The organism is Rothia nasimurium, assembly GCF_928381415.1.
GTDB lineage: Bacteria > Actinomycetota > Actinomycetes > Actinomycetales > Micrococcaceae > Rothia > Rothia nasimurium_H.
The window spans coordinates 1-55,864 of the sequence record NZ_CAKMSF010000003.1 but is presented as its reverse complement, the minus strand read 5'-3'; the positions used below and the strand labels follow the sequence as shown (position 1 = coordinate 55,864).

The window sequence follows — 55,864 nt, the reverse complement described above, 5'->3', positions numbered from 1 at the left end:
ATCGCTCTAGCTGCAGGAGCCCAGGTTGACCCCACCGGTGCCATTGAGCTGGGCTACTCCCCGGTGGAACTTACCGAAGCCGGGAAAGAATCTGTTCTCGCGCCACTGGGCAACACCCCCGTCCTCCACTGGCACGGCGATGCCTTTACCCTGCCCGAAGATTCCCTTAGCCTAGCCCGCACCCAGATGTGCGAGAACCAGGCCTTTACCCTAGAGGACGCCGCGGGGCGCCCCTACGCGCTGGCTCTCCAGTTCCATCTTGAGGTCAACCCCCGCCACATCGAGCAGTGGCTCATCGCCTACGCCGACTACATCAGGGCCTCAGAGCAGGATGTGGCGGTCATTCGCCGCGAAGCCTCCCTTTACGCCGAAAAACTCACTGCGGCCGCCACCGAGGTACTCACCGGCTGGCTGAAGAAGCTAGGGTTCTAAGGGTCTGTGGTGCTTTTCTAGTCGAGAAAGTCGTACATGGACTCTTCTCGTTCGAGGCGTTCGCGGGTTGCTTCGTCCAGCCCACGCGTGAGAGCCCGCGCTTTTCGGTAGTCACTCATGGCCAGAAGTAGGGTGGCAATGGCGAATGAGAAGGTCAGGATTCCACTGGTGTTCCCGAAGGCCGCAGAGAGGCCAATGACGTCGGGGCCCAGTAGGGCTGCCGCCGCCGAGATATTCTGCCCCTCTAGCCGGTCGGGAGCAACCATGCCAAAGAAACCGGCTAACACCCATGTAGACGCCGCCACAAGGGCGGTGACAGGTGGCAACCCCGCCCGCTTTCCGGCGCCCTGCAGCCCCATCTCTTTATAAGAAAACAGTGCAGCCACCAGCAGAATGATGAGTAAGGCGGGGCCGAACGATATCGCGTAGATAGGCACAAGCTCTCCCCCGGCGCCAAAGAGGGCGCGCCCGGCGGTAATCCAGGTAGCCGAGATAAAAGCCATAGGTACCAGCAAGTAGGCTAGGGCCTGACGCACAAGGCCCGGCTGCCGCTGTAGACGCGGGTGGGCAGAAGCAGAGTCAGGGCTAGATGTAGAGTGCTCTTGGTTCACCCCACCTATCCTAACCGGGCAGAGCTCTGCGGACGGGTAGGGTGGTATATATGAGCAGACTTGAAGCTATTTTCTTTGACCACGACGGAACCCTTGTAGACACCGAGCCCCTCTGGGCAGAGGCCAAAACCGCACTGACTGCCGAGTTTGGAGCTACCTGGACCGAACAGGATACGCTCATGGCTCTGGGCAAGCCTGCCGCAGTCACCTTTGCCCGCATGCAGGAGCTGGGTGCAGATGTTTCTGCTGACGAACTCTACGACCGCCTTAAGGCTAAAATGTCGGTTCTCTTGAAGGACGCCCGTGTGGAGCTCTTGCCCGGCATTGAGGCGCTCTTGGCACAGGTGGCTGAGGCGGGCGTCCCCGCAGGAATTGTCACCAACGCAACCACCGAGGTTGCTGCCAACACCGCCAAGCTGGCACCGGAGGGACTTTTCAAAACCCTGGTCACCGACGAGCAGGTCACCCACGCTAAGCCCGATCCTGAGCCCTACCTGCTTGCAGCCCGCAATTTAGGGGTAGACCCCGCTAACTGTGTTGCTGTAGAGGACTCTGCTTCTGGCGCTCAGAGTGCTATGGCCGCAGGCATGAAAGTGGTCGTCGTACCCGGCATGACCGAGGTGCCCGAACACCTGGGCCACGCCCGCTACGCCCACACAGAGCTCACCCTTGATAAGATTCGGGCATTGATCGAAGGCTAAGAGCTACATTGCCACGCACTAAAGGCGGGTCTATCGCGCGACAGACCCGCCTTTAGTGCGTGGTTCGAGTTTTAAGCTCTGCGGCTTACTTGAGGTTACCCTGACCGTCTTCGAGGTGGCCGCGCAGGAACCACTGGAAGAGCTCCAGTTCAGCGGTCTGGCCAATCAGCAGATCCTCGGTGATGGGGTCGATGTCGCCCACCTTTGCAATAGCTGCACGGTGGTCTTCAACTACAACGTTGTAGACCTCGTTCAGGGCACGGATGTGAGTCAGTGCGTCTGCACGGTCAACATCGTATTCAGCCCAGGTGCGCTTTTCGACCAGGTCGCCGGAGAGGCCATTGGGAGCTACACCCATGGTAGCCATGCGCTCTGCAATGGCATCGACGAAGCCGCGTACCAGGTCGACCTGGGGGTCGAGCATTTCGTGAACAGCGATGAAGTTGGGGCCAACGACGTTCCAGTGGGCGTGCTTAAGCACCAGGTGCAGGTCGTTCAGGGCGTGCAGGCGAAGCTGCAGAACGTCGGCTACGTGGTGGCCTGATTCTTCGGTGAGACCGGGGACGGTGAATGATGCGTACTTGCTCATGGCAGGCTTTCCTTTCGTGAGTGTACCGGGCTGTGCGGGAGAGCCCGGTGACTTGTCTACATCTAACCTTACGCATCTCGTTGCAGCTTTTCAAGGCTTATTGTGAATAAATCATAATAAGTAAAACCTGGCATGACTAGGAAATATACCTACATTTCAGCTTATGCAAGCCTAACCTCAGCGGTGGTGACCAGTACAAACACCGCCACAAACACTACATATCTGAATTAGCGCAAAAGAACCAGCGCTAATTAAAACCGTCAAAAAAAAATTTTCTGCCTTCAGCTCGCTCCCCACCCACAGGCGTCCGCGCAGAGCTACATATCACTTTGCACAGAAAGTACCTGAATAGATAGAGTAGTAGGCGACGAAGGGGAGTAGTTCCCACAGGCGCCCAGCGCCAAAGCGGTTTATCGACATACTGGCTCGCCCACCCCCTAGGTGCGGCACCCGGTAAACCACCGCTTCTCACAAGCGGCGAGCGAGACCTTCGGCTAAGAAAACTACAGTTTCTTTAGCCGAAGTGTATGCAGTTTAGCCCCGCTTCGGCTCCTGACCAAAGGTAAACACCATGCCAGCAGCCGCCCCGCACGCCCCCTCCACCCAGCCAAGCCGCGCCCAGATTCGCCGCTGGCGCCGCTATCTCGCCGAAGAAATCTCAGAAGCCCGCATCTATGCCGCCCTGGCCGACCGGGCCGAGGGAAAAGAAGCAGAAATCCTCAGAGAAGTCGCCCAGGCAGAACTCCGACACCAGGACCACTGGCGCACCCTACTGGGCGAACACGCCACGCCTGAGCCGCGCCCGTCCGTATCTGCCCGCTTTCTAGAGCTTCTTGCCAAGAACTTCGGCTCAGTCTTCGTACTCGCCCTAGCCCAGCGCGCCGAGGGCCGCTCCCCCTACGCGGAAGACCCCGACGCCACCGAAGCCATGGCCGCCGACGAGGCAATCCATGAAGAAATCATTCGAGCGCTCTCCACCTCTGGCCGCGAAAAGCTCTCGGGCAACTTCCGCGCCGCCGTCTTTGGCGCTAACGACGGCCTGGTCTCAAACGCTGCCCTCATCATGGGTGTGGGCGCGACCGGCGTCAGCAGCTCCATGGTGCTTCTCTCCGGCGTTGCCGGCCTACTTGCAGGCGCTCTCTCCATGGCCGCCGGCGAGTTCGTTTCGGTGCGCTCCCAGCGCGAACTTTTGGACGCTTCCCGCCCCACCCAGGTCACCCTCGATGTGGCCCATCAGCTCGATATTAACCAGAATGAGCTAGAACTGATTTACAAGGCTCGCGGCATGAGCGAGGAGGCCGCCCGCCACCGCGCCATGGAACGCTTCGGCTACTTCACCTGCGACTGCGACCCCTCGCTCTCCTTCCGCGACGATATTGAAGGGGCGGACGCCGAGGACGCCCACGGTGCGCTCGGCAGCGATGTGGGGGCTGCCGCCTCAAGCTTCTGTTTCTTTGCATCCGGAGCCCTCATCCCGATCCTGCCCTACATTTTCGGCATGTCGGGCGGGGCAGCCATGCTGATTTCCATGCTGCTGGTGGGCTTTGCCCTGATGGGCACCGGCGGCGTAGTGGGCCTACTCTCAGGTGCCTCACCTCTCAAGCGCGGCCTGCGCCAGCTAGCGATCGGCTACGGCGCAGCTCTGGCCACCTACCTACTGGGCCTGCTGTTCAATACGGCGGTGCTGTAAATAGCCCGTCCCGAAAAAGTTAGGGGTGGGCGTTTCAAGGGCCCACCCCAACAGCGTCTTACCTAGCCCCACCGAAGAACAGTCGTTGTATGCAGCTCATTTGAGAACACTCGACTGCCGGTGACCCCGTTAGAAGAGTAGGTAATCGTACCTGACTGAATATACGAGGTAAATTGCAGGCGACTCTGAGCGGTGTAGTAGGCGCTTTGAATCGTTACCGGGCTTGGCATAATAACGACCTGAGCATATAGGCGCCCCTTAGAGTCGTAAGTAACGGTGAGAGGCTTAGCTGTGGTGACGGTAATTCGGCCGCGGAAGGTGCCAGACCCGTCAGGATTGAGGGTGACAGTTGGGGCATCAGCAACCCAGTTGGACTGCACACCGGCCTGAGCCAGGTAGGTCGCACCGGTATTGAGCACGTCTGAGAGCGTGCCCGTGCGCCGCTGGTTCCATTTGGTGCGGCTACCAATCTGCATACCCGTATTCAGCTGAGGGTTCCCATTAAAAAGAAAGTTAGCCTGCTGGGGAACGTAAAACTCAACGTCCGTTACGAAGACAGCACCCGCCGCCAAGGTAGCACTACCCCCTGCGACATAGTCGGTTCCGGTTCCGACATTGGTCGTGGGGACGGAAAACCAGAAGCCACTAGAGTTTGCATAGGCACCGGGCTTTCCAGACCCGCTGTTGGTAACCGGGGTGAACGAACCTTCCCCGTTCGCGATCCAGCTGCTCGACAGGTCTTGGGCGCGTTCACGCGAATCGTCCCAGTTGAAGTCAGATTCGGGGTTGGTACCAGCAGCTTTTGCTTCAAAGTAGCTCTGAGGGGTTGTCGGCCAGCCGGTTGACTCCTGGCTTTGCACATATCCCACGTTGCCCCCGTTCAGGGCCGCCGAGACAAATAAGCCAGCCTGAATACCGCTTTGGCGCGACATAGACGCCGCATAGGCTGGCACCGCTGTACCAGCAAGAACTATAGGGGTTGACCAGGCGCCAGCTTGAACGAGTGAACGACGTGACAGCTCTAAGCCCATCACTTATCTCCCTAAAATTTATTCATATAAAAAACAAGTCCATAGTTAATGTACAAGAAAAGCCAGGCTTTCCAGGTGAAGCGCAAGATTCACGGAACCCTGCAGAGACACCGCTACAACAAAAATCAAGTATGGAAAAAGTCAATTTACCTGGGCAAACAATTTAGATATGAAACAGATTCTGGGTAAAGTATTCCAAATTTGTCCCCACAAGAGTGGTCAATTAGATACAAGCGTGTCGAAACAAGACTTCATACAGCCACCCTGGGGCACACCGAAAATCATCTAGTAAAAAAAATTTGTCCCTAATCAAACTAAAGGGTATAAATACACAAAAAACCTGACTATTTATCTACAACAAATCAAAAACAGGTTTCGATATATCTAGAAATATATATGTTTTTTACAGACATAAAATCTTAAAAGCCCACACCTGTCCACATAAGAGCACCTATCCAGTACAAAAGTATCAGATAAATCCCAGACTTTTTAAGCTAAACTCTATATTTATGGGGGACAAACCACGACTTGGTGCCCAAATCACACTATTTTCAAGGCTTCCGCCACCTTCTAAACAGCACACCCCTGCTACTATGTTTTAAAACCTAAATTTTCCAGATACTTTTTGATAGCAGTGTGAAATTTTTGGCTTTCTCGCGCATTATTAGAGGTCGCCTAAAACTCTTTCAAGCCGTATCACCACTGGAATCACTCGCAATTACTGGGGCCTTCATTCACTCGCTTGGCCCCGCTTTAGAAGGAAAACAATGAACAACGTTTCACGCCGCACCCTGGCAAAGGGCGCCGCTTGGGCAGCTCCCGTCGTTATCTCCACCGCTGCTATTCCTGCCTATGCAGCAAGCTCATCAGTTTGCTCAAGCACCTCACCTGCTACCAGCATCACCTGGGCAGACTTTGTACGCGATACCGCTGTCTCTGCACAGGGCAGCACCAGCCACTCAGGCTCCGTTACCACCAACGATGGTAAAGCAGTTCTTACCATCACTCACGTCTCTTCAACCGGTCCTTCCCTCTCAAACTCTCAGGACCTCATCACCAACAAAAACTCATCCGGTTCAGTCGCTTTTGCCTCCTACTCAGGTCTGTCTGACTACCTCTTCTTCCAGACCCTGCAGAGCGGCACCAACGGCTACACCGGTGGTACCCAGCAGTCAACCGTTACCATGAGCTTCTCAACCCCTGTTACCGGTTTCTCCTTCATCATCGGTGACGTTGACCAGGGCTCCAACTGGCAGGATGTTTTCACCGTTAGCTCTTCCCTGCAGGGTGTAGCCACTTCTGCCCCCGGTGTCACCGGTGGAGCCACCATCTCCACCAGCGGCAACACCACCACCTTCACTGCAACTAAGGCCAACACCAACCTGAGCTACACCTCTTCAGCAGGTAATGTTACCCTGACCTTCCCCGAGCCTATCGATACCATCACCCTTACCTGGGCCAACGGCAGTAACCGTACTGGTTCCCAGAACTTCGTTATCGGTGGCAACACCACTCTGAACGTCTGCTCAACCGGCACCTCATCTAACTAATCTGCCCGGCAGGACAGGGGCCCTGAACCAGCTTGCTGGTCAGGGCCCCTTCCTATGCCTGCTCCCCTACCCCAGGAATACGGGGCAGGGCGGTTCCCTTCCCCCATATAAACAAGGACGCCGGTGGTCACGCACCTGCGTAACCACCGGCGTCCTACCTGCTAGGGGACACTAGCTTACTTGTTAGCAAAAATTTCGCGCATGAGCTGGGCAGCCTCTGAGGGGGTCTTACCCACCTTCACACCAGCGGCTTCCAGGGCCTCCTTCTTCGCCTGGGCGGTGCCAGATGAACCGGAGACAATCGCACCCGCGTGGCCCATGGTCTTACCCTCGGGAGCGGTAAAGCCGGCAACGTAGCCGACAACGGGCTTGGTGACGTTAGCCTTGATGAACTCAGCAGCGCGCTCTTCAGCGTCGCCGCCGATTTCACCGATCATGACGATAGCCTCGGTCTCGGGATCAGCCTCGAAAGCTTCGAGAGCATCGATGTGAGTGGTGCCGATGATGGGGTCACCGCCGATACCGATAGCGGTGGTGAAGCCGATGTCGCGCAGCTCGAACATCATCTGGTAAGTCAGGGTACCTGACTTGGAGACCAGACCGATCTTGCCCTTACCGGTGATGTTGGCGGGGGTAATACCGACCAGGGACTCACCGGGGGTGATGATGCCGGGGCAGTTGGGGCCGATGATGCGGGTAATCTGCTTGCCATCAGCGCCAACCTTGCTCTTGGCGTAGGCCCAGAACTCAGCGGTATCGCCCACGGGCACACCCTCAGTAATAACGACGACCAGGGGAACCTCAGCGTCGATCGCTTCGATCACGGCGTCCTTGGTGAAGGCCGGAGGAACGAAGACGATGGAGACGTCAGCGCCGGTTTCCTTGACGGCTTCAGCGACGGAGCCGTAGACGTTCAGCTCAACATCGTTACCGGAGGCGTCCTTGTGGGAGACGGTAGTGCCGGCCTTGCGGGCGTTGACGCCACCGACGACCTGGGTGCCGGCTGCGAGCATACGGGCGGTGTGCTTGGTGCCTTCACCGCCGGTGATGCCCTGAACGATGACCTTGGAGTCCTTGTTCAAAAAGATAGACATTGTAAAAACCTTCTAGTAATAATCAGCGGTGATTTAGGCGGTGTGGGCCAGCTCGGCAGCCTTGTCGGCACCGGAGTCCATGGTCTCTGCCTGGTGGACCAGGGGGTGGTTGGCTTCGGTGAGAATGCGGCGGCCCTCTTCGACGTTGTTGCCGTCCAGGCGGACGACCAGGGGCTTAGTTGCCTTATCACCGAGGATTTCCAGGGCCTTGACGATACCGTTAGCAACGGCGTCGCAGGAGGTGATACCACCGAAAACGTTAACGAAAACAGACTTGACCTGCTCGTCGTTGAGGATGATATCCAGGCCAGCTGCCATGACCTCAGCAGAAGCACCGCCACCGATGTCGAGGAAGTTAGCGGGCTTGACATTGCCGTGGTTTTCACCGGCGTAGGCAACGACGTCCAGGGTAGACATGACCAGACCCGCGCCGTTACCGATGATGCCAACCTCGCCGTCCAGCTTGACGTAGTTGAGGTCGTTTTCCTTGGCCTTAGCTTCCAGGGGGTTCTCGGCTGACTTATCGACCAGGGCCTCGTGCTCGGGCTGACGGAACTCGGCGTTATCGTCCAGGGAGACCTTGCCGTCCAGGGCCAGGATCTTACCGTCGCCGGTCTTGACCAGCGGGTTGACCTCAACCAGGGTGGCGTCTTCCTTCTTGTAGACCTCGCCCAGCTTGACCAGCACAGCGGCGACGTCCTCGCGCACGTCCTCAGCGAAGCCAGCAGCCTCAACAATTTCGGCGGCCTTCTCGGCGGTGATACCATCCATGGGGTTGACCTCAACCTTGGCCAGGGCCTCGGGGCGCTCAGCAGCCAGGGTCTCGATGTCCATGCCACCTTCAACGGAGCACATGGCCAGGTAGGAGCGGTTAGCGCGGTCAAGCAGCATGGAGAAGTAGTATTCTTCAGCGATGTCTGCGCCCTGGGCAATCATCACACGGTGAACTGTATGGCCCTTGATGTCCATACCCAGAATCTGCTGGGCGTACTCGTAAGCCTCATCAGCGGTCTTAGCGACCTTCACGCCGCCAGCCTTACCGCGTCCGCCCACCTTAACCTGGGCCTTAACAACGGTGACGCCACCGATTTTCTCAGCTGCTGCCTTTGCTTCTTCAGGGGTGGTAGCTACGATGCCCTGAAGCACGGGAACGCCGTGCTTCTCAAAGAGATCGCGTGCCTGGTATTCAAACAGGTCCACAGGTGTGTCCTTCTTCGTCGAAGTCATGCCAGAAAGCGGTGCTCCCGGCGTTTACATGTACGAAGTTCGGTGCCCGCCCCATTGCGAGAGCTGGAGCACACAAAGCTTCTCCACAAAGAAACTTTAGCGCACTTGCCTACAGGGGTGCGAACTTATTTCCCTCTGAATGAAACAAACCTGTCAGTTACCGCCGACGCTCCCCTACCGGGACTATTTAACCTTCTCGCAGGCGTCCAAAATATTGACCAGGAAGGGGGCTGTATCGGAGGCGCGAGGCACCATCAGGTACTCCAGCTCGTCAATGCGCCAGAGCATAATGCGGGCCTCAGCTACGGTACAGGACAGGGCCTTGCCCGGGTCGAAGAAGTCCGGCGGGAAGTCAAAGTGGACGACCTCATCGATGACGTCCGCCGCCGCTACTCCGCTCAGATTCAGCACGGTTCGGTTGACCGACACATCAAGTACCAGCCCCTCGTCGCGCCCCAGGGCGGCAGCAAGGGCCCGGCCCAGCTTGACCGCGTCCACCCTGGTCACTACCAGGTAGACGCCCTCCTCAACGTAGAGGCAGGCAACCACCTGGCGGGTGCCATACAGCAGATGCAGGGCGGTCGCATCGCCAGTTACCTGACCGCGAGTAGTCGGTAGGGCAGCGCCCAGCACCTTCTCAATGCGGCGGGCGGCATCGGTCGAGGGATCAATTTCAATACGAAAAAGGAAGAGATCAGAAATCTCTTGAAGCTGCACGCGGGTATCGGTCACCTCATCCATTGCCTCCACAAATTCTTCGGCGATAGAGGGAAGGTTAGAGTCGTGATGATCCATGGTCGTCCTTGAGTGAATCGGGCAGAAAAGAGCCCGGCACCACGGGCGGTACCGGGCTTCTTATATCTTAGTCGGTCTTCTTTGTCAGCGGCGCGTAGCGCAGCAGGAGTCGTTTCTCTTCTTTGGCAAAGCGCACCTTGGCGACGGTTTTATCGCCGGCCCCTTCAACCGCGGTCACGCGGCCCTCACCAAAGCTGGTGTGCTCAACACGGTCGCCGACCGCGAGCGCCGGAATTTCCTTGTTCTGCTGCACGCGGGAGACCTGCCGGGCTGCTGCCTTGAGTCCGTAGGTAGAAGACCCGTTGACTTCGCTAGTGGAAGGTTCGGCAGGACGCCGCCGCTCGGCCGGTTCGTCAAAGCGGCTGGAGTAGGTGGAGGACCCGTACGAAGAACCGTACCCGCTCACAGAGCTGCCACCGCGGTTGCCTGCCCAGCCGCCGCGTCCGCCCGCGTAAGCGCCCCCGTAGCCGCTACCGGAGTAGCCGCCAAAGGATGAACCGGTGCGCTTCCAGTCAATGAGCTCTTCGGGGATCTCTTCAAGGAAGGGCGACGGCGGGTTGAACTGGCTCTGGCCCCACATAGAGCGGTTCTCAGCGCGGGTGAGGTAGAGGCGTTCCATGGCGCGGGTCAGGCCCACGTAGGCCAGGCGGCGCTCTTCGCTCATCTCAGAGTCGTCGGTGAGGGCCCGCTGGTGGGGGAAGAGACCGTGCTCCATACCGGTCAAGAAGACCACGGGGAATTCTAGGCCCTTAGCGGTATGCAGGGTCATGAGGGTAATGACGCCCTGGGAGCGGGCTTCTGCCACCTCAGCGGCAATCTGGGCAGCGGACGGACCGCCCTCCTGCTCGGCCTTGGGCTTATTGGGGATCTGGTCGGCGTCAGCGACCAGGGCGACGTGTTCGAGGAAGTCTTCCAGGGTGGCACCTGCGTTGTCGATTTCGAACTCGCGCACGGCGTCCACCAGCTCGGAGAGGTTCTCGACGCGGGATTCGTCCTGAATATCCTTGGATTCGCGCAGGGCCGCCAGGTAGCCGGTCTGCTCCAGCACGGCTTCGAGGCAGGTGGCTGCCGACTCGGTGGCAGCGAGTTGGGCCAGGTCGTCAATCATCTGGGCAAAGGCAGCCATTTTCTTCACGGCGGCTGCGCCCAGACCGGGCACCTCGCTGCCCTGGCGCAGGGCAGCCATGAAGGAGATACCGGTAGCGCGGGCGTGGTCGGCGACCACACTTTCAGACTTAGCCCCGATTCCGCGTTTGGGTTCGTTGAGCACGCGGCGCACGTTGATGTCGTCATCGGGGTTAACCAGCACGCGCAGGTAGGCCAGGGCGTCCTTGATTTCCTTGCGCTCGTAGAAGCGGGTACCACCGACCACGCGGTAGGGCAGACCCACACGCATGAGCATTTCTTCAAGGGTGCGGGACTGGGCATTGGTGCGGTAGAAGATAGCCACATCGCCGGGGGCGGTGCCGTGCTCATCGCGCAGGCGGTCAATTTCCTGGGCAATGTAGCGGGCCTCAGCGTGCTCGGATTCTGCCACGTAGCCGGTGATTTTCGCGCCGTCGCCGCTGGCCGTCCAGAGCTTCTTGGGCCTGCGGCCCTTGTTGCGCTCAATCACGGCGTTCGCCGCCGAGAGGATGTTCTGGGTGGAACGGTAGTTCTGCTCCAGCAAGATGGTGCGGGCCGCCGGGTAGTCCTGCTCAAAGTCGGTGATATTGCGAATATCAGCCCCGCGGAAGGCATAGATGGACTGGTCAGAGTCACCCACCACCGTCAGCTCAGCGGGCGGGTAGGCATCGGGGTAGGGGCCGTTATCGGCAGACCCGGTCTCAGGGCGCAAGGACGCCGCACCCCCCACCAGCTGCCGCACCAGCTGGTACTGGGCGTGGTTGGTGTCCTGATATTCGTCAACCAGGATATGGCGGAAGCGGCGGCGGTAGTACTCGGCTACCTGGGGGTGGTTCTTCAGAAGGTTGACGGTCTCGAAGATGAGGTCATCGAAGTCGAGGGAGTTCGCTGCCCGCAGGCGCTCGGTGTAGGCCGTGTAGACCTTTGAAATCACGCCTTCCCAGGGGTCGGTGGGGCTGGTTTCGGCTGCGAACTGTTGGGCGCTGACCAGCTCATTCTTGAGGTTAGAGATACGGTTGCCCACCACCTTGGCGGTGAACTTCTTGGTATCAAGGTTCATCTGCTTGATGATGAGCGTCAGCAGGCGCTGGGAATCAGCCGAGTCGTAGATGGAGAAGGTCGATTTGAGCCCCAGGGCTTTAGCCTCGCGCCGTAGCACCCGTACGCAGAAAGAGTGGAAGGTCGAAATCCACATGCTCTGAGCCCGCGGCCCCACCAGGGCTGTAATGCGCTCCCGCATCTCAGCTGCGGCTTTATTGGTGAAGGTAATCGCCAGAATCTGACCCTGGTGGGCACGGCCCGTCGCTAGCAGGTAGGCGATACGGTGGGTCAGAACGCGGGTCTTGCCCGACCCGGCACCCGCCACAATCAGCAGCGGGCTGCCCGCGTGCTTGACCGCTTCAGCCTGGTGCTCATTCAGCCCTGCCACCAGTGTCTCGGGGTTGACGCTGGGAGCGGGGCGGGCGTCCTCAACATCAGGCATAAACCCGCCCACCTGATAGGCAGGCGGCACAAAATCGTCAGCGGGAGGAGCCGCATCGTAGAAAGGATCAAAGGGAGGTTCGTCAAAGAAGGGATCGCCCTCAGGTTCTGCTGACCGTTTAGGGGCAGGGGCGGGCATAAAATCGTCGTCATCAAACATAGAAGAACCCTCCAAAAATCAACCGTCAACTCCCCATTTTAGGCGAGAGGGCCACAGCCCACACCCGATTGAGCTGACAGATAAGATAGACAGCATGGGTCTTTCAAAAGGTCAGAAGAAACGCCTCTACGGCGAGAACACGCAAGCGCACTCCCCCGCGCCCTCAGCAGCCAAAGCGAGGCGGACGTCCGCGCCCCCTCGCGGGCAGGGGGCAGGGCCGCGCGTCGTCACCGACTACAGCCGGGCAGAGCTTGCCGCCGAGCCGGAAAAGGGCGGGGGTTCCTATATTTTCTTAGGCGTTGCCTTTGTCGTGACGGTGCTATTTTTGCTCTACTACTACCTCATGCTGCTACCGGGGGTGTCGGCGGCTGCCGGTGCTACCGCCCCGGAACTCATGCTGCGTTTTGACGCCCAACACCTACAGACTGTAGCGGCGGGCCTGGGTGTAGAGGGCTTGCAGGCCTATCAGGTGCTCCACCGTTCTACGGGGCTCATTCTGCCCCTGATTTTTGCTTTCACCTGGTGGAATATGGTGCGAGCCTCCAAGTTTGAGCTACTGGTGGGCCGGCTGATGCTGACCCTGCCGGTGGCCTACGCCCTGGTCTTTATCGCCGGTGGTTTTGCCGTTGACTCGGCCCTCGCTGACCCGCTGGGCGGCACTACGGCTCTTGCCTCCCTTCTGATGACCGCTCGCTGGGCCCTATTCGTGCTCTGCCTGGTGCAGCTGGGCTACCTGGCGCTGCGCCTGGTCAGAAGCAAGATGGACGCCTTCGCCCGCGGCGAGCTGCCCGGGCAGTGATGTTAGGCTAGCGTCCCGCCCGCCCGCGTCCGCCCCCCCTAAAAGTGCAAGTGCCTGTGCAAAAGTGACAGGCACTTGCACTTTTTAAGCGGCAGCTAGTCGCCGCACCCCATGCCGTAGCAACAGACTCACCACGTGCTGCGGGCGGTGGGTGAGGTCTTCATAGGTGATTCGCAAGACCTTCCAGCCCTCGTTCTCTAACTCGCGCTGTCGGAAGAGATCTTGCTGTCGCTGTTCGTCAAAAGACCGATAAGCCCCGGTGTACTTGATACGGCCGTCTACCTCGAGAATAAGCCTGAGGTGCCGCCACATAAAATCAGGACGATAGCGGCGGCCGCTACTCGTAACCACCCACCGCTGCAAGGCGGGCAGCTCAAGATTTTCAAGCACCATCAGAAAATACGCCTGAGATTCTAGCGGTGATTCGAGCTCGGTCGTCAGGCTCCGCGCCAGAGTACGAGCTTGCTTCGCACCACGGTCGGAGACGGCTAGTAGTGCATCGTACAGCAGGTACTGGTTGCACAAGTTCTGGTGGAGAAAATAGTGTGCAACCGTCACCGTGGTGAGCGCCCGCTGGTGACCGATACAGCTCAGGACGGTGTCTATAGGTGAGAGAACCGTAAGGCCCTGGTACTCCTGTGCCCTATTTATTGCTTCAGCAGGAGTGACGCAGCGGCGAATGCCCTGCTGTTTGCCGCGATCGCGCCAGGAACTCGCGAGGTAGATATGAGAGGGGAGTTCAAGGAGGGGCGCTCCCCAGGCAAGAGCAGCGGACGTGCGTGTAAGGACGGCGTGTGAGCGGGTTTTGCTCACCGCTATGTGGTGTATCAGGGCACGCTCGGTAGGGGTTGCCTGGGCGAGAGTCTGGGTTTTGATATAGGCACCCTGTCTGAGACGGACAAGCTCTTTGGACCGCACTGCGTCACTAATTTTGCGACTGGTCAGTCCCTGTAGTCGTAGGTCACCGGTAAGAAGTACTGAGTTATATAGGTGCTGGCTCATGGTGTACAGGGTGACTGAATCAGGGGCGTTGACGCTAGCCCTGTGGACGCAGGGGCCGGTTAGCGCGTCTTAACGCCGCAGGAAAAGTGCATATGCCGTCGACTTATCCACAGGCGTTTGCATTTTTCGGGTGGCGTACAGGTTTTCGTGTAAACTGGTGGGGTTGCGCCCTCGTAGCTCAGGGGATAGAGCACCGCTCTCCTAAAGCGGGTGTCGGACGTTCGAATCGTCTCGGGGGCACAAAAAGAGAGGGTATGCCATACTGCGCGGAGCGCTGGCATACCCTCTCTTTTTGTGCCCGGCGTTAAAAATAAGGCCCCCAGGCCGGATTTAGCCGGTTTTAGAGCTAGCTTTGCTGATGCCATACTGCGCGGAGCGCTGGCATACCCTCTCTTTTTGTGCCCGCCTGGGGGCGTTAGTTGCGGGTTTTCTTTTTTCGGTAGGCTAGCCGAGAGATGACAAGCCCGAGGACGATGCCGATGCCGCCGGTGATGGAGACCCACATGGCTGCGTGCCCGACGAAGATGGCGATGATGAGGCCGAGGACGATGCCGGGTATGGCGCCGGCTACCATTCCGATGGCCATGTAGGTGAATTCTTGGTCGGATGAGCCGGCTGGGCTTTCGAATTGGGGGCTGTTTAACTTCTGCGACATAGTTCCAATCCTAGCTGTGCCTTCTACCGGAGTCGAAAAGTGGGTATAAAAAATGCGCCCCAGCTGGTCGTCTGGTGCGCATATGCAAACCTGTGTTTGCGGGGGATCCTTACCGTGTGATGTGTGGTAGGAATTCTTGTGTTCGTTTTCAGTAGGAAAGTGACCAGCTACTGAATGAACGTCACCGACTGGGGCAGTTTTGGCTGCCCCGTACCGTGTGAGAAGTCTTAGATGCCAGCGGTGTAGTAACCGTCAACGGGCATGAAGCCGCCGCCGTCAACTGCGGTCAGCTGGGTGCCCTGTGAGGGGTTGAGAGCTGAGATCATCTGGCCGTTACCAACGTAGATGCCTACGTGTGCGTAACCGTTGGTGAAGACGATGTCACCGGGCTGGGGGTTTGAGGTGGGGGTCAGCTCGGTTGCCATGGTGTAGGTGTAGGCGGTCAGGTTGATGCCTGCCTGTGCGTAGACGTAGGAGACGAAGCCTGAGCAGTCCCAAGCCTTGTAAGTCTTGCCGCCCCAAACGTAGGAGCCGCCGATGCCGTCGTAGGCAGCTGCCAGGACGGTTTCGCGAGCGGTTGACAGGTCAACGTTGCTGGAAACCTCAGCGGTGGCGTTTGCCTGGGGGGCGACGGTTGAGGTGGTCTCAACTGCGGTGTTTTCAACAGTGGTAGCTTCGTAGCCCCAGGTGTTGTAGTTGTAAGAGTGTGAAGCCAGTGCAGGTGCTGAGTGAGCGGGTGCTGAAACTTCAGCTACTGCGAAAGCGTTTGCGGGTGCAACGGTTGCGGCGAGCATAGCGCCTGATGCTGCAACGATACCTGCGGTACGTACGATGGTTGACTTAGCCATTTTGTTTTCCTCCATTGCCGAACGAGGTGAGCTGTCGGGTTCGAGCATGAAGTTCGCTCGGCCGCAGAGTGTGCGACTTAACCCCTAGGGTTCTCGGTGGAGAGCCCGAAAGGTGGGTCCCCCGCTTCTGCCGTGATGTATTTTGTTTTGTTGTCCTGTGAACAGTGGCAGAACTAGGCGGTGCTGTTCGTAGGGTGCTAATCCGACCAGTGATGAGCACGAAATAGAACATTACACAGCCTCAACCGATTTGTCACGCTTTGGTTACAATTTCGAAGAAGCACCCCCGAGGTACAAAGTAGGGTGATTGATTTTTTAGCATTCAGGACGCGTCCAGCTGGGGCTTATGAGGCACATATAGTTCGCTTTGACAAGGTGAAACAAAAAGAGATTCCAACACTTTATCGGCACCTTCACCTGCCTCTTCTATCAGGTTTTTAACAGCTTTAATTTAACTGAGAAGCCGACCACTTAAGGTTTTCAGGGGTGCCAACACTGCAATTTCAGGCCCCGCTAAGCACCTGCCAGTCCCGCTTCAGCAAGACCAACAGCCCGCAGACACCCCCAAAACATAACGATTTGATAACAAAAAAGGGAGCCTGCCACCAGCAAGCCCCCCTTTTTTGTTACCCAATTGTTATCTTTTGACGATAATTGCTTCCGCAACTTCAGCACTGAGCGTCAGCGATTCTTCCTCACCGTCAGCATGAACCAGAACCGAGCCGTCCTTATTACCCAGAATTGAGACGGTGGCCCCGTAGACAATTCCGGCATCACCCAGACGCTTCAGCAGCTGCACGTCGGTCTGAATGAACTCGGGCAGGCGAGAAACAGTAAAGCGGTCGTCCTCAGAAGAGTCACGGCCAGCAATCGACATGGTGACGGTGCGCCCGTCATTCTCTTCGCTCTCAGCACCCAGCTCTTCCAGGCCAGGAATCGCATTGCCGTAGGGCGAGAACTTAGGTTCGTTGAGCAACTCCAGTAGGCGGCGCTCGACGCGCTCACTCATCACGTGCTCCCAGCGACAGGCTTCCTCATGAATGTATTCCAGGTCAAGACCAATAACGTCTGCCAGCAGGCGCTCAGCCAGGCGATGCTTGCGCATCACCTCCACTGCCTTCTGGCGCCCCTCTTCGGTGAGCTGGAGGGAACGGTCGCTGGCAACGGTGAGCAGACCGTGGCGCTCCATGCGGGCGACGGTCTGAGAAACGGTGGGGCCGGAGTGCTCAAGGCGCTCTGCAATACGGGCGCGCATGGGAGTGATGCCCTCTTCCTCAAGCTCCAGCACGGTGCGCAGATACATTTCGGTGGTATCAATGAGGTCAGTCATGCCTTCTCGGATCTCCTTGGGCCAGCCCGCACGGTGCGCGGGTTGTTAGGTGCAGTGGTTTTGCCCTTAATTGTATGCGCTACCAGCTTGAGTAGGCGTTTACTCTCTTCAAGAGCTGAAATTGTTGCGCCCGCACCGCGCCCCTTCGGTTTGCGGCGCAGTCCGCCCCAGCCCTACACCGAGGCCATCTCACTATATAAATTTATTCCCCACATTTTGGGCCGGTACGGGGTGCTTGAGGGCTGTGGGGCCCGCGCAGGTTGCACAATAGAAACAGCAGGACGCCGGCGGCACCCCCTCCCTCACATCAACGCATAGCCGCCCCGGCACATGTGCTGCTCATGTCTAGGAGATATTCAGTGACCACTTTTCCCGTGATTCCCACCGAGATGCTACCTGCCGACGGCCGTTTCGGTGCTGGCCCCTCTAAGGTACGCCCCGAGCAGGTTGCCGCCGTATCAGCTGCCGCCACCACCCTGCTAGGTACCTCCCACCGCCAGGCTCCAGTCAAGAACCTGGTCGGTGAGATTCGCGAGGGCCTGCGCGCTTTCTACTCTGCCCCCGATGGCTACGAGGTGATTCTGGGCAACGGTGGCGCCACCGCGTTCTGGGATGCCGCAACCTTCGGCCTGGTTGAGAACAAGGCTCAGCACCTGACCTTCGGTGAGTTTGGCTCTAAGTTTGCTTCAGCCACCAAGGCGGCCCCTTTCCTGGCTGATTCCACCGTTATTTCTTCTGAAGCCGGTACCCGCCCCGAGGCCCGTGCTGAAGAGGGCGTAGACGTTTATGCTTGGCCCCACAACGAAACCTCAACCGGTGTTTTTGCCCCGGTAGCCCGCCCTGCCGGTATCGCCGATGATGCCCTGGTGCTGATTGACGCTACCAGTGCCGCTGGCGGCCTGGATGTTAACGTGGCCGAGTCCGACGTCTACTACTTCTCACCCCAGAAGAACTTTGCCTCTGACGGCGGCCTGTGGCTGGGCCTTTGGTCACCGGCAGCGGTTGAGCGCGCTGAGCGTATCGCCGCTTCTGACCGTTGGATTCCCGATTCCCTGAACCTGGTTACTGCTATTAGCAACTCCCGTCTCAACCAGACCTACAACACCCCGGCTCTGGCCACCATGATTATGCTCAATGAGCAGATTAAGTGGATGAACGAGCAGGGCGGCCTGGCTTTTGCAGCAGCCCGTACCGCTGATTCTGCAGGCCGTGTCTATGCCTGGGCCGAGGCTAGCGAGTACGCCACCCCCTTTGTGGCTAACCCGGCTGAGCGCTCCAACGTCATCGCTACCGTTGATTTCGATGAGAGCATCGATGCCGCTGCTATTGCTAAGGCTCTGCGCGCTAACGGTATCGTCGATACCGAGCCTTACCGCAAGCTGGGCCGCAACCAGCTGCGTATTGCCACTTTCACCGCTATTGACCCCGAGGACGTCTCGGCCCTGCTTGACTGCATCGACTACGTGGTCGAAAAGCTCAAGTAGTTGTAGCTACGCAAAGATAAGGACGCCGCTCCCCCGCCAACCTGCCACCGGGCAGGAAGGCGGGGAGCGGCGTCCTTCTTTTCTTAATCTTTAGCGGGGTTCTTGCAGGTCGATTGCTGCTGTGACCGGGGGCGGCTCCCGGTCAGGGCTCTCAGCGGTTTCAGGGCGCGGACGCAGCACCAGGCGGGTGCGGGCCTGCCTGTCGTAGTGCAGGTGCAGGTGCTTATATTTCATGATCCAGATCAGCCCGATCAAGGCCGCCAGGAAGCCGGAGGCAGAGGCAACGCCCAGGCCCCAGCGAGCGCCGAAGACGTCGTTGACCAGCCCGACCAGGGGTGAGCCGATAGGGGTTCCGCCGATGAATACAGCCATGTACACGCTCATAACCCGCCCCCGCATAGCAGGCTCGGTTGTTACCTGCACGTAGGCGTTTGCTGAGGTGATGATGGTCAGTGCCATGAGCCCGAGCGGAATCAGGGCCAGGGCAAACAGCCAGAGGGTGGGGGCGAGTGCCGCCAGTAGGGTTGCCATGCCGAACCCTAGGCAGGAGGCAAACATGAACCGCATGCGTGGGGTATCTCTTCGGGCTGCCAGCAGGGTGCCTGTCACCGAGCCGATGGCAACAACGGAGTTCAGCAGCCCGAATTCACCCGCGCCCTGACCGAATTCGGTGGTCGCCATAGCCGCAATATTGAGGGCTGTATTCAGGCCGAAAGTACCAATCAGGAAGGCTGCCACCATCACCACGATGATGTCGGGGCGATGTTTAAGGTAGATAAGACCATCGCGCACCCGGTTTTGAGCGGCGGACGACCGTGGCAACTGCCGTAATTCATTCTCACGGATAGCGACGATTGCCAGGATCATGGCGATGAAGGTCAGGGTGTTCAGTAGGAAGACCGGCCCGGTGCCCACCGCAACAACCAGCAGGCCGGCAACCGCCGGCCCGATCATGCGGGCGACGTTGAAGGACATGGAGTTGAGCGCTACGGCATTAGGCAGGTCTGCGTCTGAGACAAGTTCTGAGACGAAGGTAGAGCGCACCGGGGAGTCCAGGGCTGAGACGATGCCCAGGGCTAGCGCGAAGAGGTAGACGTGCCAGATAGCAACATGGCCCGATAGCACCAGGAGCCCCAGCCCGAGGGCCAGCAGGCCCATGGTGCTCTGGGTCCATAGGAGAATTTTTCGCCGATCGCCCCTATCGGCAAGCGCCCCGGCATAGGGGGCTAGGAAGAGGGGCGGGGCGAACTGCAGAGCGATGACGATACCCATCTGGGTAGAGTCGTGGCTTGAGAGGTCGTTGAAGACCAGCCAGTCCTGGGCGGTGCGCTGCATCCAGGTGCCAATGTTAGAGACAAGGGCACCGATAAACCAGAGACGGTAGTTAAAAATCCATAGGGAGCGGAAGGTTTTATTCCGCTTAGTTACTGGTTGGGGTTCTGGTCTCTGGGCAGCTGTCATTCAGCGCTGGCACCTACCTGAGCTTCTTCGGTGAAGTCGGTATCGTCCTCGCTCTCTGAGGCGCCGTCACCGTAGTCCGCATCGTCATGGTCGTACTCTTCTTCCTCCCGGTCTTCGGGTAGGAGACGGTCAGCCCAGGGCACCCAGGCCGGGGCCAGTAGGGCGTCATCGCCGGGGAGCAGGCCAACCTCACAGACGGTTGCTACCTTCGAGCGGGGGGCACGCGAGAGGGTGGCGAACCAGAACCAGCCGCGATAGCCCGGTAGGGTGCACTCAAAGAGGTGGGTGGTCAGGCGCTCTTCTTCACCGCGCAGGTGGTGGACGGGGCCGATAGCGTTTTCCGGGGCAATGTCAGCTAGGCCTGCGAGGGCTACGTCTTTAGCCGCGGCAAGGACGGCGTCGACCTTGCTGGTACGGCGACGGCGGGTGGGTTCACCCAGGGTTGGTTCAGGGGCGGACGCCGGTGCCTGCTCAGCGGCTTCGGGGCCGGGCTGCTCATAGCTTTCTGCGCTCGAAGCGCCGGGGGCTGTTAGCTCGTCTTTTACCTCTTCAGTCATACTCCTATTAAAGCAGGCCGGTAGAGGCTGTGGCCGCTCCTCTTCCTCGCGGCGTAATACCCGTGCTTCTTTAGGCAGCTATAGCGGGCCTTGATAGCTTAGAGATATGTCTTCTGAACACACTGAAATTCCTGAGTTACCCTACGGCGGTGCTATCCGGGCTCTGGGTCTTGTAGCCGGCGTCCTGATGCTGGTGGGCACCCTCTCCGGTGTCACTATGCTGTTGCTGAAGTGGGCTACCGGAGCTGCTCCCGAGATCTTGAGCATTACACCGCTGCTGACTCTACCGCTAGCTTTTTTGGCCTTGTTAGGAGCCCTGTTTCTCACTCTGCTTCGCCGCCGAGCTAGCTAGAGACTGGGCTCTGCCCTTTTGCTCACGGCGTACTTACCGCATTTTCCCAGCAGGGCTAAGGCAAACTCAGCAGAACATACAGCTGCACACAGCTAGTGCACAGGTAGTAAGCGCACAATTAAAAGCGTGAATACCAAAGAACCTGAAGCAAAACTGCTGGTCGTCGACGACGAACCCAACATTCTAGAGCTCCTCGCAACCTCCCTGCGTTTTGCGGGCTTTGAGGTTGTCACCGCAGCCAACGGCCGTGAGGCTCTTGAGAAGGCTGAGACCGAGTCACCCGACCTGGCTGTACTCGATGTCATGCTGCCCGATATGGACGGCTTCACCGTCACCCGTAAACTGCGTAGCTCCGGCCGCCTCTTCCCCGTCCTCTTCCTGACCGCTAAGGACGACACCGAAGACAAGGTCACCGGCCTCACCGTAGGCGGCGACGACTACGTCACCAAGCCCTTCAGCCTGGACGAGGTTGTTGCCCGCATCCGCGCCGTCCTGCGCCGCACCCAGCCCCACATCGAAGAAGATTCCCGCCTGCGCGTGGATGATCTGGTGCTAGACGACGATGCCCACGAGGTCTTCCGCGGCGACCGCGAAATCGACCTTTCTCCCACCGAGTTCAAGCTGCTGCGCTACCTGATGCTCAACCCCAACCGTGTGCTCTCCAAGGCCCAGATTCTGGATCACGTATGGGAATACGACTTCAACGGTGATGCCTCCATCGTGGAGTCCTACATCTCCTACCTGCGCCGCAAGATTGATAACGACCAGAACCTACCCCCGCTGATTCATACCAAGCGCGGCGTCGGCTACCTGCTTCGTACCGCTAACAAAAACTAAGGGGTTACGAGTTTGCGCTCTCGTCTCTCTGTGCACCGGCTGGGTTCGCTCTCCTTGCGAACCCAGCTCGTGCTTTTAACATCTATGCTGCTGGCCCTGGCTATCTCTGTGATGTCTCTGGTCGCGATTTCAGCGATTCGAGCCAAGATGATGGACCAACTCGATGACGAGATTACCGCCAGCTACAGCTACCTGGTCACTGCGGTCTATGCTGACCAGCAACTGTCACAGACCCAAGGGACTTTCATTCCCTATGAAGCATATTTACTAGATAGCGACGGAAATATCGTGAGGCCGGTGGCAACACTGGCCGATGAGTCATCCTCCCCTGTCATCTCTGGCCTAACCGCTGATAACGTCAAGCGCTACAACAAGGCAGCGCTGACGGTACGGTCAGCCAGCGGTCACACCGAATGGCGACTGATTGCCTTCCCGGTTGAAGACACCAACCAGACCCTGGTCATCGCAGCCCCCCTGACCCAGATCAACCAGACAGTAGCTATCGTGGGCGGCCTCACCATGCTCTTTGGTGTAGCTACCCTTCTTGCCTCCATCGCGCTGACCTGGGTAATTGTCACCAGGGCCTTTGAGCCTCTCGCCCGCGTGGAGCAGACCGCAGCCCAGATTGCCGCGGGTGACCTCTCCCAGCGTATTGAGAACTACAGCCCCTACAACGAGATTGGTCATCTGACCACTTCTTTGAACACCATGCTCTCGCACATTGAAGAGGCCTTTGACGCCCAAAAGAGGTCAGAGGTGAAGATGAGGCGTTTCGTGGGCGACGCTTCGCACGAACTTCGTACCCCGCTGGTGTCGATTCGGGGTTATTCTGAGCTCTACCGTATGGGCGGCCTGCCCAACGATGAGGCCGTGGCAATGGCTATGGACCGCATCGAGTCAGAGTCGAAGCGCATGGGCCAGCTGGTAGAAGACCTCTTGACCCTGGCTCGTCTCGACGAGCGTCGGGTTGCCGAGAACGCCCCGGTAGACCTGCTGAAGCTAGCTACGGACGCCGCTAATGACGCCTTCGCCTCGGCCCCCGACCGCACCATCGAGGTAGTGGGGCTAGAGGGCGCAGAAGCTCTTACTTCCCTGGTCTGGGGCGATGAGCAAAGACTGCGCCAGGTCATTGCCAACCTGATGACCAACGCGCTGCGCTACACCCCGGCGGGCTCCCCGATTGAAATTGCGGTCGGGTCGGTGCCGGGCGTTGATGGCACGTGGACGTCCGTGCTCCAGGTTCGTGACCACGGCCCGGGTATTCACGGTGAGGACGCAGAGCGCGTCTTTGAACGTTTCTACCGGGCTGATACCTCACGCACCCGTGAAACGGGTGGAACCGGTCTGGGGCTAGCAATCGTCGCTGCGATTGTAGGCCAGCATGACGGTACGGTACGGGTTGAAGAGACAGAAGGCGGCGGAGCTACCTTCACTATTCGCATTCCCCAGTACAGTGACCACACCGGCCCTATTCCGCTTGCAGCAGGTGAGCAGGTCTAGACCAGGCCTTATTCTGACGCTCTAGAAGTTTGGTCGGGGCTTTCTTGCCCTCGGCAGCTTGCTGCGCCTCTGGTGCAGAGCCGCTGGTGCAGAGCCCCTGTGGATAGCCGCTAGAAGCCGTCATAGAGACGTCATCACTGCACCATATTTTCTTCTAGAGGTGTGCAAAACCCCGCCCTGGCAGCTCAACTGCCGGGGCGGGGTTTTCCACAGGTACTCTTTTTCTTCCCGCCAGAGCTAGCTCCCCCGTAGGCTCAAAGGCATCAGGCAGCCCACCCTATCGGCACCTGGTACCCCTCATACCCCCTATTCAAAGGAGAGCCCCATGGCCCAGTTCAATGTCGATGCAGACCTCATTGCCAGCAAATCAGCCCAGGCCCGCGCCCAGGTAGAGACCATCGTTTCAGAGGTCAATGCCCTCACCGCCTCGCTCCAGGACCTTCAGGGGTCGTGGACGGGCTCGGCGTCCGCTAATTTCCAGGGCGTGCTCGCCCACTGGCGGGCTACCCAGCACCAGGTGGAAGAGTCGATTGCGCAGATTAACGAAGCGCTCTCACGAGCAGGCGTGAACTATTCAGAAACCGAAATGGCGAACGCTGCCATGTTTGTGGGTTAGTCTCTCGTCGCGGTGTCCTGGCGGTAGCGGAGCTTCCAGCTGCCGCCGGTGAGCACCCAGGTGCTTGAACGTAGCAGGGTTCCTCGTGCCGTAGGTACCTTCGATACCAGTAGGGCAGCATTCTGCCCCAGGGCAACCGAGGAAAGAATCTCAGGTGTTCCTGTTGCCGCGCAGGCCCGCTCCCGGTAGGCCAGGACGGTTGCCCGATCTGTTACCTGGCCGGTCGGGACGACCCAGGTAAGCTCAGGGTGCATCAGAGCCCCCACAAGCTTTTCTGACCCGTAGATAGAGGGCTTGAGCATCTGCTCTTCGTGAGCCAGGGCCTCGGCTACGGGGTCTAAATCGCTCTCGGAAGCCTGTGGCGCCAGACTTTGTTCTACACTCGCACCGTTCTGCTCAAGGCTTGCACTGTTCGCAGAGCTAAGACCACGCTTAGATCCCAAGCCTGGCCCGGTCTCTACCGGAGTGCCGTCGCGGTAGGCTTGGGCTGCCCGGTTAGCCCGTTCATCAGCGGCCTCGTTCAGAGGGTGGCCGGTATGCCCTTTCACCCACTCAAAGGAATAGCTCCGCCCCTGAATAGCCCGGTCGAGGGCCTGCATCAAATCGACGTTGAGCACAGGCTTACCGTCGCTTTTCTTCCAGCCCTTTTTCTTCCACCCGGGCATCCATTTAGTGATGGAGTTGATGGTGTACTGGCTATCGCAGATAACGTGCAGGTGCTCATCTGCCCGGTCTGCGGTTGATTCAAAGAGGTCAAGCACCGCTTTGAGCTCACCCATATTATTGGTACCGTGCTCCCAGCCACCGGCAGCCCAGTTGTCCCTATCGATATACCAGGCCCAGCCAGCGGGCCCGGGGTTACCCAGGGCAGAGCCATCGGCGGCAGCGATGATTTTTTCGGTCATAGTCCTCGAACTTTCAGGTTGCAGGCGCCTTTTATTCTACGCTCCGCCTCACCTGGGGCGTCACCGCTAGAATGGTCATCATGGTTCACCCTTCAGCTTCCGCCGGGTCAGCGAGCGCCCAGCTCACCCTTTTTAGCATGCCCGCAGAGACCCTCCGCACGGGTCACGGGGTGAGTTGGCTGGCTTATGTCGGTATTGAGGAGCAGGTGAAGGCCGCTGAATTCAAGAACCCGGACGAAGCGCTTGCCTTTGCTGCCCAGCACACCCTCATGCGGTGTATGGCGGCGACTCTGCTCGGGGTTAAGGCGACGGCGGCCGCAGATATAGCGGTAGACCGCACCTGCCTTTTATGTGGAAGCGGGCAACCCCACGGCAAGCCACGTATTGAGGGGGTCAACCTCAGCATGGCAAGGGCCCTAGGGCTGGCGGCCGGGGTAACCGGACCGACCGGGCTCAGTATAGGGCTCGATCTCATTACTGTGCGCGGTAGCTATTACGATAGCTTCGACCGCATCGCCCTCGCCGACTACGAAAAGCGGGTGGTGGCGTCCTTACCTGCCGCGGAAGCAGCCCTAGCCAGGCACCTGCTCTGGAGCGCTAAAGAAGCGGTACTCAAGGCTACCGGCTACGGCCTGGCATTAGCGCCCAGCACCGTTATGCTGGCGTTGCCGCCCCTACCCGCCACGCTGGAAGAAGCCCACGGGCTTACGGCTAGAGCTTCAGTACAGCTACCCGGTGAGGCCGAGTCTCGCACCTACTGGGTGACCTGGCAGGTTCACGAAGGCACCTACCTACTAGCTATTGCCAGCGACCAGCCCCATACCCTCACCAGCCACAGGGTTACAGCGCCGCTCATGGTGCGCCGGGCTCTAGAGCAAGAAATGCGCTAGAGCTCTAGGGAGCCCAGATTAAGCCCCAGGGCCCGGGCGAAGGTCCCCAGCTTGGTTGCGGTCTCAGCGTGCTCGTTAGCCGGGGTGGAATCTTTCACAATTCCGGCGCCCGCGAAAAGAGTAGCCTGTAGTGGAGCAACCTCAGCACAGCGCAAAACCAGGTACCAGCTCCCCTGCCCGTGGGCGTCCATGTACCCCACCAGACCGCCGAAGAAGCCCCGGTCGAAAGGCTCTAGCTCTTCAATCAGCCCCCGAGCCACCTCTGTAGGTGTGCCGCAAATAGCCGGGGTAGGGTGGATGGCTCGGGCTGCCTGCAGCGACGAGACACCGGGCAGCAATTGGCCGGTGACCGGCGTACTGAGGTGCCAGAGCTGGGGTGTAGAAATAAGTGAAGGTACGGCGGGCACATCCATCTGCACGGTAAGGGCCTCTAGCCGCTGGCTGATGTCATTGACCACCGTTGCGTGTTCGGCTCTGTCCTTAGCGGACCGCATGAGAGCCTCACCGATTTGGGCATCGTCGGTGCTCCCCGGGGCAGCAGTTCGGGCAGCGGAGCCAGCCAGGGGGACAGTTCGAAACGAGCTTCCCTCAGTCTGAAACACAAGCTCGGGCGAGGCGCCCATAAGGTAGTTTCCGTTGGGGAGCTGGGCACTAAAAACGGTAGCCCGCTGCTGCTGGGCACGCAGGGTGTCAAAGAGACGGGGCAGGTTCAGTTCTTGCTCGTACCGCACCCGTAGCAGGCGGGCCAAGACGACCTTATCGAGCTTCCCCCGGTTCATGAGTTCAACAGCTCGAGCCACAGAGGACCGGTAGCCCTCGTTATCTTCCCCATCTACTCGGCTTGGAGCAGGCTGTTCCATTGTGCCATCAGCGGGCAAGGGAATGTCTTCTCGCACCCAGCGGTCAGGGACGGCAAGCTGGGCCGGAGCGTCCGGGTCAAAAGGTATCAGTCCCACTACCGCTGAGCCCCGGCGCTGGGCCAGGATCAGGGCGTCTGCCTCGTCCACCGGAGTCAGGGCACCTTCGGCCCGTACTACGGTAGTGCCTTCAGCCAGCATAAAAGGCGAAGGCAGGGCAGAGAGCTGAGGCATTTTACTTTCTTTCACACTTATTCGGGGAGCGGAGTTGGGCTTCTTTCACCCTAGTACACAGGCCTGACGAGAGCCTAAAAATGGTGGCGCACTAGCGACTGCGATTAAGCAGCATAATCGTCTCGTAGTGGCTACTGTGCGGGAACATGTCCATTACTTGCCCCTGCACGGGCTCCATCGACGGCATGCTTTTGAGGTCTTTAACGAGAGAGCGCAGGTTGCAACTCGAGTAGATGACCTGGTCAATGCCGCTACTCTCAATCCAGTGAGAAAGCTGCGCCCCCAGCCCTCGGCGGGGCGGGTTCACAATCAGCATCTCGGGCACCTGGCCGCTACTGGTGGCGTAATCGGGGGCATCCTGGGCAATGAAGTGTAGACCCGCAAGTCCCCGTTCAGTGACGGTGCGCTGGGCAGAGGCAATAGCTTCGCTACTAATTTCAATACCGGTCACGGTAGCCCCCGTCGGCATGACCGCTGCAGCGTGCAGGGCGAAGCCTCCTACCCCACAGTAGAGGTCCCAGAGGCTGGCCGGTGCTGCTTCGCTAACCCAGGCCTGGGCCTGACGGTATAGGGCAGCTGCGATGGGGGTGTTGGTCTGGAAGAAGCTCTGGGGGCGCAGGTGCAGGGTCATATCGTTGACCTGCATGGGCAGGGTAGTGCGCTCGGTCAGAATAATTTCTTCGCTCCCCTCAACCAGGGCAACGTGTTCGCGCAGCAGGTTGACGCTCACTACCGCAAGCTGGGGTAGCTGTTCGTGAAGCCGGGGCAGTTCTCGTTTGAGCGCTACGATGAGTTTTTTGGAACGCAGAACGAAGCGGACCATCAGTTCGCCGCTATCGGAAGCGGTCACCAGAATGTTTTTCAGTTCCCCTTTGCGTTTCTGAACGTTGTAGGGGGTAAGGTCAGCCCGCTGGATTAGGTCAGCAAGGACGGGTATGGCTCGGCTAATTGCGGGCAGGTAAAGCTGGCAGTCGGTGAGGTCAATGCCTTGCCCCTGCCTGTCGAGAATACCGAGGGTGGGCTGCTGGGAGGTTCCACCTACGACCAGCTTGGCCTTGTTGCGGAAGGCTTGGTCTGCACTTGCTACGGGTGGGAGCCAGTTGAGGTTACCCCAGGGTTCGAGCAGGGTCTGGGCGTCATGCTGCTTACCCGCTAGCTGGTCGGCGTAGGGGGTTTCAAGTAGGGAGCATGAGCGGCAGAGGCAGGCATCGAAGTAGTGGCAACGCATAGCTTCACTATTTTACAGCCCTTGCCACCTGGCGTATAGGCGGGGCTTCGGGCAAAGAGAAACCGGCGCCTCGTTGCCGAGACGCCGGTTCCAGGAAAACACAATCACTATTAACTCTTAGCCACCTGCACCAAATGCAAGATCGCGATGGAGAGCCTCAGCGCTCTTCTTCTCGAGCTTGGTCCAACCGTCGGATGCGTAGGCAACAAGCAACATTGCCAGGAGCCCCACGATGATTGCGTAGAGAACAAGATCGACAATGGTAACCATATGCCTCACACCTTTCAGTTTCGCCTTTGATACTGATGAGTAAAAGTAAGAGAAGACCTCTTTAGTGATTTAAAGCATACCCATAGATAGATGTGAAGTGCAATACTATTATCTAAAATTTTTAGTCATATTTTCAGAGGGGTATAAAAAAGCTCCGCCGCTCCTTGCCAGGGGCAAGAAACGGCGGAGCTTACAGCACATGAGAAACCGGACGTGAACCGGTGCTCTCAGGCGGGCGTGATTACATCATGCCGCCCATGCCACCCATGTCGGGGGCAGCAGCTGCTGCTGCGGGTTCGGGCTTGTCGGCAACGACGGCCTCGGTGGTCAGGAAGAGACCGGCGATGGAGGCAGCGTTCTGCAGGGCAGAGCGGGTTACCTTCACGGGGTCGTTGATGCCTGCTGCCATGAGGTCTTCGTACTCACCGGTTGCAGCGTTCAGGCCGGTACCTGCGGGCAGGTTACGGACCTTGTCGACAACGACGCCGGGCTCCAGGCCTGCGTTGAAGGCGATCTGCTTGAGGGGAGCATCGATAGCGACGCGGACGATGTTGGCGCCGGTTGCTTCGTCGCCGGAAAGTTCCAGCTTCTCGAAGGCCTTAACGCCGGCCTGAATCAGGGCTACGCCGCCGCCGGGGACGATGCCCTCTTCAACGGCTGCCTTAGCGTTGCGGACGGCGTCCTCGATGCGGTGCTTGCGTTCCTTGAGTTCGACCTCGGTGGCGGCACCGGCCTTGAGAACTGCAACGCCGCCAGCCAGCTTGGCCAGGCGCTCCTGCAGCTTCTCGCGGTCGTAGTCGGAGTCGGAGTTAGCGATTTCGCCACGGATCTGGGCTACGCGACCCTCGATAGCGTCGGCATCGCCGGCGCCCTCAATGATGGTGGTCTCGTCCTTGGTAACAACAACCTTGCGGGCCTGGCCCAGCAGGTCGATGGTTGCGGTGTCGAGGGAGAGGCCGACCTCTTCGGTGATGACCTGGCCGCCGGTGAGAATAGCGATGTCAGCCAGCTGGGCCTTTCGGCGGTCGCCGAAGCCGGGAGCCTTAACAGCTACAGACTTGATGGAACCACGCATCTTGTTGAGTACCAGCAGGGCCAGGGCTTCACCCTCGACGTCCTCAGCGACGATCAGCAGGGGCTTGCCGGACTGCATGACCTTTTCGAGAACGGGGACGAGGTCCTTAACGTTAGAAATCTTGGAGCTAACGATCAGGATGTAGGGGTCTTCAAGAACAGCTTCCTGGCGGTCTGCGTCGGTGACGAAGTAGCCGGAGAGGAAGCCCTTGTCGAAGCGCATACCCTCGGTCAGTTCCAGGGTCAGGCCGAAGGTGTTGGACTCTTCGACGGTGATGACGCCTTCCTTGCCGACCTTTTCCATGGCCTGGGCAATCAGCTTACCGATTTCGGGGTCACCCGCTGAGATAGATGCGGTTGCGGCGATCTCTTCTTCGGTTTCAACTTCCTTGGCTGACTCCAGCAGCTCGGCGGTGACGGCTTCTACAGCCTTTTCGATGCCGCGCTTGAGGGAGAGGGGGTCGGCGCCAGCGGCGACGTTGCGCAGGCCTTCACGGACGAGGGCCTGGGCCAGAACGGTTGCGGTGGTGGTACCGTCGCCGGCGATGTCGTCGGTCTTCTTGGCGACTTCCTTGACCAGCTCTGCGCCGATCTTTTCGTAGGGGTCTTCGAGTTCGATTTCCTTGGCGATGGAAACACCGTCGTTGGTGATGGTGGGTGCGCCCCAGGCCTTCTCCAGTACAACGTTGCGACCGCGGGGGCCGAGGGTTACCTTCACTGCGTCTGCCAGGGTGTTTAGACCCTTTTCAAGACCGCGGCGTGCCTCTTCATCAAAAGCAATCAGCTTTGCCATATGGCTTTCGCTCCTTCTGGAACATTCGGGGTGAGCGCGATTCTTCGGTGCCCGCGACGGACGGCGCAGCCCGGCTTGTACTGCCATGGGGCAGGTGGGTGCGCCTCACCAGAGCATCGCTTCAGGTGTCTTACTCAAGAGCGGTTCGGCGGCTAAACCTAGCACATGATTTAGCAGTCGAAGCCTCTGAGTGCTAATACCAATCTTGGCACTTGAGCCCTAGGGGCGCAAACCTATTGCTCCCACAGCCGACCCTTAATCGCCCACAGCGCACAAGAGGTGCCGGGCAGGTCAGCGGTGGGCGGACGTCCGCTGAGCGTGAGCTAGCGGCCCTAGCCTAGCTGGTAGGTGCCGGTTGCCGAGTCGTAGATGTAGTTACCGGTGGGGTCCAGGTAGAAGGTAGCGGTGGCCGGGTCATAGCTATAGCGCTCTACCGAGGTAGGTGTGGATGAGGTAGAGGGAGAATCGGCTGCCCCGGTACCGCTGGTAGCAGAGTCCGTAGCTGATGAGGACGCCCCGGCTAGGCTGGTGGGGTCGAAGTCAGCTCCCAGAACCACGTAGACAAGGCCGGTCTCAGCCTGGTAGTCCTGGGCGATGGTGGGCAGGCCCAGGGTGTCAGCTATTTCGTTAGCTTCTGAGGAGGCCCCGGTGGCGAAGTAGACCAAAGACTCCGCTGTGTAGGCTCCTGCCCAGTTAGCGGTAGAGGTAACGGTGTAGCCGGCCTCTTCGAGGGCTGCGGTAGCCTGGGCAGCAGCGCCAGCAGGTGCACTGGAGTTATACACCTCAACGGTCACGCTAGAAGGGTTAGTGGTGGGAGTGGCTTCAGCGCTCGGGCTTACCGATGCGGTAGCGGTGGCACTGGTTGAGCCGGACGCCTCGGGGGCAGCGGTACGCGGAGAGACCACGTACATGGTGCCACCCACGATGAGGGCCAGCACGCCGCTGATAATAATTGCCAGTAGACCTGCGCGGGAGGTGGCGTTATCAACAGGGGCACCGCGATAGGCGCCTCGGCGGGAGGTGTTTTCGTCGATATCGTCGAACTCATCGCGGGGGTAGCTGTTCACAGACGTCCTCATTATCGTGCGCGGGGCGGGCTTTTAGTTACTAGGGTACACGCTAGGTGCCGGCGAAGCGGGCTCACGCTCACGCTCCCTACCGGCTAAGAGGCTTAGGTTAGGGCATCGCGCTTGAGGCGTAGGCGGCGGGTGAGAGCAGGTTCGGCGGCAATTGCTCTGGGATTATCGATGAGGGCGTTGAGCTGCTGGTAGTAGGCCACCGGGGTAAGCCCCAGGGTACGGGTAATAGCCTGTTCTTTGCTGCCCTGGTATTTGAAACGTTTTTTCTCAAGATTGAGAATTGCCGCTTCGTTCTCGGTGAGGCCCTCTTCGGGTTCGGTGGTCTCGCTACTCATCTCTTCACTTTCGGTGGTCTAGTCTTAGTAGGGAGAATACCGCACCGACGCCCAAGGAGTACCGTGCCTGCCCGCCCCCTGCATGAGATTATGTCCCCTGACTGGGCTCAAGCCCTCGCCCCGGTGGAACCCCAGATTCGAGCTATGGGTAACTTTCTGCGGGCAGAGCACGAGGCTGGGCGGGCAACCCTACCCCCGGGGGCCGATATTTTCCGCGCTTTCACCTACCCCATGAGCGAGGTGAAGGTGCTGGTGATTGGGCAGGACCCCTACCCCACTCCCGGCCACGCGATGGGTCTGAGTTTTTCGGTACGCCCCGAGGTGCGACCGATTCCTCGGTCGCTACAGAACATTTATAAGGAGCTCCAGGCCGACACCGGGCTGGTACCTCCGACTCACGGGGATCTTACGGCGTGGAGCGCCCAGGGGGTTATGCTCATGAACCGGGTGCTTTCGGTAGGGGCAGGTCAGGCGGGGTCGCACCGCAATCTGGGCTGGGAGCAGGTCACGACCGCCGCCATCGAGGCTCTGGCGCAGCGGGGCACGCCCCTGGTGGGGCTGCTCTGGGGTGCGGACGCCCGCAAATGCAGGCCCCTGCTCGGCGGCTACCCCTGTGTTGAGTCACCCCATCCGTCACCGCTGTCGGCCTCGCGGGGCTTCTTCGGCTCGCGCCCCTTTAGCCGGGTTAATGAGCTCCTGGTGCAGCAGGGGGCGCAGCCCGTGGACTGGGCACTCCCCCACTAAAACATAGCCATAGGGGCATATAGCTATGTCACACTCAGTTCCGCGAGCTCCTCGACCGTAAACGCCCTGTCATGTCATCCCACAGGTAAGTGCCGCACACAATCCCCGTGGCCATCAGCAGAACCGTCACCCCGGCGGCGGTGAGGCCCTGGCCCCCGGCAAAGACGTCCTCCCCTCCCAAAACCAGGTAGGAGGAGCGGAAAATAGTGAGACCCGGCAGCATAAACATCATGCCCGGAACATAGTAAATAGAAGCCGGACTATGCAAGAGATAGCCCAAGAGAGCCGCACTAAGCCCCACCAGGGTTGCCCCGGCCAGTATCTGCAAGCGTCCTCCCGCTTCGCCCATTATCGCCCCTACCCCGTAGTAGGCAGCCTGCCCCACCAAGGACACCAGCAGGGTCAAACAGATGGTCTGGGCAGAGCCTTGCCAGGCAGCTGCCGACATAGCGCTGCCCACAGCCATACCGGCTATAGAAACCCACAGGGGTGGCGGGCTAAAAACCGACCCTTGCACATCTAGGCTCGTGGCATCGAAATAGTTCATCACCGTCAGGGCCACCGCAATCCCCGCGATGATTCCGGTGAAGTTAGCTCCTGTAATCACGAACTTACCGGCCGCTGTGAGAGGGAAGCCGTGCAGGGCGTCCTGAACCGCTGACACTAGACGGAAGGTGGGCAAAAGCATCATCAGACCTGCCGCCACGATGTGCGGGGCAGACACATAGAAACCCCGGGTATAAAACCAGCCTGCGGAATCGGAGACCAGCAAGGCAAGTACCGTAATTGTTGCGGCTCCTGTGGCCATCATAAAGTAGCTGGGCAGGTTCAAACGCCCGGCCCAAACCAGCACAAAGTTGACCACGGTAAAGACGACCAACGAGGTAACCGCTGCCCGCCAAGACCCACCCACGCCCAGGGTGAAAGCACCGGCCATCAACAGGTTCCAGACCAACAAAACAGCCGGTGAATAAGGCTTCTTCTGCGCATTCACTTGAGCCAGACGGCGCTCGGCTCGCCCTCTCGTCACCCTGCCCTGGGCAATATCGTGCACCAGGCGGTAGAGCTGGTGCAGGGCCCGGTAATTCTCCGAAGTTGAGCGAACCACCCTCACCAGGGTCACCCCCAGCTTCTCAGCCCCCAACCCACCAGCTTCAGGCAGTTGGCCCCGCCCTGCCGCCTCGTCAAATTCAGAGACGTAGTTAATCACGATGGACTGGTAGGTGATATCAACCTCTACATCGTGAATACCGTACATAGCGCATACGGTCACGACGGCGGTATCTACGTCCGCAGCGTCAGCCCCGTAATGGAACATGGTCTCGGCCAGACGTAGGGCGAAAGCCAGAATCTCGTGGGTTTCTTCCTTCTGCCGAATCCGCTGCCGGTAGCGGGCTAAGGCCACCTGCGCCACCTGGCGCTGGGCCACACGGGCAAGGCCGCGAATAGGGACGGTCAGGGCTTGCTGGGGCTGGGCAAAAGACCGCAGACTACCAGCGCCCCGGCGGCGGGGACGCACCGGAGGTTGAGGCAGGGTAGCGGGGTAGGACGCCTGGGGAAGCTCTGCGGGCACCGGCAACTGGCCGGTCGTCGGGTTGGCGGCCTGGCCAGCAGACTGGCCCTGAGAAGGGGTGCGGGAGCAGCGGGCACCCTGGGAGCTGCCGCTAGCGGTCACGCTTTTCTTTCTGCTCGCTACCGTCAAGGGCCGGGCTGAGGTAACGCTGAATAATGTACTGCATGAGGTAGCTCCCCAGCACCACGCCCGAAGCCATGGACAGAATAATGGCGATAGCTGCCACCATACCTGGCACACCAGCATCGGAATTAGCCTCGACCGTGAAAAGGTAAAGGCCGCGGAATACTGAAAGACCGGGGAGGAGGAAGGTCAGGGCAGGAACATAGAAAATAGAGGCCGGGGCGTGCAGGCGGTAGGCCAAAAAGGTGCTCATCAGGCCGATAACAAGAGCTGCAAAGGCTGTATTGGCTCGGCCCGCACCGGCACCGAACAGAAGCGTGTAGCCCTGGTAGACCCAGAACCCGCAGGTGGCTATCAGCAGGATCCACAGCAGGGTACGCCAGCGGGCGTGAGTGGTCACGGCAAAAGCCAGGGAGGCCAGCATGAAGAAGGTATAGCTGACCCCTAAACTTGCTCCCACAAACCGCGTTTCGGTGATATCGAGTTCGCTCACGCCCAGCACCGAGAGTACAGCAACTGCTGAGGCTAGCCCCACCACGATACCCAGGAAAGACATGCCCGTTGAGACAAACTTACCCGCGGCTGTAAGCGGGAAGCCGTTGAGGGCGTCCTGCACGGTTGAGACCAGCCGGGCAGTTGGTAAGAGCATAATTAGCCCCGCCGCCACAATGTGGGGAGCAGAAACGTGAAAGCCCACCTGGGAGAAGATAGATGCCTCGTCCGATATATAAATAGCGGCGAAGGTGACCACACCAGCACCGGCAGCCATATTGAAGAAGCCGGGCATCTTAAGCTTAGAAATCAGACTGTTCACGAAGTGAATAGCCAGGAAGACGATACCGCCCACGGCGCCCGCTGCCAGGGACCCGCCCAGGGCCAAAACGAGCGAGAAAGCCGCCACGATATTGGCCAGCATAATGACCATGGGAGAGTAGGGCTTCTTGGCCGTATTGATCTTATGTAGGCGGCGCTCAGCCCGGTGGCGGGGAAGCCCGTCGGCGGTGATGTCGTTGATGAGCTTGTAGATATCGTCCAGAGCCGCGTAGTTCTCTGACCAGGAGCGCACCACGCGCATGACAGTGTGGCTAAAACGTTCCTTACCGGGAGTGGTTTCGCCCGACTCGCTCAGGTTAATAGCCCGGGTGCGGTCATCAACCTCGTCGATATCCGAGACATAGTTAATGATTACCGACTGGTTGGTGATGTCGATTTCTACATCGTCCAGCCCGTAAGCTGCGCACACGGCCACAATCGCCGAATCCACATCGACCGTGTCTGCCCCGTAGTGGAACATAGTCTCAGCCAGACGCAGGGAGAAGTTGAGAACCTCGCGGGCTTCCTCCTTCTCGCGCACATATTCGGCCCGGTGGGCAGCAGCGATGTTGAAGGGACGCTGGGCCAGGCGAGCAATACCCCGCATGGGCTTGGTCAGTGACTGGTCGGTGCTCACAAAAGATTTTAGGGAGGAGCGCACCCGCGAGGGGCGTTTAGCAGCAGGACGACGGGGCGATGCGGGCAGGGCAACGGTGTGGGGCCCAGCCGCTGAGGGGTAGGAGGCCTGTTGCAGGCCGGTAGCCTCATCCACGGTGGGAGTGCCCGCTGTGACCGGGCTGGTCTCTTCGTCAGGTTCAGCCGTCTGCAGGCTCAGGTCGGTAGCCGGGCCGAAGGCTGAGGGCACCTTGTAGCTAGTGGGGGCTGCTAAATCAAAAGCGGACGCCCGCGATTCAGCTACCCCGGTAGCAGTAGGGTCTACGGTTTCAGCAGGAGTATCAAAGGCGCTCTCCCCCTGCCCCAGGTGGGCTAGGCGGTTACGCAGCTGGGGGTCGCGCACCTCATCAAGCGACACAACCGGCAGGGGCCCCCAGGCCTGTGCGGACGAGGGGGCGGGGGCGTCCTGTCCACCGGCGTCCGCTCCCTGTGCAGGCTGCCCGGTACCCCCCTGCCCAGCCGCCGGGCTATCGCCCGGTACCGCCCGCGGCAGCAGAGCCGTCTGCCCAAAGGCCCCGGCCCCGGTGCCCTCCTCGCTAGGGGCCATATCAAACGCAGAGGCGGAAGGGTAAGCCTTTTGCTGCAAGGGAGTCTTGCTGGGGGTCAAAGGGATTACTCCTTCCGCCTCTTACGGTGAAAGTTGTTCAGGCACAGCGTCCGCTGTACCCAGATTGAACCGGGGTCGGTTTAGTAGAAAGGCTGGCCGGTCTTACGGACCCAGAGCTGGCGCATGACCTTCTCAACGGCCTGATTCCAGGCCTTGTACTTGACAGGTGAGAGCACCTGGTCCCAGACGCCAACGTAGTCGATGACGTCCTTGGTGAAGGAGGTCTTGAAGAGACCCAGGCCGTAGTGGTGGTGGTCCTTGTTCTTGAGCTCGCTCTTGGGCGGGGTGCCACAGAAGTCGTAGCTCTTGATGTCGAATTCCTTCATCAGGTCGGTCAGGGCGGTCCACTGCACCTGGTGGGAGTCGCCGTACTGCTTGCGGCGGGGCTTAGAGCCGCCGTCCTTGTAGGTGCCCTTCTCGCCGTAGCGGATCACGTAGGCGCCCACGGAGGGCTCGCCGTCCTCGTAGGTGAAGTAGAGGCGGCCCTGGCCAGCCTTTTCAAAGGTGGTCCAGAAATCGCGATAGTAGTCGTAGGAGCGCAGGTGCACATTGGCGTTGCCCTGACCCACGGTGTCCATGAGAGCGTACATCTTCTTCATGTTCTCTTCGGTCAGCGGCACGCGCTCAACCTCGCAGCCCTCGCGCAGGGAGCGGCGTACGGCGTTGCGTCCGCGAGATGAGAGAGATTTGAGGACGTCTTCTTCGCTCTTGTCGGTATCGAGAATCGCGGTGGAGTCATTGGGCTGGATATTCCAGCTCTTGACCAGGCCGGTCTTGGCCATAAAGGCGTTGATGGAGTCGTCCGCGATGATGTCGGGTTCAATCTTGACCGCGAAGACGCCCAGCTTCTCGCGCTTGATGAAGTCCTTGTTGGCATCGAGAATCGCGGGAATCTCTTCAACGGAGTTCACGCCGGGGCCCTTGATCATGTACCAGATTTTGCCGAGGGCAGGTACTGACTTTTCGAGGACCAGGTTGTAACTGGCAAAGGGAGCCTCTTCACCGTTGAGGACGGTGGTGCCTTCGTAGACCAGGTAGAGGGGCTTCCAGCCGTGCTTGGCCTTGACGGAGGCGAAGGACGCTGACTGCAGCAGATTGCCGCTACCGGGGCTGGCGATGACGTGCTCATCCCAGGAGGCGATTTCGGCGTCGGTAGCGAAGCGGGCTGTGAACTGTCGCAAGGTCCCTCTTTTTCTTTTCGGTGCGCGAGTGGGCGCGGGAAAGGTTTCAGCTTCCCAGTCTATCGACTGCGGGGCAGAGTATGCATCCTTTGGCAGCGTGAGATGAGCTGTCTTTTACGGGGGTCTATGTCAACAAAGAATTCTATGTCGTAGAAACCCAGGCATGCAGGGGCTAAAAATCAGGGCCAATACAATGAGCCCCTAGCCCAGTATCTAGAGTCCATAACCTAATATTTGCCTGCTTCCCGACTCGTGCCCGGTAACTTTCAATTTCTGTCAAAATCCAAATATCACCGGCACCTACCCCACTTTGGGCATGGTCAATGTAGGAGATTCCGTTCCCTGTCCCCTTCAGAAACCTGTTAATGAAATCTGCATTCCATTCAAAATTATGCAGGATATAGGGAGGCTCCGATAGGGCAGAAAGTTCCAGCCACCCTTGAAACTTCTCTGCAAGTGTTCGGCGCTGTCTTCCGTCCGGCAATTGGGCTATGTGATTTCCCGTTTCGATAACGGCTGTTACCGGAAGAATAAAGTGACAATCTGCCTTCTCTTGCAGGACCTTGAAACCTTCCGCTACTTCTTGCCTATCTTGGTCTTTGCCCGGAATCATCAGCAAGTTACAGAGGATAGACGTATCAATAAATACGGTTTGTTTCATGCTAAATCCCTAGTAAGTCGTTAAGAGCGCTGTAGTCAGGTTGTGAGGTCTCGGCATCTCGAAACTCATCTGCAACTACAGCCTTTCCTAAGGTTTTGCTTGCAAGAACCTGCTCAAAATCAGGGAAATCTACCAAGGGTTTAAGGAGGGATTTTCCAGTGTCCGGGTCTCGGTAACAGACTACAATGCTCTCATTGAGCCGGCCTTCTGCCGCGTCTAAAAGAGCCGGGCTATGTGTAGTTGCCAAAACCTTGAAATTTGGCCTTTTGCCGCTTTCTTCAACCAGGTGAAGCAAGCGGGATGCTTGGGAAGGATGAACTCCATTTTCCAGTTCTTCAATTACAGTTAGCGCCGCACCCTGTACTACGTTATTTTCACCCCACACCTTCTGGACAGTTCCGGCTTTGATATCAAGACTTTCACTAGCAGGTAATAAAGTAGCGGCTATGGCTAAGAAGCGTAGCAATCCATCGCTCATCTCCCGGGCAGGGGTTTGAAACTCTTTTTCCTGAAGAGCTAGCATTACCTCGTTCAGCTCGGTCTTCACGAAATTGATTCCGGTGATACCGTCGTCCACGATTTCACCTACCAACTTCTGAATATGGTTAAAAGTAGCAGGGTCTTGCTTACTTAAAGCTAGCAAGACAGCAGAGATGTTTTCACCGGTACGTTCCATATAACGAGGGTGCTCTCGGACGTAGTCTCGCATAAGATAGGGTACCGGGTCGAGGTGGAAGACAGAGAGAAGGGCCTGGCGCACAGCTGCGGCACCCTCAACTGCCGAACGAACACCCAGTTCGTCGCTGTATTGGAAACGGTCAATGAACTGTGTCAGAACTAGGCGGTTGTCCGCAAAAAGTGTTTTAGGGTTGTTGCCTTGTTTTCCGTTATGGTAGTAAGCTTCAAGGCTACCTGTTCTCTCTTTTTGACAAGAGTGGGCCTTGAACAGCTGCCTATTTGCTTCCCATTCCCTTCCACTGGATGGAAGTGCGGGACCGATTAATTCTTCACTAAGAATCCTGCACTCGCCTTCATGGCTTACACCAATTTTCAGTATATATCGGTGGTCATCTCCATCCATCTCAACTAGACAGCCCAGGGTAAAAGATTCTTCTCCGTGGGGGACTAGGCCGACGCTACCACCACGGATAGCCCCGCCTTCCCGTCTGCGCCCGTCAAGCGCATCGTTGATAAACTCGCCGCCAGCCAAACGGCTCAGGGCATCTAAAGCGTCCAAAGCATTAGACTTTCCAGTGCTGTTACGCCCAATCAGAAGAGTTGTATCTGCTAAAGGCAGAGTCTGCTCTTCAAATCCCTTAAATGAGGTCAGATGAAGTTCTTTAAGTTCTGCGGTCGTTCCCATAGGGTTAGCTTACTAGCTTGCATGGGAATCGGGTTATAGGCAGAAAAGTGTGTCCCCTGCAAGCACAAGACAACCAACCCCATAAGCTGACCAAAATCAAGTAATCCAAAACCCCAAATACCTGATAAGCAACCCACGTACCAAACGCAACGCAAAAACCAGCCGTAGCCAGCCCCGCAGGCCCGAACCCTGCGAACGTGCACCAAATCGCCAAACGTGCACCATACAAACGGACAGTCAGCGATATAACGCACGCTCACTCAAGAACACAAACAGCACAAGGGCTGCTGAGAGAGAATAAATAACCCCGACGCGAATCGGCCGAGCCTACGAGGACGTCGGAGCCCAGAGTCACCTCAAAACCTCCCGGTGTGGACACACTTTTTGTCCTATAACCCTGAGAATCACCCAATTAAAAGAAAAAGCCTGCCACTTTTACAGTGGCAGGCTTTTCCAATATAAAACTGTCCTACTCGGCGTCGTGATGAGTCAGCGGGTTACCGCGAGCGGTGACGCAAGAGCTGACGAATGTGGTGCGGTGAGCGGAGCGAACTCCTCACCTGACCACGACGACGCTCGACTCAACGAGTAATTTATTCGGCGTCGTGGTCGGTCTCGAGGATCTTGACCAGGGTGTCGAGTGCTTCTTCAGCGCCTTCGCCCTCTGCGCGCAGAACGACCTTGTCGCCGTGCTTAGCGCCGAGTGACATCAGGGACAGGATGGATGCTGCGTCCATTGCCTCGTCTGCGGGCTCGCCTTCAGCTGCGATGGTGACTTCAACGGGGAGGTCGCCTGCTGCTTCAGCGAAGATCGCTGCGGGGCGGGCGTGCAGGCCAACACGGCTTGCGATGGTGGCAATACGTTCTGCCATGGTGTTCTCCTTATAAAGGGGGTGCGGATTTGTTGTCCACTACTGAGTCTAAATCAGGTGCGTATGTTTCGCGCGTGTTAACCGCTTATTTTGGTGTGATTTATTCAGTAGTGGACGGTGGAGGTTAGAGGCCGAGCTCGTCCAGGATCGGCAGGTGCTTGCGCGCTGCTTCCTTAGCTTCTGCTGAGGAGATCTGGTCGAGGGCGTCGTTGGCGATCTGCTGTGCCTTTTCGGGGGTGACCGACTTGAGCACGGCGGAGACGGCTGCCATAGCGCCAGCGTTCATGGAGAGGGTGTCAACGCCCAGGCCGACGAGAACGACGGCTAGTGCGGGGTCGGCTGCTGCTTCACCACAGACGGAGACGTACTTCTTGACGCCGGCCTTGGCGGATGCTCGCTTGGCGCCTTCGACGGTCAGCTTGATCATCTTGAGCACGGCGGGCTGCCAGGGGTTGTTGAGGTGGGCCAGGTCACCGAGCAGGCGGTCTGCTGCCATGGTGTACTGGGTGAGGTCGTTGGTGCCGATGGAGACGAAGTCGACTTCACCGAGGATCGCTTCAGCGTTGACGGCTGCTGCGGGGGTTTCGACCATGACGCCGCGGGTTGCCAGACCTACTTCATCAACCATTTCCTTGAAGCGGCGGGCTTCTGAGGTGGTTGAGATCATGGGGGCCATGACCCAGATGTCGGCGTCGGAGCCGTCGGCTGCTGCCTTGATAGCTTCGAGCTGGCGTTCGAGGACGCCGGGCACGGTCCAGTCGGTGCGGTAGCCGCGGACGCCGAGGGCGGGGTTCTCTTCTTCCTTGACGTTGAGGAAGGGTAGGGGCTTGTCGGCGCCTGCGTCGAGGGTGCGGACGACGATGTGCTGGCCGGGGAAGGCGTCGAAGACAGCCTTGTAGCTGGCGGTCTGGGTTTCTACTGAGGGTTCAGCATCGTGGCCCAGGAAGCCGAATTCGGTGCGGAGCAGGCCAACGCCTTCAGCCTTGAGGCCTGCTGCCTTTTCTGCGCTCTTGCCGTCGCCGACGTTGGCGTAGAGGGGCACGAGAGTGCCGTCTGCCATGACGCCGGTACCGTCGAAGTCGGGCAGTTCCTTGCGGTTGGCGTACTTTTCGGCCAGGTCGCGGTGCTCATCGGTGACCTCGGTGTTGACGGTGCCTTCGTTGGAGTCAATGTAGACTTCGGTGCCGTTTTCGATGTCGGTGACGCCCTTGGCGGCAACGATGGCGGGCAGGCCGAGGCCGCGAGCAAGAATCGCGGTGTGGGCCTGGGGGCCGCCGTCGGAGGTGATAAGGGCGACGACCTGCTTGGGGTCAAGGGTGGCGGTGTCTGCCGGTGCCAGGTCGATAGCTGCCAGGATGAAGGGCTCAGCAGAGACGGGGATGCCGGGGGCCTGCTGGCCGGTCAGTTCGGCGACGATGCGGGCGCGGACGTCGTGAATGTCGGTGACACGCTCGGCCATGTAGCCACCCAGGGCTGCCATCTGGTCAGCGAAGGCTGATGCGGCTTCCCAGACTGCCAGCTCGGGGGCCTTGCCCTGCTTCTCGACAATCTTGATAGCGCTCTTGAGCAGGGCGCGGTCGGTTGCCATCTGGGAGGTGGACTTGAGCACGGCCTTGCCGTCACGGCTGGCGTGCTCGGCGCGTTCCAACAGGCCGTTCTTGACGGTCTCGGCAGCTGCCTTGATACGCTCGGCGGCCTGCTCGGGGGTTTCGTCGGCGGAGAGCTTCAGGGATGATGAGGGAGCCTTGATGGGCTCGGGCATCTGAAGGACTTTGCCGATAACGCGGCCGGCGTAGACGCCGACACCCTTGTAGATAGTCATAGTGTTTTCCTTCTAAGAGGTTGAAGTGATTTAGGCAGTTGCCTCGACCTTACGGCCTGCAAGTGACTTGAGAACAATATACATGAGTGCACCCACTACGGTACCTGCGATAGCGGCCACAAGGAACATGAGGGGGTTCTCAACCAGGGCGATGATCCAGACACCACCGTGGGGTGCGGGTGAGGCGACGCCTGCGCCCATGGAGATAGCACCGGCAACGGCTGCACCAACAACGGAGGACGGAATCACGCGCAGGGGGTCGGCGGTAGCGAAGGGGATGGCACCTTCGGAAATGAAGGAGGCACCCAGCAGCCAGGCTGCCTTGCCGTTTTCGCGTTCGGGAGCGCTAAAGAGCTTGGGGCGGACGGCGGTGGCCAGGGCCATAGCCAGCGGGGGTACCATACCGGAGATGATGACGGCCGCCATGACCTGCTGGGAAGCCAGGGTACCGGCGGAAAGACCGGCGGTGGCGAAGAGGTAGGCTGCCTTGTTGACGGGGCCGCCGAGGTCGAAGCCCATCATGGCGCCCAGGATGATGCCCAGCAGAATGGCTGAGGCACCGGTCATGGAGTTCAGCCAGTTCTCAAGGGAGGTGGTAACCCAAGCCAGGGGGCCGCCGAGCAGGAAGAACATGAGGCCACCGGCAAAGAGGGTGGCAACCAGCGGGGTGATGACCACGGGCATCATGGAAGCGAGCCAACGGGGCAGCTTGAGCAGGGAGAGCCAGTAGGCGCACAGACCTGCGAGTAGACCGGCGACGATACCGCCAAGGAAGCCGCCGCCCACCATAACGGCGACAGAACCGGCGATGAAGCCGGGGGCGATGCCGGGGCGCTGGGCCAGGCCGTAGGCGATGTAGGCTGCCAGAATCGGAACCATAGCTCCCAGGCCAAAGGCACCGATAGTGTGCAGGGCAGCGCCCAGGTAGAGGGAGAGGGGGGTGCCGTTCAGGTTGGTGAGGGAGGCACCTTCGAGGATAGCTGCGGGATCTACCTCACCCAGGTTGGGCATGGTGATGGCTTCGAGCATGAAGCCAATAGCCAGGATGATACCGCCCGCTGCCACGAAGGGAATCATGTAGGAGACGCCGGTCATTAGGGCCTTGTAGATGCGGGTGCCCCAGGAGCCGCCTTCTTCAGCGGTTTCTGAGGAGTCGGCTGCACCTGCGGCGACGCGCTTGCCGTTGGGCTTCTCAGCTTCGGCAAGGGCTTCTTCGATCATGGCCTTGGGCTCGTCGATGCCGCGCTTGACGGGGGCTTCGACGTAGGGCTTACCGGCGAAGCGTTCGCGGCCGCGGACGGGCAGGGCAACGGCGAAGACGACGGCGTCAGCTTCGTCAATCTCGGCCTGGGTGAGCTTGTCGCCACCGGACGAACCCTGGGGCTCAACCTTGAAGTCGTAGCCCAGCTCTTCGGCGGCGTACTTGAGGCCGTCGGCTGCCATGTAGGTGTGGGCGATACCGGTGGGGCAGTTGGTCACAGCCACAATCTTCTTGCGGCGGGCAGGTGCTGCATCGGCAGCACCAGCGGCTGCAACAGAGCCGGACGCGGCGTCCGCAGCGGGTGCCTCAGCTGCCTTTTCGCGCAGGCCCAGGGCCTCTTCAACAAGAACGACGACCTCGTCGGCGGTCTTGGCTTCGCGCAAGGCTGCGGTGAAGGACTTCTTCATGAGGGAGCGAGCCATCTGAGAGAGGATCTTCAGGTGGGCTTCATCGCCGTCTGCGGGAGCTGCGATGAAGAAGATGAGGTCGGCGGGGCCGTCCTTAGCGCCGAAGTCAACGGCGGGGTTGGGGCGGGCCATAGCCAGGGTGGGCTCGGTGACTGCTTCACTGCGGCAGTGGGGAATAGCGATACCACCGGGGATGCCGGTGTCGGTCTTTTCCTCGCGGGCGCGCGCAGCGGCGTAGAGGGTCTCAAAGTCGGTGGCGCGGCCAGTACCTACGACGGCACCGGCTAGATGTTCGATGACATCGAAGCGGGATTCGCCGAGGTTCTCATCGAGGCTGATGAGATCCGCAGTGATGAGAGCAGACATGTGCTCCTCCTCGGATTGTGTTTTAAGGGTTTGAGAATGTGGTTCGGTTGGGGTTTAGAGGGCCAGCTCGCGCAGGGTGACTGCTTCGGGCGTGGTTGATTCTAGGGTGGGCACCTGGGTGCCGGGGAGGGAGGCTGCGGCTGAGCCGTGGGCTACCGCCTGCACCAGGCATTCGGGCAGGGTTTTGCCCTGCTCGTGGGCAATCAGGAAGCCGGCCAGGGAGCAGTCGCCTGCGCCCACGGTGGAGCGCACCTTGATGGGGGCGTGGACGGCGTGCCAGGCACCTTCTGCTGTCACCAGCACGGCTCCTCCCCCACCGAGGGTAGCAAGGACCATTTCGACACCTCGGTCGACCAGTTCCTTGGCGGTAGCTGCGGTGAGTTCGGGGCTGGCTTCAAGCTCGTCCGCCATCTCGATTTTGCCAACCAGCTCAGCGAGTTCTTCGGAGTTGGGCTTGATGAGGTTGGGCATGCCGTCCAGGCCAACGAGGGCGTCGCGCAGGGCTGCGCCGGAGGTGTCAACGGCGATGCGGGGGGCTTTCTCGCCCAGGGACTCACGGATTGAGCGGCCCACAACGGCGTAGTAGTCGGAGGGGACGCCGGCGGGCAGGGACCCTGCCAGCACTAGCCAGGAGGCCTCGATGGTTTCCTTGATCATGAGGCGGGTCAGCTGCTGCTGGGCCACATCGTTGAGCGGCTCACCGGGGGCGTTGATCTTGGTGGTGGTGCCGTCGGGCTCAACAACGGTGATGTTGGAGCGGATCGGAGCGCCGATGGGCATGTTGACGAAGGGCACCTCTGCCTCTTTGAGGCTGGCCAGTACGGGGTCTTCGTTGTCGCCGGGCAGCACCGCTACGGTTTCGAAGCCGGAGATATTGAGGGCGCGGGCAATGTTCACGCCCTTGCCACCGGGGTCGGACACCGCCGCGACGGCGCGCTGAACGGCACCGCGCTTGATTTCGTGGTTCAGTTCCACGGTGCGGTCCATGCTGGGGTTAGCGGTTAGGGTAACGATCATGCGATAAGCACCTCTACGTTGGATTCTTCAAGCGCTGCGGCGAGTTCGCCTTCGGGCGCTTTATCGGTAATGAGAGTATCGATGTCTTCAAGCCCGGCAAAACGCACCAGGGACTCCTGGCCGAACTTGGCGGAGTCGCACAGGAGCACCACGCGGCGGGCTGACTTAACGATGGCGGTCTTGACGATGGCTTCGTTCAGACCGGGGGTGGAGAGCCCAAATTCGGCGTCCAGGCCGTTCACGCCGATAAAGGCGATGTCGGGGCGGATGGTTTCGAAGTGGGCAGCGGCGCGGGTACCCACAGCGGCCCAGGTCATTTTGCGGAGCTGGCCGCCTACCATATCGAGCACCACGCCGTCGGCCTCAGCCAGCTTCACGGCGATGTGAAGGGCGTGGGTGATGATGAGGCGGTCGGCACCTGACTTGAGGGAGAAATCAGCGGCGGCGATACGGTCGGCGAGGATTTCGATGGTGGTACCGGCGTCGAGAACTACCGCACCGGCGTCCGAATCACGCAGCAGCTCGTAGGCACGCAGGGCGATTTTCTGTTTTTCGGGGGTGTTCATGTTTTGACGTAGGGCGATAGACGACTCTACAGAGGTCGACTGCTCTACGGTTACGGCACCGCCGTGTACGCGGCGCAGCTTACCGTCAGCTTCGAGGGCTGCTAGGTCACGGCGGACGGTTTCCATCGTGACTTCGTAGCGTCTAGCCAGGTCTGCGCCGTTGACACGGCGTGCAGAAGCCACGAGCTTCGCTATTTCGGCACGTCGTTCTTCAGCGAACATGTGTTTATCACCTTATACAACTGGAAGGTGGGTCGGGCGACCCTATCTACAGTTGATTTTATGTGGGTTTCTGTGGGCACGTCAATGTAAAACCCACGGTTACGGGTGTATTTCGGTGTTTTGGTTGGGTTTTTCGGTTACTTTCACTAGGGCCAGTGCCAAAACCCAACCGATAGCACACCCGAGGGTGTTGGCGAGGACGTCCAGGGGCGAGCTGGTGCGCCCGGGCATGAAGTGTTGGGTGGTTTCGATAGCCAGGGTACAGGCCAGACCGCCCAGGGGTACGAGCCAGGGGCGGGCCGGGCGCAGCAGCCAGGTGAAGAGAAAACCACCGGGTACAAACATGACCACGTTCGACAACCATTCCACCTGCCCGTAGCCAAACCAGCCGGGCAGCCAGCCGCGGGCGTGGCCGTCCGCAAGTATCCGGGCTAGGGTTTCACCCGACTCGCCGGAGTCAACGTGGGTGGGCCAGAGAACGATGAAGGCGACGGCAGCTACGTACAGGCAGACAAGACCCCACAGGAGGGCGCGCCCCACTAGGGCTTACCTACCAGTAGGGGCTCCTTGACCTCTAGCCAGTGGGCAAGGCCCGGCAGGTCAACCTCGAAGGGTTCGGCATTGGCAATAGTGCCGAACTCTCGGCCGTGGGTGGCAGAGAGGGCACGGCGAATCAGGGAGCCGTGGGAGACGGCGATGACGCGCTGGCCCGGGTAGTCGCGGGCAATCTGGCGCAGCACCTTGATACCGCGCAGGTAGACGGAGCGTTCGCTTTCAACGCCGCTGTAGTAGGCGTCGGGCTCCTTGCGGGCCTCGGCTGAGATGTCGAGCCCCTCGGCTTCGCCGTAGCCCCGTTCGACCAGGTCGTCGTAGGTGCGGTCGACGGTCAGCCCGAAGGCTGCACCGATAATTTCTGCGGTCTCGTGGGCGCGGGAGAGCGGGGACGACACCACCACGTCGAACTCGAAACCCCGAGCCTTAAGAGAAGCTGCGGTCTCGTGGGCCTGGGCGCGGCCGGTTTCATTGAGGGGAATATCGCTGGAGCCCTGCATGAGGTGGGCCTTGTTCCAGTCGGTCTGGCCATGGCGGATTAGCATGATGGAGGACGCCCGGCGGGCAGGGGCCAGGGGCACCACCTCACCGTTGTGGGGCACCAGCACTTTCTGACCGGTGCGTGCGGTTTGCAGGCGGGAAATCAGCATTCCGTGCACCACGATAATCAGGTTCTGCCCCGGGTAGTCGGCTTCAACCTGGTCGAGGGCGTCTTCAACGCGGGCAAGGAAATCGGCAAGGGGTTCGATGTCTGCGGTTTCGTTTTCTACCGTCTCCCAGAGGGCGGGGTTGTTCTGTACGCCTTCGAGGTCTTTGAAGGAGCGTTCTGCTAGGCCCGGGTAGGAGCCGAGGACTGGTAGGCCCAGTTCGTCGGCGATGATGCGGCCGGTTTCTGCGGCGCGGGAGAGGGGGGAGGTGACGACGCCGTGCCAGGTGAAGCCGGGGTGGGCGTCCGCTTGGGTCTTGGCGTATTCGAGCACGTTGTGGGCGGCGGCGAGCGCCTGGGCGCGGCCGGTGTCGTTGAGGGGTATGTCGCTGGAGCCCTGTAGGCGGTGTACGAGGTTCCAGTCGGTCTGTCCGTGTCGAATGAGTACGCTAGGCATGGGTTCTATTATCCCCTCCCAGCCCGCCGGGTTCGGGGTGGTGGGAGTGTTAGCTTGCTCCCGGGGCACTTCAGACTGGTTTTGGGCTTGGTATGTTAACGCCAGGTGTTGCCGAAGGTACTGTTGTGCTTCGAGGAGCACAAGGTATAGAGAAGTCGGCGATTGACCGGATAACCGATTTTGCAGCTGGTGGTACCAACTATTTGTTATCTCCGATCAATGACAATCAAGAGAAAACTCCTATGAAATTTATTGAAGAGGGGCTCAAAAACTCCTTGGCTGGCGGTTCTACGTCTTCAGGTAAGTACTTGAATACAAGAACTAATCAAATAATTGATGATGCAGTTCCCGATCATCTAGATGGCCTGAGCTTAAGTCGCCGTGATCTTCTAACAGGAAATATTCCAGGAGCACCCCACGGTCAGGAGAATCAATAATTTATGAAAAAAGATAGTCTAGATAGTTCAGTAAAATTAAAGAAAAACCTTTCCCAACAACCACCTGCATCAAATAAAATATTTGGGAAATTTGTTAGTTATTTTCTGGTTATTTTCGCCGTTGTGGTATGTGGATATTATCTGATTAACATAAAATTCGATCGACCTATTGATTGCACTGTCGTCAGCGCTACAGGAAGTAGCGGTGGGGGCGGTCTCAAAACCTCAAGTTCCAGTCCGAGTGTAACCGTTACTACACAAGACTGCGGAAATATTGTGTTCGTACGAATGCGTAATGAAGGTTTTGATACTGCCCAAGATTTAGCTGATGAGCTGAACAAGAAAAGTGGCGAGAAAGTTCGTTTCCATGTTGGGCCAATCCGCTTGTTTTCATGGCCTTATGAAGCTAAAGCTGCTGACCTCGATGGGCATCCAATTCAGAAATAAAATATTCTGGACTACCTTATGAAACGAATTATCTGATTTCACCGAGCAACGACAATGAAGCAAAGACACCCCGTAAATTCGTAGAGGAAGGCTTTAGGAACGCTCTCACCGGTGGAGCAACATCCTCCGGTAAATGGAGTGAACAGACCTCCAGTGCCGCTATTCGTCAAGCAGTCCCGGATCATTTACAGGGTGTGGAAGTTTCTCGTCGTGATTTTATCACTGGTGATTTACCTGCTCCTCCTAGTGTTTCTAGTGGGGATGGGCAAGGGTATGATCAGAGGCGTCAGTAGGTAGTGAGGAAGTAGTTGTGATGACAGAACGTGTTAATCAGAACCGTGAGGGTTCAACGGCTGAAGGCCCTGGGGTGGCCAGCCCAAGGGCACAAAAAATAGCAAAAATTGTTCTCTATAGTTTTGTTATTTTAGTCTTTGTTTATTATTTTGGGGATAAACAGTTCTACCGCACCATTGATTGCACTGTCACTAGTGCAGAAGCTTCAAGTAGTGGTGGCGGATTGCGTGTTTCAGGATCACAGCAACGTATTTACGTTGAAACTCAAGAGTGCGGAACAGTAACTTTCGTAGAAATGCAGAATGAAGGCTTCGATGCTGCCCAAGACTTGGCGGATGAGCTAAATCGTCATCAGGGTGAGAAGCTCAGGTTCCATATCAGTTACTTCCAGTTTAAAAATCATGAGGCTCGTGCTGTGGAGTTAGAGGGTTACCCTATTCATGACTAACCACTCCTTTAATCATTGGTTTATAAGGTGTAAAGGACGCTGGTGGCGCTGTCTAACTTATTTTAGACAGGGCTACTAGCGTCTTTAGTAAGAATCAGCGATTCTATTCGATACCTTCGACGGTGTAAACCATCTTCGGGCCTGACCAGAACTGAAACTGACCGAACCCAAAGTCCAGTTGTTGACCGCGATAATCGTTGATTTTTGTTTCGAGATTTTGAAGTTCTTCACCCGATACTCGGGCGTTATATTCAAGGGTGCCGCAGTCAGTGGTATGGATGGCTAAGTTTTTCGAGGTTGCTACGGTGCGTTGTTCATAGTAGTTGGCATGGTCTATGGTGCATGAGCGCATAGTGTAGTGGGTGGAGTTGTAGTAGGCAAGGGCTGGGTAGCTGAGCATGAATAAGACACCAGCAAGAATCACAAGGGATACGATAACTTTGAGAACTTCCTTGACCGTCCACGGCCCTTTATCTTCTTGATTGCGGCCCACTTCATCCACCTCTTCAAATCCACCACTGTCAATACTATTTCTATTTATCCTCATTAGAACCCTCCACATGAGCTACAGCCGTATCAACCCCGACAAGACCAACCTCACCAGCTCCCAGCTGAACACCAGGAGACAACGAAGAGGCACCAATAATTGACGGTCCTTCAACAGCTTTTAGCTGAGAAACTTTAGGATGCGAATTAGCCGCTCCCTTTGCTGAGTTTTCAAGACCCTTGATTAATGCTTGGTCCCAGCTATGTTGTTCAGGTTGCGGGGTGAGAGCATACGTCGAAGCGCCATTTATAGCATCTGCTAAACGCTCAGAAGTAAACTCACGAACTTTGTCAGACGATACAGCACGGAACGCCCTGTTATTCCCCAAAGCATTTAGACCTTTAGAGCCGTACGGGGTAACAGCATTCATCACACCACCAACACCAGCAGCCTGCACAAAACCACCAGCACTATGCTTCACATCAGAAGTCGCATAGTTCAAAGTGATATGTACTGGGTTTCGGTCACACCCACCACCCAAAAAACTAACACATCACACAATATCAACTAAAACATCATCAACCACCTCCTGCGGAGTCCGATAACCAAGGCCAGCATGCAACCGCCGCTGATTCCACCAGTACACCCAACCCGCCGTGGCAGCCTCCAACTGAGCAACAGATTCAAAGAACCGGCCACGCACCAGCTCAGCTTTATAAGCCCCATTCACCGACTCAGCCAAAGCATTATCGTATGAATCTCCAGTAGATCCTACAGACAACTGAACACCCAGCCGCCTCAACTCACGCGTGTAATCCTCAGCAAGATACTGCGAACCACGGTCCGAGTGATGCACCACCTGCGTCAAATCAGACCCTGACCGCCTGGCTTCAAACAAAGCCTGCTTCAAAGCCATCAGCGGCATCCCCAGCGTATGCATACTCGAGGAAACACCCCAACCCACAATCTTTCGACTGAACACATCAGTGATGAAGGCCGTGTAGCAGAAGCCACTGGCAGTACGGACATAGGTGAAGTCCGCAACCCACAAGCGGTTCGGCGCTTTAGCGGTGAACTGGCGGTTGACCAGATCAGGGCGGTGATCAGGAGCCTTGGTAGCCCTGGTGGTCACAGGCTTACGGCCCCGATGCACACCCTGAATACCAGCTGCACGCATGAGCCGGTAGGTTTGGTCCCGGCCAATAGCCCAGCCTGCCCGTTTCATGGCCTGCCACATTTTGCGCACGCCATAGACTCCATAGTTCTCCTGGTAGATTCTTACCAGTTCGGGGATGAGCAGCTGGTCGGAGAGTGACCTGGCTGAAGCGACACGGCTCATTGCGCGGTAATAGCCGCTAGCCGTCATGAAGCCACCGTCAAGGTGCTCGGATAGGACTCGGCAAATGGGCTCGACCCCGAAAAGATCCTTATAAGTGTTGATGTAGCGGATCATCATCGGGCCGGTGTCTCGAGCTCTGCTGCGAAAAAAGCTGAGGCTGTCTTCAGGATTTCGTTGGCCCTGCGTAGTTCCGCGTTTTCTCGTTTTAGGCGTCTGATTTCGGCCGCCGCGTCACTCGTAGTAGTGATTTCTTTGCCGGTGTCGAGGGCGGCGTTGTTGCACCAGCGGGCCAGAGTGTTGTGGGAAATTCCTAGCCGAGGGGCGATGTCTTTGATTGCTGCGGTTATGGACGGGGCGTCGGGGTGGTTCAGTCGGTCACCGACGAGTCGTACCGCTCGTTCTTTGAATTCTTGGGGGTATTTGTTGGGCATGGTTTTATTATTCCTTCCGGTGGGGTGTGGGTGGAAGGTGTGGACTGAACCCAGTACATATCAAACCGATTACCAGCACTATAAATGAGGCAAGTAAAGCTTTACCGATTTTTTGCCCACGAGGGCCTAGAGCACCTTCCTGTTGCGTTGTCTTTTGAGGAGAATCACTATTTTTGTTGGGGTAGGTTGAGTATTGCGTTTCTGGTCAAATTCTTTGTTCATAAAAGACACCCCCAGCTACTGACGCCGCTGATCATACACACCAGAAACATCCACAGAAGAAACCCCCGACAAATCCCCACTCAACACATCGCGCCGAGAAAACATCACACCCTCCAAACGCTCAGGAATCAAAGCATCAATAGCCTCACCAGTCGACTTCTCAACCATACGCTACTAGTAGCACCCCAATCCATACTTCCGCCCAAGAGCGTCTGAGCCTTATGTGGCGTACTTATTCTGCTAGGGCCTTGGATGGGTCTTTATAGACGATACCCGTAACCCAGGGCGTAGTCTCCGCCCGCAGGTAGCTGAAACGGGGGAAATATCAGGGTCACTTGCTGCCCTTGATATTGATTCAGGTCATCAGCCATCTCTTGATAAGATTTCTTGGGCTCGATGGAATAGTCTACGTAGACCGTCCCGCACTCAAGAGTGTCGATTTTGAGTTCGGTACTTGATGTTGAGATTCCGCCTGTACCGCTGGAGCTGTTAAAAACTTCAGCTGATTCGATGGTGCACTGTTTGTCTATGGGGTGGGTTTGTCGGTATTTGTTCATAAGAGGGTAGCCACCAAAAACGATTGCCCCCAAGAATAGAGTAACAACTGAAAAAACAATTTCACGCTTAGACATTTTTCCTAACTCCAAAGAACTTATTCTTACGTTAAACCTATTCACCACTCATCCGAGGAGTTGCCGGCCGAACACCATCAGCACGCCGAGTGCTAAACTCACCAGCACCACCACCAACAGTAGATTTAACACCTTCTTTGAAGGCGTCGTCCCAGGTCAAATCTTTTTCCTGAGGAGTCACCACATAATTACCCACACCCACACCAAAATCAGCAAATCGATCAGCAGCAAAGGCAGTAACCGGCCTCAATGTTTTCTCCACCAATCCTGCATCAGGGTTAGCAGAGGAAAACACTTGCTGTCGTAGCGGCGTAATCCTTGGCGACACAACACCAACACCCACACCAGAAACCGTAGCACGAGCATACCCACCAGCAGTATGCTCCTTAAAATCACCCGTCGCATACGCCAAATTATTACTCGTCACATTCGTAGCAACACCTTGTACAGTCTGCCCAGACATAGACCTAGCAAACCCACCAACATCACCATAATGCGCAGCAAACTGCGAAAACTCATCAGCACGAGCACTCAAAGAAGCAGCCCTTTGACCAAACTGCTGAGCACGCCAAGAATTCATATACTTCATAGGGTTGTACCACGAAGCCCCAGAAGCTTTCTGAGCCAAAGCACCCGCCTTTGCCCCTACACGCTCAGCTTTTAAAGCAGTGCGCGTTGCTCTGCCAGCATTCATGAGTGAGCTTGCTTTACCAACTAGTGACACAGCAGCACCACCGACACCGCCGGCAACACCACCGATGACTGTATCTAAGCCAACCTTCTTCCAGTCCACAGTTCCATCCTCATTCTTATTCGTCAGGATAGAAAGACCACCAGAGAGCGCTGCTCCTGAAATTGCTCCTGCCACGATGAGCCCTACAGGGCCGGTTGCAGCGAGAGCTATTCCGCCTACGATAACGCCAACGCCTATGGCTAGGAGTGCAAGGCCATCTGCGTTTTTATTGGCCCAGTTGCCTAGTTGTCCACCTACCCGCGTCCAGGCTCTACCGCGAGTATCCTGCCGATACTCCCGAAACTCCCCCGCCGTCATCGGAGACAAACCCCACGGATCCACCAAACCCACCGGAGCATTACCCACAAACGCATACACATTCGCACCCCAACCAGCACCCACCGGCGACACCACAGGATCAGGAGATACAAACCCACGCACCTGCCAGTCATACACACGAGCCCCCCGAATCTCCAGATCACCCACAGCCAACGATCCAGAGACAACTACACCCGTTAGGGCCACATGCTAGAGGTTGACAAGCCAGAAGAAGAAAAAAGGACGGACGCCATGGGGCAAGGACGCGAGATAGCAGCAAGACCCAGCGCCCTAAGAGTCAACGGCCTCAGAATTGTAAGCACCTACTGACTCAAATCCAGCCCCTCAATACCAACTATGTCAGTAGCACTGTACGGCAGCTGCCAGATACCAACATCAACAGAGACCGTCCTACCTGCTAGATCGTTAATACGGTCTGCAACTTCATCCTGACTTAGGCCGTGTCTGCTTCCCTTGTACTGCAAAATCCCGCAGTCCGAGGTTTTAATTGCTACGTAGTAGGAGCCTGAATATGATTTTGATCCACTACTAGCCGCTTTTGATTCTTCAATGGTGCACTGTTCGGGGTGGTTAAGAACCCGGTTAATAGGAGTTGAAAACAGTAACCAAGCGATGCCACAAGCTACGGGCAGGCCAAAAACCAACAGGAAAAGCCCCGCCCGAATCCGCTCACCACGACTAACAGGCTCCTTACCCTCCACAGAATTACCCATACTCGTCCTCACCTGCCCCAGGGCCTCCATACCGCCCCGTCATCTAGCCACCAAAACCAGAACGCAGCCGCCTCAACTCCTTAAACTTATTCCCACCTATCGAGGCGTATACCAGCAATCCCACCAACCAATACGTTCCAGCATTAAAAACCAAGAATAACGAGAGTACTACGAACCCCAGCACTACGCTGATTAAACCCAGCGGCATATAGGTTAGTAAAAAACCACCCGGTGTTTTCACGCGCCCTGCAAGAAATGTCGCCAAAGGTGTATTTAGTCCCGCAATAATAACCGCAGCGATAAGACCCAGTAACATACTATTTATCTTTCTGATAGTTGATATATTTCGCAAACGCTATTTAACAGGTTCTGTGGACGCAATACCCTGAGAACCTAAAGAATCAGGGAACCATAAACCGCTAGGGAACTGAACATAATTTGTCACAAACTCAAATTTCTCCCCCTGATGCTCTTGCAAAAACTCTACTAAAGCAGCCTCATTCATATCTTCATCCCCTGAATACCGTACAGAGGTAATAACAATGAGTCCACAATCGCTACTTTCAATGCGGACGGACCGTGACGCAGTTGCCCCTCCGTTGCCACCCGAACTGTTGCGTAGTCGTGCTGAATCTACGGTACAAACTTGGGTTCCAGGGAAGAAGCGATCAAGGAAGGAAGAGACGCCAAGACCAGCAAAAAGAAGAACAGTGCAACCCAGGATAATCCCACCAATAATCTTTCGCCACCAAGGAGCCTCGGCCCAAGAAACTTTATCCCGAGACATTACCTCCCCCTCCGAACAACTAAATCCTTCAAATCACCCGGATTCGACGCTATGCCCTTAGCAACCTCCTGAATCCCTTTTTCTCTAAATTCGTCATTTGTGGTTTCATCAGCTGCTGTCACCATTTCGTTAATACCACCGGAGATAAACTCAGCCCCTCGAGCAGCCGCATAATCAACAGCCTTCCCACCGGGAATCAGCCCAGGAACAGCGACCGTAGCAACACCAGTCCCCATACCCACACCACCAGCAAACACAACACCCCTCATATTCCAGTCCTCCCGCACCTGATAATTATCCGTATTCGGCATCGTATACTGCAACGCATTACCTGCCCCACCAGCACCAGCACCTTGAACAGCTCGCCCCGTAACAGAATCCACAAACCTAGAACCAGCAAAATACTGAGCCTGATCATAGTAACTAGCAGATGAACGCAAAAGATCATCACTAGCAGACCAGGCAGCAGAAGCCTGACTAAAGGAAGCCTGAGCCTGCGCAGTAGAAATCTGTACCTGCCGCTGGGCATAAGTACGAGAAACTATTCTCCACCGTGGAAGATCGTCAGCCCATTGCGCCCATTGAGCACCGCGTGACCAAGCTGCTAACGCATCATCTGTCAGCGCAGCCGCACGGTTAGCCTGAACTACGCTACCAGCAAAGGCAGTTGCGCTGTTTGAGCTACTTATCGTGGAGCCTAAAGCTCCTATTCCTTTGACCGCTAGACCACCAACACCACCGGCGATTCCACCGAATACGGCGTCTTTTAGGACAGCATGCCAGTTGGTGGAACCGTCTGCGTTTTTATTTGTCATTGAGGAGATACCGCCTGAAATCAGAGCGCCGCCGATTATGCCTCCAGCAACAGGTCCTAGGGCTACGGTTGCGGCGATTCCGACTCCAACCATGACAATTCCTTGCCAGTTGTCTTTGGTCCAGTCCCACAAGCCAGCAACTCCGTCTGCGAGGTTGCTACCTACCCGCGTCCAGGCTCGGTTACGAGTATTGGACTGGTGATACTCCCGAAACTCCCC

Annotated in this window: 56 protein-coding genes, 1 tRNA gene, 1 pseudogene and 1 riboswitch (1 of these 59 cut by a window edge); of the genes and pseudogenes, 16 read left to right on the top strand and 42 right to left on the bottom strand. The window is 58.0% G+C overall.

Going from position 1 to position 55,864, the window contains the following annotated elements; all coding sequences use genetic code 11:
- A protein-coding gene (locus tag L7A20_RS03850) for a glutamine amidotransferase (RefSeq protein ID WP_237222465.1) crosses the window boundary here: on the top strand, positions 1-432 show its 3' portion. It extends 285 nt beyond the left edge of the window; only the last 432 of its 717 coding nucleotides appear in the window; the start codon falls outside the window, past its left edge; it ends in the stop codon at positions 430-432.
- A gap of 17 nt (positions 433-449) precedes the next feature.
- On the opposite strand, the gene L7A20_RS03845 is transcribed toward L7A20_RS03850, so the two are convergent.
- Positions 450-1,043 carry a hypothetical protein gene (locus tag L7A20_RS03845; RefSeq protein ID WP_237206013.1) on the bottom strand — a complete coding sequence of 198 codons (594 nt, stop codon included), beginning with the start codon at positions 1,041-1,043 and terminating at the stop codon, positions 450-452.
- Between the two features lie 50 nt (positions 1,044-1,093).
- Between L7A20_RS03845 and L7A20_RS03840 the strand changes: the two genes are divergently transcribed.
- Positions 1,094-1,744: an HAD family hydrolase gene (locus L7A20_RS03840; protein ID WP_237222464.1), complete on the top strand. Its 651-nt coding sequence runs from the start codon at positions 1,094-1,096 to the stop codon at positions 1,742-1,744.
- A gap of 85 nt (positions 1,745-1,829) precedes the next feature.
- Here the strand turns inward: L7A20_RS03840 and L7A20_RS03835 are convergent, their stop codons facing one another.
- The gene (locus tag L7A20_RS03835; protein WP_185174115.1) at positions 1,830-2,333 is read right to left on the bottom strand and encodes a Dps family protein; all 504 of its coding nucleotides are present in this window, start codon (positions 2,331-2,333) and stop codon (positions 1,830-1,832) included.
- Between the two features lie 571 nt (positions 2,334-2,904).
- Between L7A20_RS03835 and L7A20_RS03830 the strand changes: the two genes are divergently transcribed.
- Positions 2,905-4,023, top strand: a complete 1,119-nt coding sequence (locus L7A20_RS03830; RefSeq protein WP_237222463.1) for a VIT1/CCC1 transporter family protein — start codon at positions 2,905-2,907, stop codon at positions 4,021-4,023.
- A 62-nt stretch (positions 4,024-4,085) separates the two neighbouring features.
- On the opposite strand, the gene L7A20_RS03825 is transcribed toward L7A20_RS03830, so the two are convergent.
- Positions 4,086-5,054: an amino acid oxidase gene (locus L7A20_RS03825; RefSeq protein WP_237209153.1), complete on the bottom strand. Its 969-nt coding sequence runs from the start codon at positions 5,052-5,054 to the stop codon at positions 4,086-4,088.
- Between the two features lie 767 nt (positions 5,055-5,821).
- Between L7A20_RS03825 and L7A20_RS03820 the strand changes: the two genes are divergently transcribed.
- Complete coding sequence (locus L7A20_RS03820; protein ID WP_237222462.1) at positions 5,822-6,604, top strand: hypothetical protein; 783 nt, start codon at positions 5,822-5,824, stop codon at positions 6,602-6,604.
- A 176-nt stretch (positions 6,605-6,780) separates the two neighbouring features.
- On the opposite strand, the gene sucD is transcribed toward L7A20_RS03820, so the two are convergent.
- The 4 genes from sucD to pcrA form a co-directional block, all read right to left on the bottom strand.
- The gene (gene sucD / locus L7A20_RS03815; protein ID WP_237195048.1) at positions 6,781-7,698 is read right to left on the bottom strand and encodes a succinate--CoA ligase subunit alpha; all 918 of its coding nucleotides are present in this window, start codon (positions 7,696-7,698) and stop codon (positions 6,781-6,783) included.
- Positions 7,699-7,731: 33 nt separating this feature from the next.
- Positions 7,732-8,898 (bottom strand): ADP-forming succinate--CoA ligase subunit beta, encoded by a 1,167-nt coding sequence (sucC, locus tag L7A20_RS03810; RefSeq protein ID WP_237195058.1) that lies wholly within the window; start codon positions 8,896-8,898, stop codon positions 7,732-7,734.
- Positions 8,899-9,108: 210 nt separating this feature from the next.
- On the bottom strand, positions 9,109-9,720 hold the full coding sequence (locus L7A20_RS03805) for a sarcosine oxidase subunit gamma family protein (protein ID WP_237222461.1): 612 nt from the start codon (positions 9,718-9,720) through the stop codon (positions 9,109-9,111).
- Positions 9,721-9,787: 67 nt separating this feature from the next.
- A complete protein-coding gene (gene pcrA, locus L7A20_RS03800; RefSeq protein WP_423817423.1) occupies positions 9,788-12,487 on the bottom strand; it encodes a DNA helicase PcrA in 2,700 nt (899 codons plus the stop codon).
- A gap of 94 nt (positions 12,488-12,581) precedes the next feature.
- On the opposite strand from pcrA, the gene L7A20_RS03795 reads away from it, so the two are divergent.
- On the top strand, positions 12,582-13,286 hold the full coding sequence (locus L7A20_RS03795; RefSeq protein ID WP_237222460.1) for a hypothetical protein: 705 nt from the start codon (positions 12,582-12,584) through the stop codon (positions 13,284-13,286).
- 84 nt (positions 13,287-13,370) lie between these two features.
- Here the strand turns inward: L7A20_RS03795 and L7A20_RS03790 are convergent, their stop codons facing one another.
- Positions 13,371-14,099, bottom strand: a complete 729-nt coding sequence (locus L7A20_RS03790; RefSeq protein ID WP_237222459.1) for an endonuclease domain-containing protein — start codon at positions 14,097-14,099, stop codon at positions 13,371-13,373.
- Positions 14,100-14,455: 356 nt separating this feature from the next.
- Here L7A20_RS03790 and L7A20_RS03785 point away from each other — a divergent pair.
- A tRNA-Arg gene (locus L7A20_RS03785) sits at positions 14,456-14,528 on the top strand.
- Between the two features lie 175 nt (positions 14,529-14,703).
- On the opposite strand, the gene L7A20_RS03780 is transcribed toward L7A20_RS03785, so the two are convergent.
- The 3 genes from L7A20_RS03780 to L7A20_RS03770 form a co-directional block, all read right to left on the bottom strand.
- A complete protein-coding gene (locus tag L7A20_RS03780; protein ID WP_237207604.1) occupies positions 14,704-14,943 on the bottom strand; it encodes a hypothetical protein in 240 nt (79 codons plus the stop codon).
- A gap of 227 nt (positions 14,944-15,170) precedes the next feature.
- Positions 15,171-15,791 (bottom strand): C40 family peptidase, encoded by a 621-nt coding sequence (locus L7A20_RS03775; protein ID WP_237222458.1) that lies wholly within the window; start codon positions 15,789-15,791, stop codon positions 15,171-15,173.
- A 4-nt stretch (positions 15,792-15,795) separates the two neighbouring features.
- Positions 15,796-15,948, bottom strand: a riboswitch (cyclic di-AMP (ydaO/yuaA leader).
- Between the two features lie 480 nt (positions 15,949-16,428).
- The gene (locus L7A20_RS03770; RefSeq protein ID WP_237222457.1) at positions 16,429-17,121 is read right to left on the bottom strand and encodes a metal-dependent transcriptional regulator; all 693 of its coding nucleotides are present in this window, start codon (positions 17,119-17,121) and stop codon (positions 16,429-16,431) included.
- A gap of 341 nt (positions 17,122-17,462) precedes the next feature.
- Here L7A20_RS03770 and serC point away from each other — a divergent pair, with 341 nt between their 5' ends.
- The gene (serC, locus tag L7A20_RS03765; RefSeq protein WP_237222456.1) at positions 17,463-18,605 is read left to right on the top strand and encodes a phosphoserine transaminase; all 1,143 of its coding nucleotides are present in this window, start codon (positions 17,463-17,465) and stop codon (positions 18,603-18,605) included.
- A 90-nt stretch (positions 18,606-18,695) separates the two neighbouring features.
- On the opposite strand, the gene L7A20_RS03760 is transcribed toward serC, so the two are convergent.
- Together L7A20_RS03760 and L7A20_RS03755 are read right to left on the bottom strand one after the other, a co-directional pair.
- The gene (locus L7A20_RS03760) at positions 18,696-20,066 is read right to left on the bottom strand and encodes an MFS transporter (RefSeq protein WP_237222455.1); all 1,371 of its coding nucleotides are present in this window, start codon (positions 20,064-20,066) and stop codon (positions 18,696-18,698) included.
- Positions 20,063-20,623 carry a DUF3027 domain-containing protein gene (locus L7A20_RS03755; RefSeq protein ID WP_237222454.1) on the bottom strand — a complete coding sequence of 187 codons (561 nt, stop codon included), beginning with the start codon at positions 20,621-20,623 and terminating at the stop codon, positions 20,063-20,065. The genes L7A20_RS03760 and L7A20_RS03755 overlap by 4 nt, the downstream gene beginning before the upstream one ends.
- 106 nt (positions 20,624-20,729) lie before the next feature.
- On the opposite strand from L7A20_RS03755, the gene L7A20_RS03750 reads away from it, so the two are divergent.
- The 4 genes from L7A20_RS03750 (at position 20,730) to L7A20_RS03735 (ending at position 23,928) form a co-directional block, all read left to right on the top strand.
- The gene (locus L7A20_RS03750) at positions 20,730-20,975 is read left to right on the top strand and encodes a hypothetical protein (protein ID WP_237199293.1); all 246 of its coding nucleotides are present in this window, start codon (positions 20,730-20,732) and stop codon (positions 20,973-20,975) included.
- 126 nt (positions 20,976-21,101) lie between these two features.
- Entirely contained in the window at positions 21,102-21,812 is a 711-nt protein-coding gene (locus L7A20_RS03745; RefSeq protein WP_185174100.1) for a response regulator transcription factor, read from the top strand.
- An 84-nt stretch (positions 21,813-21,896) separates the two neighbouring features.
- Complete coding sequence (locus L7A20_RS03740; RefSeq protein ID WP_237222638.1) at positions 21,897-23,312, top strand: sensor histidine kinase; 1,416 nt, start codon at positions 21,897-21,899, stop codon at positions 23,310-23,312.
- 325 nt (positions 23,313-23,637) lie between these two features.
- Positions 23,638-23,928, top strand: a complete 291-nt coding sequence (locus tag L7A20_RS03735; RefSeq protein WP_237195082.1) for a WXG100 family type VII secretion target — start codon at positions 23,638-23,640, stop codon at positions 23,926-23,928.
- On the opposite strand, the gene L7A20_RS03730 is transcribed toward L7A20_RS03735, so the two are convergent.
- Complete coding sequence (locus tag L7A20_RS03730) at positions 23,925-24,833, bottom strand: ribonuclease HI family protein (protein WP_237222453.1); 909 nt, start codon at positions 24,831-24,833, stop codon at positions 23,925-23,927. The two genes, L7A20_RS03735 and L7A20_RS03730, sit on opposite strands and share 4 nt — an antisense overlap.
- Before the next feature lie 80 nt (positions 24,834-24,913).
- Between L7A20_RS03730 and L7A20_RS03725 the strand changes: the two genes are divergently transcribed.
- Complete coding sequence (locus tag L7A20_RS03725; RefSeq protein ID WP_237222452.1) at positions 24,914-25,723, top strand: 4'-phosphopantetheinyl transferase family protein; 810 nt, start codon at positions 24,914-24,916, stop codon at positions 25,721-25,723.
- Here the strand turns inward: L7A20_RS03725 and L7A20_RS03720 are convergent.
- The 6 genes from L7A20_RS03720 to L7A20_RS03695 all read right to left on the bottom strand — a co-directional run bounded on the left by L7A20_RS03720 (position 25,720) and on the right by L7A20_RS03695 (position 31,593).
- Positions 25,720-26,814 (bottom strand): isochorismate synthase, encoded by a 1,095-nt coding sequence (locus tag L7A20_RS03720; RefSeq protein WP_237222451.1) that lies wholly within the window; start codon positions 26,812-26,814, stop codon positions 25,720-25,722. The genes L7A20_RS03725 and L7A20_RS03720 overlap by 4 nt on opposite strands.
- A 91-nt stretch (positions 26,815-26,905) precedes the next feature.
- The gene (gene rlmC, locus L7A20_RS03715; RefSeq protein WP_237222450.1) at positions 26,906-28,042 is read right to left on the bottom strand and encodes a 23S rRNA (uracil(747)-C(5))-methyltransferase RlmC; all 1,137 of its coding nucleotides are present in this window, start codon (positions 28,040-28,042) and stop codon (positions 26,906-26,908) included.
- 117 nt (positions 28,043-28,159) lie between these two features.
- The gene (locus L7A20_RS03710) at positions 28,160-28,312 is read right to left on the bottom strand and encodes a hypothetical protein (protein ID WP_237205995.1); all 153 of its coding nucleotides are present in this window, start codon (positions 28,310-28,312) and stop codon (positions 28,160-28,162) included.
- 241 nt (positions 28,313-28,553) lie between these two features.
- The gene (gene groL / locus L7A20_RS03705) at positions 28,554-30,179 is read right to left on the bottom strand and encodes a chaperonin GroEL (protein ID WP_135013265.1); all 1,626 of its coding nucleotides are present in this window, start codon (positions 30,177-30,179) and stop codon (positions 28,554-28,556) included.
- Positions 30,180-30,511: 332 nt separating this feature from the next.
- Entirely contained in the window at positions 30,512-31,246 is a 735-nt protein-coding gene (locus tag L7A20_RS03700; RefSeq protein ID WP_237222449.1) for a LytR C-terminal domain-containing protein, read from the bottom strand.
- A 104-nt stretch (positions 31,247-31,350) separates the two neighbouring features.
- Positions 31,351-31,593 carry a DUF3263 domain-containing protein gene (locus L7A20_RS03695; protein ID WP_237185136.1) on the bottom strand — a complete coding sequence of 81 codons (243 nt, stop codon included), beginning with the start codon at positions 31,591-31,593 and terminating at the stop codon, positions 31,351-31,353.
- Between the two features lie 63 nt (positions 31,594-31,656).
- Between L7A20_RS03695 and L7A20_RS03690 the strand changes: the two genes are divergently transcribed.
- Complete coding sequence (locus L7A20_RS03690; RefSeq protein ID WP_272879208.1) at positions 31,657-32,337, top strand: uracil-DNA glycosylase; 681 nt, start codon at positions 31,657-31,659, stop codon at positions 32,335-32,337.
- Positions 32,338-32,371: 34 nt separating this feature from the next.
- On the opposite strand, the gene L7A20_RS03685 is transcribed toward L7A20_RS03690, so the two are convergent.
- From L7A20_RS03685 to L7A20_RS03630, 12 genes are all read right to left on the bottom strand, one after another.
- Positions 32,372-34,012: a threonine/serine ThrE exporter family protein gene (locus L7A20_RS03685; protein ID WP_237222448.1), complete on the bottom strand. Its 1,641-nt coding sequence runs from the start codon at positions 34,010-34,012 to the stop codon at positions 32,372-32,374.
- Positions 34,002-36,128: a threonine/serine exporter family protein gene (locus L7A20_RS03680; protein ID WP_237222447.1), complete on the bottom strand. Its 2,127-nt coding sequence runs from the start codon at positions 36,126-36,128 to the stop codon at positions 34,002-34,004. Before L7A20_RS03680 ends, L7A20_RS03685 begins: the two co-directional genes overlap by 11 nt.
- Before the next feature lie 80 nt (positions 36,129-36,208).
- Positions 36,209-37,309 (bottom strand): lipid II:glycine glycyltransferase FemX, encoded by a 1,101-nt coding sequence (locus tag L7A20_RS03675; RefSeq protein WP_237222446.1) that lies wholly within the window; start codon positions 37,307-37,309, stop codon positions 36,209-36,211.
- A gap of 172 nt (positions 37,310-37,481) precedes the next feature.
- Positions 37,482-37,970: a hypothetical protein gene (locus L7A20_RS03670; RefSeq protein WP_237222445.1), complete on the bottom strand. Its 489-nt coding sequence runs from the start codon at positions 37,968-37,970 to the stop codon at positions 37,482-37,484.
- A gap of 1 nt (position 37,971) precedes the next feature.
- Entirely contained in the window at positions 37,972-39,333 is a 1,362-nt protein-coding gene (locus L7A20_RS03665) for an AAA family ATPase (protein WP_237222444.1), read from the bottom strand.
- Positions 39,334-39,926: 593 nt separating this feature from the next.
- The gene (locus tag L7A20_RS03660) at positions 39,927-40,205 is read right to left on the bottom strand and encodes an HPr family phosphocarrier protein (RefSeq protein ID WP_135013272.1); all 279 of its coding nucleotides are present in this window, start codon (positions 40,203-40,205) and stop codon (positions 39,927-39,929) included.
- 124 nt (positions 40,206-40,329) lie between these two features.
- The gene (gene ptsP / locus L7A20_RS03655; RefSeq protein ID WP_237195118.1) at positions 40,330-42,027 is read right to left on the bottom strand and encodes a phosphoenolpyruvate--protein phosphotransferase; all 1,698 of its coding nucleotides are present in this window, start codon (positions 42,025-42,027) and stop codon (positions 40,330-40,332) included.
- A gap of 30 nt (positions 42,028-42,057) precedes the next feature.
- On the bottom strand, positions 42,058-44,061 hold the full coding sequence (locus L7A20_RS03650) for a PTS fructose transporter subunit IIABC (RefSeq protein WP_237222443.1): 2,004 nt from the start codon (positions 44,059-44,061) through the stop codon (positions 42,058-42,060).
- Positions 44,062-44,115: 54 nt separating this feature from the next.
- Positions 44,116-45,078, bottom strand: coding sequence for a 1-phosphofructokinase family hexose kinase (locus L7A20_RS03645; protein ID WP_237222442.1), 963 nt, complete (start codon positions 45,076-45,078; stop codon positions 44,116-44,118).
- Positions 45,075-45,866, bottom strand: coding sequence for a DeoR/GlpR family DNA-binding transcription regulator (locus tag L7A20_RS03640; protein ID WP_185174084.1), 792 nt, complete (start codon positions 45,864-45,866; stop codon positions 45,075-45,077). The genes L7A20_RS03645 and L7A20_RS03640 overlap by 4 nt, the downstream gene beginning before the upstream one ends.
- Before the next feature lie 99 nt (positions 45,867-45,965).
- Complete coding sequence (locus tag L7A20_RS03635; protein ID WP_237222441.1) at positions 45,966-46,406, bottom strand: VanZ family protein; 441 nt, start codon at positions 46,404-46,406, stop codon at positions 45,966-45,968.
- Positions 46,406-47,521 (bottom strand): histidine phosphatase family protein, encoded by a 1,116-nt coding sequence (locus L7A20_RS03630; protein ID WP_237222440.1) that lies wholly within the window; start codon positions 47,519-47,521, stop codon positions 46,406-46,408. The genes L7A20_RS03635 and L7A20_RS03630 overlap by 1 nt, the downstream gene beginning before the upstream one ends.
- A 92-nt stretch (positions 47,522-47,613) precedes the next feature.
- On the opposite strand from L7A20_RS03630, the gene L7A20_RS03625 reads away from it, so the two are divergent.
- The 3 genes from L7A20_RS03625 (at position 47,614) to L7A20_RS03615 (ending at position 49,147) form a co-directional block, all read left to right on the top strand.
- The gene (locus L7A20_RS03625) at positions 47,614-47,958 is read left to right on the top strand and encodes a hypothetical protein (RefSeq protein WP_237222439.1); all 345 of its coding nucleotides are present in this window, start codon (positions 47,614-47,616) and stop codon (positions 47,956-47,958) included.
- A 3-nt stretch (positions 47,959-47,961) separates the two neighbouring features.
- Complete coding sequence (locus tag L7A20_RS03620) at positions 47,962-48,405, top strand: hypothetical protein (protein ID WP_237222438.1); 444 nt, start codon at positions 47,962-47,964, stop codon at positions 48,403-48,405.
- A 310-nt stretch (positions 48,406-48,715) separates the two neighbouring features.
- Entirely contained in the window at positions 48,716-49,147 is a 432-nt protein-coding gene (locus tag L7A20_RS03615; protein WP_237222437.1) for a hypothetical protein, read from the top strand.
- 103 nt (positions 49,148-49,250) lie between these two features.
- On the opposite strand, the gene L7A20_RS03610 is transcribed toward L7A20_RS03615, so the two are convergent.
- The 10 genes and pseudogenes from L7A20_RS03610 to L7A20_RS03570 all read right to left on the bottom strand — a co-directional run.
- Positions 49,251-49,694 carry a hypothetical protein gene (locus tag L7A20_RS03610; protein ID WP_237199277.1) on the bottom strand — a complete coding sequence of 148 codons (444 nt, stop codon included), beginning with the start codon at positions 49,692-49,694 and terminating at the stop codon, positions 49,251-49,253.
- Positions 49,681-50,136: a hypothetical protein gene (locus tag L7A20_RS03605; RefSeq protein ID WP_237222436.1), complete on the bottom strand. Its 456-nt coding sequence runs from the start codon at positions 50,134-50,136 to the stop codon at positions 49,681-49,683. Before L7A20_RS03605 ends, L7A20_RS03610 begins: the two co-directional genes overlap by 14 nt.
- A gap of 51 nt (positions 50,137-50,187) precedes the next feature.
- Positions 50,188-51,404, bottom strand: a protein-coding gene (locus tag L7A20_RS03600) for an IS3 family transposase (protein ID WP_237222435.1) whose coding sequence is annotated in 2 segments (ribosomal slippage) — positions 50,188-51,125 and positions 51,125-51,404 — 1,218 coding nt in all. Because the reading frame shifts where the segments join, the coding sequence is not laid out codon by codon here.
- 482 nt (positions 51,405-51,886) lie between these two features.
- Complete coding sequence (locus tag L7A20_RS03595) at positions 51,887-52,258, bottom strand: hypothetical protein (RefSeq protein ID WP_237197527.1); 372 nt, start codon at positions 52,256-52,258, stop codon at positions 51,887-51,889.
- 37 nt (positions 52,259-52,295) lie between these two features.
- Entirely contained in the window at positions 52,296-53,126 is an 831-nt protein-coding gene (locus tag L7A20_RS03590; protein ID WP_237222434.1) for a hypothetical protein, read from the bottom strand.
- Between the two features lie 201 nt (positions 53,127-53,327).
- Positions 53,328-53,447 (bottom strand): annotated as a pseudogene (locus tag L7A20_RS12080) (hypothetical protein); the annotation flags it as partial.
- Positions 53,448-53,632: 185 nt separating this feature from the next.
- Positions 53,633-54,043 carry a hypothetical protein gene (locus L7A20_RS03585; protein WP_237222433.1) on the bottom strand — a complete coding sequence of 137 codons (411 nt, stop codon included), beginning with the start codon at positions 54,041-54,043 and terminating at the stop codon, positions 53,633-53,635.
- 43 nt (positions 54,044-54,086) lie between these two features.
- Positions 54,087-54,359, bottom strand: coding sequence for a hypothetical protein (locus tag L7A20_RS03580; RefSeq protein WP_237222432.1), 273 nt, complete (start codon positions 54,357-54,359; stop codon positions 54,087-54,089).
- Between the two features lie 39 nt (positions 54,360-54,398).
- Positions 54,399-54,830, bottom strand: coding sequence for a hypothetical protein (locus tag L7A20_RS03575; protein ID WP_237197843.1), 432 nt, complete (start codon positions 54,828-54,830; stop codon positions 54,399-54,401).
- Positions 54,830-55,864 (bottom strand): hypothetical protein (locus L7A20_RS03570; RefSeq protein ID WP_237222431.1); only part of this gene is annotated, 1,035 nt, incomplete at its 5' end. The genes L7A20_RS03575 and L7A20_RS03570, both read right to left, overlap by 1 nt.

Bases quoted from the DNA above. Each gene is read 5' to 3' on its own strand.
- L7A20_RS03840 (WP_237222464.1), top strand. From the start codon at position 1,094: ATGAGCAGACTTGAAGCTATTTTCTTTGACCACGACGGAACCCTTGTA.
- L7A20_RS03835 (WP_185174115.1), bottom strand. From the start codon at position 2,333: ATGAGCAAGTACGCATCATTCACCGTCCCCGGTCTCACCGAAGAATCA.
- L7A20_RS03830 (WP_237222463.1), top strand. From the start codon at position 2,905: ATGCCAGCAGCCGCCCCGCACGCCCCCTCCACCCAGCCAAGCCGCGCC.
- L7A20_RS03825 (WP_237209153.1), bottom strand. From the start codon at position 5,054: ATGGGCTTAGAGCTGTCACGTCGTTCACTCGTTCAAGCTGGCGCCTGG.
- L7A20_RS03820 (WP_237222462.1), top strand. From the start codon at position 5,822: ATGAACAACGTTTCACGCCGCACCCTGGCAAAGGGCGCCGCTTGGGCA.
- sucD (WP_237195048.1), bottom strand. From the start codon at position 7,698: ATGTCTATCTTTTTGAACAAGGACTCCAAGGTCATCGTTCAGGGCATC.
- L7A20_RS03805 (WP_237222461.1), bottom strand. From the start codon at position 9,720: ATGGATCATCACGACTCTAACCTTCCCTCTATCGCCGAAGAATTTGTG.
- pcrA (WP_423817423.1), bottom strand. From the start codon at position 12,487: ATGTTTGATGACGACGATTTTATGCCCGCCCCTGCCCCTAAACGGTCA.
- L7A20_RS03795 (WP_237222460.1), top strand. From the start codon at position 12,582: ATGGGTCTTTCAAAAGGTCAGAAGAAACGCCTCTACGGCGAGAACACG.
- L7A20_RS03780 (WP_237207604.1), bottom strand. From the start codon at position 14,943: ATGTCGCAGAAGTTAAACAGCCCCCAATTCGAAAGCCCAGCCGGCTCA.
- L7A20_RS03775 (WP_237222458.1), bottom strand. From the start codon at position 15,791: ATGGCTAAGTCAACCATCGTACGTACCGCAGGTATCGTTGCAGCATCA.
- L7A20_RS03770 (WP_237222457.1), bottom strand. From the start codon at position 17,121: ATGACTGACCTCATTGATACCACCGAAATGTATCTGCGCACCGTGCTG.
- serC (WP_237222456.1), top strand. From the start codon at position 17,463: ATGTCTAGGAGATATTCAGTGACCACTTTTCCCGTGATTCCCACCGAG.
- L7A20_RS03760 (WP_237222455.1), bottom strand. From the start codon at position 20,066: ATGACAGCTGCCCAGAGACCAGAACCCCAACCAGTAACTAAGCGGAAT.
- L7A20_RS03755 (WP_237222454.1), bottom strand. From the start codon at position 20,623: ATGACTGAAGAGGTAAAAGACGAGCTAACAGCCCCCGGCGCTTCGAGC.
- L7A20_RS03750 (WP_237199293.1), top strand. From the start codon at position 20,730: ATGTCTTCTGAACACACTGAAATTCCTGAGTTACCCTACGGCGGTGCT.
- L7A20_RS03740 (WP_237222638.1), top strand. From the start codon at position 21,897: ATGCTGCTGGCCCTGGCTATCTCTGTGATGTCTCTGGTCGCGATTTCA.
- L7A20_RS03735 (WP_237195082.1), top strand. From the start codon at position 23,638: ATGGCCCAGTTCAATGTCGATGCAGACCTCATTGCCAGCAAATCAGCC.
- L7A20_RS03730 (WP_237222453.1), bottom strand. From the start codon at position 24,833: ATGACCGAAAAAATCATCGCTGCCGCCGATGGCTCTGCCCTGGGTAAC.
- L7A20_RS03725 (WP_237222452.1), top strand. From the start codon at position 24,914: ATGGTTCACCCTTCAGCTTCCGCCGGGTCAGCGAGCGCCCAGCTCACC.
- L7A20_RS03720 (WP_237222451.1), bottom strand. From the start codon at position 26,814: ATGCCTCAGCTCTCTGCCCTGCCTTCGCCTTTTATGCTGGCTGAAGGC.
- rlmC (WP_237222450.1), bottom strand. From the start codon at position 28,042: ATGCGTTGCCACTACTTCGATGCCTGCCTCTGCCGCTCATGCTCCCTA.
- L7A20_RS03710 (WP_237205995.1), bottom strand. From the start codon at position 28,312: ATGGTTACCATTGTCGATCTTGTTCTCTACGCAATCATCGTGGGGCTC.
- groL (WP_135013265.1), bottom strand. From the start codon at position 30,179: ATGGCAAAGCTGATTGCTTTTGATGAAGAGGCACGCCGCGGTCTTGAA.
- L7A20_RS03695 (WP_237185136.1), bottom strand. From the start codon at position 31,593: ATGAGTAGCGAGACCACCGAACCCGAAGAGGGCCTCACCGAGAACGAA.
- L7A20_RS03670 (WP_237222445.1), bottom strand. From the start codon at position 37,970: ATGAAACAAACCGTATTTATTGATACGTCTATCCTCTGTAACTTGCTG.
- L7A20_RS03665 (WP_237222444.1), bottom strand. From the start codon at position 39,333: ATGGGAACGACCGCAGAACTTAAAGAACTTCATCTGACCTCATTTAAG.
- L7A20_RS03660 (WP_135013272.1), bottom strand. From the start codon at position 40,205: ATGGCAGAACGTATTGCCACCATCGCAAGCCGTGTTGGCCTGCACGCC.
- ptsP (WP_237195118.1), bottom strand. From the start codon at position 42,027: ATGACTATCTACAAGGGTGTCGGCGTCTACGCCGGCCGCGTTATCGGC.
- L7A20_RS03650 (WP_237222443.1), bottom strand. From the start codon at position 44,061: ATGTCTGCTCTCATCACTGCGGATCTCATCAGCCTCGATGAGAACCTC.
- L7A20_RS03645 (WP_237222442.1), bottom strand. From the start codon at position 45,078: ATGATCGTTACCCTAACCGCTAACCCCAGCATGGACCGCACCGTGGAA.
- L7A20_RS03640 (WP_185174084.1), bottom strand. From the start codon at position 45,866: ATGTTCGCTGAAGAACGACGTGCCGAAATAGCGAAGCTCGTGGCTTCT.
- L7A20_RS03630 (WP_237222440.1), bottom strand. From the start codon at position 47,521: ATGCCTAGCGTACTCATTCGACACGGACAGACCGACTGGAACCTCGTA.
- L7A20_RS03625 (WP_237222439.1), top strand. From the start codon at position 47,614: ATGTTAACGCCAGGTGTTGCCGAAGGTACTGTTGTGCTTCGAGGAGCA.
- L7A20_RS03620 (WP_237222438.1), top strand. From the start codon at position 47,962: ATGAAAAAAGATAGTCTAGATAGTTCAGTAAAATTAAAGAAAAACCTT.
- L7A20_RS03610 (WP_237199277.1), bottom strand. From the start codon at position 49,694: ATGAGGATAAATAGAAATAGTATTGACAGTGGTGGATTTGAAGAGGTG.
- L7A20_RS03595 (WP_237197527.1), bottom strand. From the start codon at position 52,258: ATGTCTAAGCGTGAAATTGTTTTTTCAGTTGTTACTCTATTCTTGGGG.
- L7A20_RS03585 (WP_237222433.1), bottom strand. From the start codon at position 54,043: ATGGGTAATTCTGTGGAGGGTAAGGAGCCTGTTAGTCGTGGTGAGCGG.
- L7A20_RS03580 (WP_237222432.1), bottom strand. From the start codon at position 54,359: ATGTTACTGGGTCTTATCGCTGCGGTTATTATTGCGGGACTAAATACA.
- L7A20_RS03575 (WP_237197843.1), bottom strand. From the start codon at position 54,830: ATGTCTCGGGATAAAGTTTCTTGGGCCGAGGCTCCTTGGTGGCGAAAG.